This window comes from Actinomycetota bacterium (assembly GCA_030776625.1).
GTDB lineage: Bacteria > Actinomycetota > CADDZG01 > CADDZG01 > WHSQ01 > MB1-2.
The window spans coordinates 184,955-242,193 of the sequence record JALYHL010000004.1; the positions used below are offsets into that span (position 1 = coordinate 184,955).

General features: G+C 65.8%; 52 protein-coding genes and 2 tRNA genes (1 of these 54 cut by a window edge). 25 read left to right on the forward strand and 29 right to left on the reverse strand.

Annotated features, from left to right (window positions below; all coding sequences use genetic code 11):
• A partial coding sequence (locus M3N53_08465) for a glycosyltransferase (protein MDP9068360.1) occupies positions 1–1,623 on the reverse strand: 1,623 nt, incomplete at its 3' end.
• Positions 1,624–1,707: 84 nt separating this feature from the next.
• Between M3N53_08465 and M3N53_08470 the strand changes: the two genes are divergently transcribed.
• Positions 1,708–1,778 (forward strand) — tRNA-Gly (locus M3N53_08470).
• A 110-nt stretch (positions 1,779–1,888) separates the two neighbouring features.
• On the forward strand, positions 1,889–3,256 hold the full coding sequence (locus M3N53_08475; protein ID MDP9068361.1) for a M20/M25/M40 family metallo-hydrolase: 1,368 nt from the start codon (positions 1,889–1,891) through the stop codon (positions 3,254–3,256).
• 171 nt (positions 3,257–3,427) lie between these two features.
• Here M3N53_08475 and M3N53_08480 read toward each other — a convergent pair whose 3' ends face one another.
• A complete protein-coding gene (locus M3N53_08480) occupies positions 3,428–4,435 on the reverse strand; it encodes a hypothetical protein (protein MDP9068362.1) in 1,008 nt (335 codons plus the stop codon).
• Between the two features lie 240 nt (positions 4,436–4,675).
• Positions 4,676–5,785 carry an HD domain-containing protein gene (locus M3N53_08485; GenBank protein MDP9068363.1) on the reverse strand — a complete coding sequence of 370 codons (1,110 nt, stop codon included), beginning with the start codon at positions 5,783–5,785 and terminating at the stop codon, positions 4,676–4,678.
• Positions 5,786–6,025: 240 nt separating this feature from the next.
• Here M3N53_08485 and M3N53_08490 point away from each other — a divergent pair.
• A tRNA-Arg gene (locus M3N53_08490) sits at positions 6,026–6,100 on the forward strand.
• Between the two features lie 298 nt (positions 6,101–6,398).
• Here M3N53_08490 and M3N53_08495 read toward each other — a convergent pair.
• A complete protein-coding gene (locus tag M3N53_08495) occupies positions 6,399–7,073 on the reverse strand; it encodes a winged helix-turn-helix transcriptional regulator (protein MDP9068364.1) in 675 nt (224 codons plus the stop codon).
• Between the two features lie 98 nt (positions 7,074–7,171).
• Between M3N53_08495 and M3N53_08500 the strand changes: the two genes are divergently transcribed.
• The gene (locus tag M3N53_08500; GenBank protein MDP9068365.1) at positions 7,172–8,074 is read left to right on the forward strand and encodes a GNAT family N-acetyltransferase; all 903 of its coding nucleotides are present in this window, start codon (positions 7,172–7,174) and stop codon (positions 8,072–8,074) included.
• 3 nt (positions 8,075–8,077) lie between these two features.
• Complete coding sequence (locus M3N53_08505) at positions 8,078–8,953, forward strand: LLM class flavin-dependent oxidoreductase (protein ID MDP9068366.1); 876 nt, start codon at positions 8,078–8,080, stop codon at positions 8,951–8,953.
• 628 nt (positions 8,954–9,581) lie between these two features.
• On the opposite strand, the gene M3N53_08510 is transcribed toward M3N53_08505, so the two are convergent.
• On the reverse strand, positions 9,582–11,192 hold the full coding sequence (locus M3N53_08510) for a CocE/NonD family hydrolase (protein ID MDP9068367.1): 1,611 nt from the start codon (positions 11,190–11,192) through the stop codon (positions 9,582–9,584).
• Between the two features lie 162 nt (positions 11,193–11,354).
• Positions 11,355–13,865 carry a CocE/NonD family hydrolase gene (locus M3N53_08515; protein ID MDP9068368.1) on the reverse strand — a complete coding sequence of 837 codons (2,511 nt, stop codon included), beginning with the start codon at positions 13,863–13,865 and terminating at the stop codon, positions 11,355–11,357.
• Positions 13,866–14,398: 533 nt separating this feature from the next.
• Between M3N53_08515 and M3N53_08520 the strand changes: the two genes are divergently transcribed.
• Positions 14,399–15,709 carry a hypothetical protein gene (locus M3N53_08520; GenBank protein ID MDP9068369.1) on the forward strand — a complete coding sequence of 437 codons (1,311 nt, stop codon included), beginning with the start codon at positions 14,399–14,401 and terminating at the stop codon, positions 15,707–15,709.
• A gap of 38 nt (positions 15,710–15,747) precedes the next feature.
• Here the strand turns inward: M3N53_08520 and M3N53_08525 are convergent, their stop codons facing one another.
• A complete protein-coding gene (locus M3N53_08525; protein MDP9068370.1) occupies positions 15,748–17,637 on the reverse strand; it encodes a protein kinase in 1,890 nt (629 codons plus the stop codon).
• 109 nt (positions 17,638–17,746) lie between these two features.
• On the opposite strand from M3N53_08525, the gene M3N53_08530 reads away from it, so the two are divergent.
• The 3 genes from M3N53_08530 to M3N53_08540 all read left to right on the forward strand — a co-directional run bounded on the left by M3N53_08530 (position 17,747) and on the right by M3N53_08540 (position 20,743).
• Complete coding sequence (locus M3N53_08530) at positions 17,747–19,651, forward strand: AAA family ATPase (GenBank protein ID MDP9068371.1); 1,905 nt, start codon at positions 17,747–17,749, stop codon at positions 19,649–19,651.
• A gap of 42 nt (positions 19,652–19,693) precedes the next feature.
• A complete protein-coding gene (locus M3N53_08535; GenBank protein MDP9068372.1) occupies positions 19,694–19,942 on the forward strand; it encodes a helix-turn-helix transcriptional regulator in 249 nt (82 codons plus the stop codon).
• 348 nt (positions 19,943–20,290) lie between these two features.
• Positions 20,291–20,743, forward strand: coding sequence for a hypothetical protein (locus tag M3N53_08540; protein MDP9068373.1), 453 nt, complete (start codon positions 20,291–20,293; stop codon positions 20,741–20,743).
• 144 nt (positions 20,744–20,887) lie between these two features.
• Here the strand turns inward: M3N53_08540 and M3N53_08545 are convergent, their stop codons facing one another.
• From M3N53_08545 to M3N53_08555, 3 genes are all read right to left on the reverse strand, one after another.
• The gene (locus M3N53_08545) at positions 20,888–21,115 is read right to left on the reverse strand and encodes a hypothetical protein (GenBank protein ID MDP9068374.1); all 228 of its coding nucleotides are present in this window, start codon (positions 21,113–21,115) and stop codon (positions 20,888–20,890) included.
• 248 nt (positions 21,116–21,363) lie between these two features.
• The gene (locus M3N53_08550; protein MDP9068375.1) at positions 21,364–22,662 is read right to left on the reverse strand and encodes an isoprenylcysteine carboxylmethyltransferase family protein; all 1,299 of its coding nucleotides are present in this window, start codon (positions 22,660–22,662) and stop codon (positions 21,364–21,366) included.
• Positions 22,659–23,891 carry a hypothetical protein gene (locus M3N53_08555; protein MDP9068376.1) on the reverse strand — a complete coding sequence of 411 codons (1,233 nt, stop codon included), beginning with the start codon at positions 23,889–23,891 and terminating at the stop codon, positions 22,659–22,661. Before M3N53_08555 ends, M3N53_08550 begins: the two co-directional genes overlap by 4 nt.
• Positions 23,892–23,944: 53 nt before the next feature.
• Between M3N53_08555 and M3N53_08560 the strand changes: the two genes are divergently transcribed.
• The gene (locus tag M3N53_08560; GenBank protein ID MDP9068377.1) at positions 23,945–24,571 is read left to right on the forward strand and encodes a TetR family transcriptional regulator; all 627 of its coding nucleotides are present in this window, start codon (positions 23,945–23,947) and stop codon (positions 24,569–24,571) included.
• An 82-nt stretch (positions 24,572–24,653) separates the two neighbouring features.
• Here M3N53_08560 and M3N53_08565 read toward each other — a convergent pair whose 3' ends face one another.
• Positions 24,654–25,709, reverse strand: coding sequence for a molybdopterin-dependent oxidoreductase (locus M3N53_08565; protein ID MDP9068378.1), 1,056 nt, complete (start codon positions 25,707–25,709; stop codon positions 24,654–24,656).
• Between the two features lie 228 nt (positions 25,710–25,937).
• Between M3N53_08565 and M3N53_08570 the strand changes: the two genes are divergently transcribed.
• Genes M3N53_08570 through M3N53_08580 form a run of 3 tightly spaced genes read left to right on the forward strand, consistent with a single transcriptional unit; the run spans position 25,938 to position 29,595 of the window.
• On the forward strand, positions 25,938–27,419 hold the full coding sequence (locus M3N53_08570; GenBank protein ID MDP9068379.1) for a molybdopterin-dependent oxidoreductase: 1,482 nt from the start codon (positions 25,938–25,940) through the stop codon (positions 27,417–27,419).
• A complete protein-coding gene (moaA, locus tag M3N53_08575; protein ID MDP9068380.1) occupies positions 27,416–28,453 on the forward strand; it encodes a GTP 3',8-cyclase MoaA in 1,038 nt (345 codons plus the stop codon). The genes M3N53_08570 and moaA overlap by 4 nt, the downstream gene beginning before the upstream one ends.
• The gene (locus tag M3N53_08580; protein MDP9068381.1) at positions 28,450–29,595 is read left to right on the forward strand and encodes a putative sulfate/molybdate transporter; all 1,146 of its coding nucleotides are present in this window, start codon (positions 28,450–28,452) and stop codon (positions 29,593–29,595) included. The genes moaA and M3N53_08580 overlap by 4 nt, the downstream gene beginning before the upstream one ends.
• Here the strand turns inward: M3N53_08580 and M3N53_08585 are convergent.
• The gene (locus M3N53_08585; GenBank protein MDP9068382.1) at positions 29,567–30,022 is read right to left on the reverse strand and encodes a molybdenum cofactor biosynthesis protein MoaE; all 456 of its coding nucleotides are present in this window, start codon (positions 30,020–30,022) and stop codon (positions 29,567–29,569) included. The genes M3N53_08580 and M3N53_08585 overlap by 29 nt on opposite strands.
• 20 nt (positions 30,023–30,042) lie before the next feature.
• On the opposite strand from M3N53_08585, the gene M3N53_08590 reads away from it, so the two are divergent.
• From M3N53_08590 to moaC, 3 genes are read left to right on the forward strand one after another with little or no spacing between them, the layout of a single operon-like run.
• The gene (locus M3N53_08590) at positions 30,043–30,759 is read left to right on the forward strand and encodes a molybdopterin-binding protein (GenBank protein MDP9068383.1); all 717 of its coding nucleotides are present in this window, start codon (positions 30,043–30,045) and stop codon (positions 30,757–30,759) included.
• Entirely contained in the window at positions 30,759–31,973 is a 1,215-nt protein-coding gene (locus M3N53_08595; protein ID MDP9068384.1) for a molybdopterin molybdotransferase MoeA, read from the forward strand. Before M3N53_08590 ends, M3N53_08595 begins: the two co-directional genes overlap by 1 nt.
• Positions 31,966–32,424, forward strand: coding sequence for a cyclic pyranopterin monophosphate synthase MoaC (gene moaC, locus M3N53_08600; GenBank protein MDP9068385.1), 459 nt, complete (start codon positions 31,966–31,968; stop codon positions 32,422–32,424). Before M3N53_08595 ends, moaC begins: the two co-directional genes overlap by 8 nt.
• Before the next feature lie 55 nt (positions 32,425–32,479).
• Here moaC and M3N53_08605 read toward each other — a convergent pair whose 3' ends face one another.
• The 3 genes from M3N53_08605 to M3N53_08615 form a co-directional block, all read right to left on the reverse strand.
• Positions 32,480–33,067: a hypothetical protein gene (locus M3N53_08605; GenBank protein ID MDP9068386.1), complete on the reverse strand. Its 588-nt coding sequence runs from the start codon at positions 33,065–33,067 to the stop codon at positions 32,480–32,482.
• Between the two features lie 12 nt (positions 33,068–33,079).
• Positions 33,080–34,228, reverse strand: a complete 1,149-nt coding sequence (locus M3N53_08610) for a glutathione-dependent formaldehyde dehydrogenase (GenBank protein MDP9068387.1) — start codon at positions 34,226–34,228, stop codon at positions 33,080–33,082.
• Positions 34,229–34,462: 234 nt separating this feature from the next.
• On the reverse strand, positions 34,463–35,593 hold the full coding sequence (locus M3N53_08615) for a hypothetical protein (GenBank protein ID MDP9068388.1): 1,131 nt from the start codon (positions 35,591–35,593) through the stop codon (positions 34,463–34,465).
• Positions 35,594–35,940: 347 nt separating this feature from the next.
• On the opposite strand from M3N53_08615, the gene M3N53_08620 reads away from it, so the two are divergent.
• The 3 genes from M3N53_08620 (at position 35,941) to M3N53_08630 (ending at position 38,042) form a co-directional block, all read left to right on the forward strand.
• Positions 35,941–36,318, forward strand: coding sequence for a cupredoxin domain-containing protein (locus tag M3N53_08620; GenBank protein MDP9068389.1), 378 nt, complete (start codon positions 35,941–35,943; stop codon positions 36,316–36,318).
• A 3-nt stretch (positions 36,319–36,321) separates the two neighbouring features.
• A complete protein-coding gene (locus tag M3N53_08625; protein MDP9068390.1) occupies positions 36,322–36,699 on the forward strand; it encodes a hypothetical protein in 378 nt (125 codons plus the stop codon).
• A gap of 86 nt (positions 36,700–36,785) precedes the next feature.
• The gene (locus tag M3N53_08630) at positions 36,786–38,042 is read left to right on the forward strand and encodes a DUF2254 domain-containing protein (GenBank protein MDP9068391.1); all 1,257 of its coding nucleotides are present in this window, start codon (positions 36,786–36,788) and stop codon (positions 38,040–38,042) included.
• A gap of 65 nt (positions 38,043–38,107) precedes the next feature.
• Here M3N53_08630 and M3N53_08635 read toward each other — a convergent pair whose 3' ends face one another.
• Complete coding sequence (locus tag M3N53_08635; GenBank protein MDP9068392.1) at positions 38,108–38,857, reverse strand: MerR family transcriptional regulator; 750 nt, start codon at positions 38,855–38,857, stop codon at positions 38,108–38,110.
• Between the two features lie 81 nt (positions 38,858–38,938).
• On the opposite strand from M3N53_08635, the gene M3N53_08640 reads away from it, so the two are divergent.
• Together M3N53_08640 and M3N53_08645 are read left to right on the forward strand one after the other, a co-directional pair.
• Positions 38,939–39,088, forward strand: coding sequence for a hypothetical protein (locus M3N53_08640; GenBank protein ID MDP9068393.1), 150 nt, complete (start codon positions 38,939–38,941; stop codon positions 39,086–39,088).
• Positions 39,085–40,842: a hypothetical protein gene (locus tag M3N53_08645; protein MDP9068394.1), complete on the forward strand. Its 1,758-nt coding sequence runs from the start codon at positions 39,085–39,087 to the stop codon at positions 40,840–40,842. Before M3N53_08640 ends, M3N53_08645 begins: the two co-directional genes overlap by 4 nt.
• A 46-nt stretch (positions 40,843–40,888) precedes the next feature.
• Here the strand turns inward: M3N53_08645 and M3N53_08650 are convergent, their stop codons facing one another.
• The 6 genes from M3N53_08650 to M3N53_08675 all read right to left on the reverse strand — a co-directional run bounded on the left by M3N53_08650 (position 40,889) and on the right by M3N53_08675 (position 46,571).
• Positions 40,889–41,398, reverse strand: coding sequence for a MarR family transcriptional regulator (locus M3N53_08650; GenBank protein MDP9068395.1), 510 nt, complete (start codon positions 41,396–41,398; stop codon positions 40,889–40,891).
• 111 nt (positions 41,399–41,509) lie between these two features.
• A complete protein-coding gene (locus M3N53_08655) occupies positions 41,510–42,241 on the reverse strand; it encodes a GAF and ANTAR domain-containing protein (protein MDP9068396.1) in 732 nt (243 codons plus the stop codon).
• A gap of 138 nt (positions 42,242–42,379) precedes the next feature.
• Positions 42,380–43,267, reverse strand: coding sequence for a M15 family metallopeptidase (locus M3N53_08660; GenBank protein MDP9068397.1), 888 nt, complete (start codon positions 43,265–43,267; stop codon positions 42,380–42,382).
• 22 nt (positions 43,268–43,289) lie between these two features.
• Positions 43,290–43,973 carry a TIGR03943 family protein gene (locus M3N53_08665; GenBank protein MDP9068398.1) on the reverse strand — a complete coding sequence of 228 codons (684 nt, stop codon included), beginning with the start codon at positions 43,971–43,973 and terminating at the stop codon, positions 43,290–43,292.
• Positions 43,970–44,977 (reverse strand): permease, encoded by a 1,008-nt coding sequence (locus tag M3N53_08670; GenBank protein ID MDP9068399.1) that lies wholly within the window; start codon positions 44,975–44,977, stop codon positions 43,970–43,972. The genes M3N53_08665 and M3N53_08670 overlap by 4 nt, the downstream gene beginning before the upstream one ends.
• 94 nt (positions 44,978–45,071) lie before the next feature.
• The gene (locus M3N53_08675; GenBank protein MDP9068400.1) at positions 45,072–46,571 is read right to left on the reverse strand and encodes a lysyl oxidase family protein; all 1,500 of its coding nucleotides are present in this window, start codon (positions 46,569–46,571) and stop codon (positions 45,072–45,074) included.
• Positions 46,572–46,745: 174 nt separating this feature from the next.
• On the opposite strand from M3N53_08675, the gene M3N53_08680 reads away from it, so the two are divergent.
• Positions 46,746–47,042 carry a hypothetical protein gene (locus tag M3N53_08680; GenBank protein ID MDP9068401.1) on the forward strand — a complete coding sequence of 99 codons (297 nt, stop codon included), beginning with the start codon at positions 46,746–46,748 and terminating at the stop codon, positions 47,040–47,042.
• A 7-nt stretch (positions 47,043–47,049) separates the two neighbouring features.
• Here M3N53_08680 and M3N53_08685 read toward each other — a convergent pair whose 3' ends face one another.
• The 6 genes from M3N53_08685 to M3N53_08710 form a co-directional block, all read right to left on the reverse strand.
• The gene (locus M3N53_08685) at positions 47,050–47,370 is read right to left on the reverse strand and encodes a hypothetical protein (protein ID MDP9068402.1); all 321 of its coding nucleotides are present in this window, start codon (positions 47,368–47,370) and stop codon (positions 47,050–47,052) included.
• 12 nt (positions 47,371–47,382) lie between these two features.
• The gene (locus M3N53_08690) at positions 47,383–47,556 is read right to left on the reverse strand and encodes a hypothetical protein (GenBank protein ID MDP9068403.1); all 174 of its coding nucleotides are present in this window, start codon (positions 47,554–47,556) and stop codon (positions 47,383–47,385) included.
• A 2-nt stretch (positions 47,557–47,558) separates the two neighbouring features.
• Positions 47,559–47,906, reverse strand: coding sequence for a hypothetical protein (locus M3N53_08695; GenBank protein MDP9068404.1), 348 nt, complete (start codon positions 47,904–47,906; stop codon positions 47,559–47,561).
• 65 nt (positions 47,907–47,971) lie between these two features.
• The gene (locus M3N53_08700) at positions 47,972–48,910 is read right to left on the reverse strand and encodes a Fe-S cluster assembly protein HesB (GenBank protein ID MDP9068405.1); all 939 of its coding nucleotides are present in this window, start codon (positions 48,908–48,910) and stop codon (positions 47,972–47,974) included.
• Complete coding sequence (locus tag M3N53_08705; GenBank protein ID MDP9068406.1) at positions 48,907–49,647, reverse strand: hypothetical protein; 741 nt, start codon at positions 49,645–49,647, stop codon at positions 48,907–48,909. The genes M3N53_08700 and M3N53_08705 overlap by 4 nt, the downstream gene beginning before the upstream one ends.
• 24 nt (positions 49,648–49,671) lie before the next feature.
• Positions 49,672–50,826 (reverse strand): hypothetical protein, encoded by a 1,155-nt coding sequence (locus tag M3N53_08710; GenBank protein MDP9068407.1) that lies wholly within the window; start codon positions 50,824–50,826, stop codon positions 49,672–49,674.
• Positions 50,827–50,974: 148 nt separating this feature from the next.
• Between M3N53_08710 and M3N53_08715 the strand changes: the two genes are divergently transcribed.
• Positions 50,975–51,952 carry an NAD-dependent epimerase/dehydratase family protein gene (locus M3N53_08715; protein MDP9068408.1) on the forward strand — a complete coding sequence of 326 codons (978 nt, stop codon included), beginning with the start codon at positions 50,975–50,977 and terminating at the stop codon, positions 51,950–51,952.
• A 13-nt stretch (positions 51,953–51,965) separates the two neighbouring features.
• Here the strand turns inward: M3N53_08715 and M3N53_08720 are convergent, their stop codons facing one another.
• Positions 51,966–55,580: a multifunctional oxoglutarate decarboxylase/oxoglutarate dehydrogenase thiamine pyrophosphate-binding subunit/dihydrolipoyllysine-residue succinyltransferase subunit gene (locus tag M3N53_08720; protein MDP9068409.1), complete on the reverse strand. Its 3,615-nt coding sequence runs from the start codon at positions 55,578–55,580 to the stop codon at positions 51,966–51,968.
• Between the two features lie 114 nt (positions 55,581–55,694).
• On the opposite strand from M3N53_08720, the gene M3N53_08725 reads away from it, so the two are divergent.
• Both M3N53_08725 and M3N53_08730 read left to right on the forward strand, forming a co-directional pair.
• Entirely contained in the window at positions 55,695–56,297 is a 603-nt protein-coding gene (locus M3N53_08725) for a hypothetical protein (GenBank protein ID MDP9068410.1), read from the forward strand.
• Positions 56,298–56,399: 102 nt separating this feature from the next.
• A protein-coding gene (locus M3N53_08730) for an MFS transporter (GenBank protein MDP9068411.1) crosses the window boundary here: on the forward strand, positions 56,400–57,239 show its 5' portion. The gene runs 351 nt beyond the window's last position; only the first 840 of its 1,191 coding nucleotides appear in the window; it begins with the start codon at positions 56,400–56,402; its stop codon lies beyond the right edge, outside the window.

Here is a 57,239-nt window from a genome sequence, read left to right on the forward strand (position 1 = left end):
CTCGATGAGCGCGCGAAGGTCTGCCTCGAACGACGGGTGCGATGGGTCGCGCCCGCCGGCCATCACCACGTGTACCTGATCGTCGATCAGCGGCGCGCTGCCAAGCGCCGTTACGAGTGCGCCATGTCCCTTGACGGGATGCATGCGACCGACGTGCGCGACAAGCTGCACGCTCTCTGGCAGGTTCAGCCTCTGGCGCAGCTCCGTGCGCGCCCGATCTCGGCGAACGTGTGGCACCTTCAAGGCGATAGGAACGACGCTGACCTTGCGACTGGTCCAAGCCGGGAGGGTTTCGACGACCGCCCGGCTGACGCCGACGACTTGTTTGCACAGCAGCGAGACGAGCCACGCGACAGGTCCATCCCAACTGAAGTCGTGTTTCACCCAGACGACCGGAAGCCGCGTACCGGCACACGCCAAAGACGCAAGCAACGCAGCCTTGATCCCATTGGCGTGGACGACGTCGGCTCGGTGTTCCTTGACAGCCTGCCGCAATGGCCTGATGGCGCGGATCAGGTGCGAAGGGGCACCCGAGACCGGGATGACGTCGACGCGCGAGCCCAGCGCGTGAAGCTCCTGCACCAATGGTCCCTCTTCGAGCACGATGACCTTGCCGACCCAACCAGGGCCCAACGCGGATAACAACGTGGTGAGGTAGCGCTCGGATCCGCCATGACGCGCATGTGACGACACGAATGTGACGGTGGGCGTGGTCACAGCACTCGCTCGCAACGCCATGATGCCGTCGACGACACCTCTAAGCCCCTGCCGCTCGCGGTTCACGAGCCGGTGGATGACGAGCACGAGCAGGAACAAGCCGAACCGCACCCGGGCAGCGGGGGTCTGAGGGAAGTTCTTCTTGAAGAGGTAGGCGCGGTTGACTACGACCTGCCGCCCGAAGGCGCTTTCGTCCTTCGTCAAGAAACCTAGGTTGGCGTGATGCACCTCGATCTCGGGCACGTATCGGATCCTCCCGATACGGCTGAGGCGATAGGAGAAATCCTCGTCTTCGGCCAAGCCGTAACCCGCGAGATTCTCATCGAACCCAACCACCCTGGCCGCTTCTTTTCGGGCGCTCATGAAGCATCCCTGCATGAAGGAGATGTCCTGCGGGGTTGCCGGGTCGAAGGCCCTGCGGGGATAACCGAAGCTCGTGAAGCCGCCCTCTTTCCCGCCCCCGAACAAGAGCCGTCGCAGCGGCGACTCCTTGCCCACGAGCCGTTCTCCGGATGATTCGATGATCCGCCCGGTTGCCCCGATGACCGAGCGGTCGGAGTACGCGCGGGCGAGATGATGCAGGGCATCGGGCGGGATCTCCGCGTCGTCGTCGAGAAAGAGAACGACGTCGCCCGTGACGAACCCGAGCGCGGCGTTGCGCTGGCGGGTCAGGCCGGGTGCGGAGCGCAGGTAGACGACGTCATCTACACCCTGTGGCGGATCGTTCTCTGTAGAACCGTCCACCACGACTACCTCGTAAGGAGCTGGATCGAGGCGGCGGATGCAGGCCAGGCAGCTCTCGAGGGCCGCGGAGCGGCCGAGGGTGGGGACGACGATCGAGAACCGCGGCCGCGGGTTGGGCGGACCGGATACGTCGGCCGCAGTGTTCTCAGCGCTGGGATCCACGCCGACATCCTCACACCGCCGAGGGCACGCCTGAGTGGGTGACGAACAAAAGAGACGGCTGGCGCGGGTAGATTTCCCGACGTTGCGGGTGTAGCTCAATGGTAGAGCTTCAGCCTTCCAAGTTGAAGACGGGGGTTCAATTCCCCCCACCCGCTCTAGTCGAAGAGCCGGCGCTGCTGGGGTACTGCGCCCGTCCACCGGGAGCGGAAGAACCCACCTCGCCGTGCCGTTCTGCGACGGTGCTAGCTGAGTGTATGAACGCCATGTGACAGAGAACGCACAGGTATCGCGCGCAGTGAACGAGCACGCTGAGCGGTATGTCGGGTGGCTTCGGGACGCTTGTTCGATCCCTTCGTTGGCGGGTCAGCCTCAGGAGCTCGCTCGCATGGCGGACTGGGTCGAAGCCAAGCTCGTTGGTCTCGGCGCGCACACACGGCGGCTCAGGTACGAAGGCGCGCCGGATGCGCTGCTCGGCCGCATCGGGTCCGGCCCCCGCACCGTTCTCGTCTACGACCACTACGACGTGCAGCCGGTCGATCCGATCGAGCTGTGGGACTCGCAGCCGTTCGAGCCGGAGATCCGCGACGGCCGCTTCTACGCACGCGGATCCGCGGACAACAAGGGTGATCTCGTCGCGCGCCTTGCTGCCCTCGACCTCTACCGCGTGCTCTACGGCAACCTCCCGGTGCAAGTGAAATTCCTCATCGAGGGCGAGGAAGAGACGGGCTCAAAGTCATTCGAGGCGATGGCGGCCCGCTACGCCGACGAGCTGGCCGCGGACGGCTGTATCTGGGAGGGCATGGGGATCGACCACGTCGGCCGGCCGGAGCTCGTCTTCGGCGCCAAGGGCCTCGCCTATGTCGAGCTCACCTACCGCGGCCTCGCGGAGGATCAGCACTCGTCGCTGGCGGTCGTGGCGCCGAGTCCGGTGTGGCATCTGGTCGAGGCTCTGGCGACACTGCGAGCGCCCGACGGCAAGGTGCTGATCGACGGGTTCTATGACGACGTCGAGGCGCCGACGGAGGCGGATCTCGACATGCTCGAGAAGCTTCCGTTCGAAGAGGAAGAGGAACGGACGCGCCTCGGCGTCGACACGTTCGTGGGAAACGTCACCGGGACGGAGTTGCTGCGCCGCTACTACTTCGAGCCGACCTGCAACATCGCCGGCATAGTCGCCGGGTTCACGGTTCCCGGCGCGTCGAAGACGGTGCTTCCGAAAGAGGCGATGGCGAAGCTCGACTTCAGGCTCGTGCCGAACCAGGCCCCCGACGACGTCGTCGCCAAACTTCGCAAGCATCTGGACGACCGCGGATTCGCAGACATCCAGATCAACCGCTTCAGCAACGAGCACCCGGTGCGGTCGCCCGCCGACACGTTGATAGCGCGCGCCGCGCTGGAGGCCGCGGCGGAGGGGTTCGAGAAGGAGGCCGCGGTGTCGCCGATGATGATCGGAACCGGCCCGATGTACCCCGTCGCGCACACGCTGGGGATCCCGACGGTCTCCCCCGCCGGCGTCCATCGCCCGGACTCGAACATCCACGCGCCCAACGAGAACTGCCGCGTCGACGACTTCCTGAAGATCATCGAATACACCGTCGGCTGGATCCGAGCCTTCGCACGTCTGGATTCGTAAAGAGGTGTCAGAGCTAGAGACGTCGTTTGAAGCTGAGGTCGACGAAACAACAAGCGAGCGTCGGCATCCGACCTTCAGCGAGCAAGCTAAGTCGCCGCGCGAAAGGAAGAGGGGCCGGTCGCCCGGCCCCTCTCTTTAGTTCTGCGGCCCCTGCTCTGGAGCCGTTCCGTTCTAGTTCTCGGTGGTTCCCCGCCTGGTGGAGCGCATGATCAGCATGCCGCTGGCGAAGAGAGCGAGCGCCAGCACCAGGAACAAGAGCACGTCTCCCCCGGTGAACGGCAGTACCGCTCCGGCTACCTCGACCGGCTCGCTCAGCGCCGGCGAGAGCTTCACACCGAGCACGCTCGGGGCTTCGGGCTCCGCTTTGTCCTTGCTGACCTGCTCGCCGAGAACCTGCTCCGGCACGCTCGGGTTGACCTCGAGGCAGTTACCGTTGGCGTCCATCACGGTGCCCTCGGGGCAAGGAACGTTCTCCCCACAGTTGCCACCGGCAGGCATGATCGAGCCGTCGGGGCAAGTGGGCTGCGACGGTTGCGTGATGACCTCGCCTGCGACGTCGTCGCAAGTCCCATCGGCCGGCATACGCGAGCCGTCGGGGCAGGTCGCCGGCTTGCCGCACCAGCCGTTGTTGTCGTCGTCGAAGTCATCGTCGTTGCCACAGCCGTTGTTGCCGTCCTGATCGGCTAGGTCGGTGCCGCCGGGGCCGTTCGGCTTGTCGTCTCCCTGAACACCCTCGTACCGCATGGGCCCGTTGGAGTCGTCGGGGTTCGACTCCGCCTTGCCCTGGGTGCCTGAGCCGCCGGACTCGACCGAGCGGTCCTTGCCGGACGGGTGCTCGTTGTCGCCGTCGTCCTCGACGTTGTTCGCCGTCCCACCGTCGTTGGTGTCGTTGTCCTCGGTGTACGAGGTCTCGGAGTCCGAGTCGGCGTCACCGTCGTTGTCGGAGCCCTGGCCGTGGTTCGTCTCCTGAGGCTCCGTGGAGTTGTCCTCGTAGCCTTCCTTGCGGTCGTTACCCGGCGTGTTCTCGGAGCCGCTCTCCGACGCCGTCTGCTCCCCACCTTCTTGGTGGTCGGTCTTGTGGTGGGCGAGACCTGGTGCAACAGCAACGATCGCCAAGGAGGCGAGCGCCGAGATCAATCCCGAGATCAAGAGGCCGTTCGGCTTCTTCTTCCTGTCCATCAGTGGCTCCTCTGCTAGTGGATATTTCTGGGCCAATAGGGACATCGGCGGCGCAAGCAGCGGTGACAACCACCCGAACGGGCTATTTACGGCATAGCCCTTTTGGGCTACGCGCCTAGTGGCCACTGAGAAGAAGTCGCTGGGCCGCCGGCGTTCACCTCCGGCGCTTGTATGGGTCCCAACGCATGGATCCTCGCCCTTTGTTAAGGCCCCGAGGATCCGGGCAGTTCGGGCGACGCGCTAGGAGGCCACCCCAGGGCTGCCGAGGATCAGTGCGATCGTCGCCGTTGTCACCGCGGAGCTAAGCGCGACCTTGCCCACGCGGCGCACCAGGAGCATCCACTCCCTCAGGCGCGGCCTCAGCGCGGCCAGCGTAGGCATCTTGTCGAACACCGCCAAGGGCTTGGGGATGACGACCTTCAGAGCCTCCACCACCAGCGGATCAAAGGCGGCCCCGGCCTCTAGCTCGAGCGTTTCCACGGCCCCCGTCGGTGACCCGCTCTGCCGGTGAGGGCGCGTCGAGGTCATCGCGTCGTATGCCTCGGCGACCGCGATGATGCGCGCGTAGATCGGGATCTCAGCTCCCGTCTTCCCGTTCGGGTAGCCGTTGCCATCCCAGCGCTCGTGGTGATGGAGGATCCCATCTGCTACGTCCCGGCTCACCACTTCGTACGCCATCATCGCTCCGAGCAACGCGTGCGACTCGACCGTCTTCTTGTCGTCCTCGGTGAGCTCCTCCTGCTTGCGCAGGATGTGCTCCGGAATCCTGATGTTTCCGATGTCATGAAGGAACGCCGCCGTCGACAGCTTCTTCAGATGCTCATCTGAGAGGCCCAGCGCTTCGCCCATGTCGCGAGCCAGCCGCTCGACCCGGTCGGTGTGATCAACGGTGTAGGAGCTCTTCGCGTCCAGCGCGTCGGCGATCTCGGCCAGGAGCTCGAGGCGCTCGCTCGGCTCCTGGGCGATGGCGTCTCCTTGGTAGCGCCCGGCGCGGTCGAACCCGAGCAGCTGGGTGTTGCGCACGAGTCGAGCCTCGGCGCGGTGTCGCGCCACCCAGTTCCACAGCATCAGGTCGCCGAAAGAGAAGATCGACGACAGGTGATGCCGCTCCCACAGTCTGGTGCCGCCAACGACGGTCATCAACGTTAGCGAGCCCACGAGCAAGAGGGCCGGGACGAGCGTGGGATAGACGCCGGTCCAGGCGAAGACGAGAAAGCTCAGCACCATCGGGGCGATCGCGACCACGATCGACGCGAGCACCGAGATCAGTAACGGAGTTTGCTCGGCCTTGCGCACGCCGAGATGGGCTTGCGCCCCCTGTTCGTAGATGTCCTTTTCGAGCGTTTTCATGGCTTCTCAGTCACTGTCGGCACACGAAGGGGGCCGATGAATAGGCGCGAGAGCTAAGAGTTCGTAGGCCTTTGTGCCTAGTTTCGCCCCCACGAGAATGACGAGTCGCGGTTGCCCGCCGGCTGCTCCGCCTGCAAGGGTGGGAGAATCCGATACAGGCGCCCGTAGCTCAGCCGGATAGAGCGTCGGACTTCTACCCTTGATTGGGTCCGAGGTCCACGGGCGGACAATCTCATACAAGCGCCCGTAGCTCAGTCTGGATAGAGCGATGGACTTCTAATCCATGGGCCGCAGGTTCGAATCCTGCCGGGCGCACTCCTCTGATGTCGCGGGGCATCGTGGACGGATGTCGCGGAGCATAGTGGACACCAATCAACGCAGGCCGTGTGGCTGGTAGTCGCGGCTCGGGTCGAGCTCGAACTCCCTCAGGAGCTCCCCGTCTGCGGTAATGATGCGGATCTGGCGGCCGGCCACCAGCAGGATGACCCTGGCCCCCTTGCGAGCACGTCCGATGCCGAAGTGGTGCAGCTTGCTCTTGTAGCGGATCGTGACCGCCCGAGCCTCAGATCAACAGTGCGCTGCGGGTGGCGCTTGGGCGGCTCGAGACCACTGCTTAGGGTTCGGCGCCTGCGGTCTCCGCCTCCCGTAGTGCGAAGAGCTTGATCATCGTCTGCAGCTCGTCCAGGGTTCCGTCGATCTTCACGTCGCCTGCCGCCACGGCGTCGGCCGCGGTGATCTCTCCCATGAGAACAGCGAAGAGGCTGTCGCTGTCCGTCTCGATGACCAGATCCGCGTCCTTCGCGGGCCCTCGACCGTGCTCGAGCCTGCCTCGCTCGATGCGGAGGTGGAAGACGGTGCCGTCGAGACGAAGCTCGTACGTCGCGCGGATCCCGCGAGCCGATTCGAGTCGGAACGACCCGAGAAGAGCGACCACGAACCACTCGGGCTTGAAGGTTTGCCCCGCGCTCCTGGGTTGGATCGTCTTCGCTCCCCAGCGACCCAGCGCGACGACGATCTCTTCGAGCTCGCGTCCGTACTCGGTGAGCTCGTAGACGGTCCCCGAGCCCGGGCGGGGCAAGAGGCGGCGGCGAATGACGCCTGCCGTCTCGAGCTCCTTGAGCCGATTCGAGAGCACGTTGGTCGAGCTCCCCGGAAGCCCCTCATGGAGCTCGCGAAAGCGCTTCGGGCCGAGGATCAGCTCGCGCACGATCAGGAGCGCCCACCGCTCGCCGACGAGATCGAGTGCGTGGGCGACCGAGCAGTACTGCATGTAGCTTCGCCTAGACACTTCGCTCATGCTACCTTACTTCTTCTTGACAAGTGAACTTCCTTTCGGTAGCTTGCTTTTCATAAAACCAGTGTAAGTGCTACAAGGAAGGGACCCCGATGACGGTAGGGACCGCATCAGCGGCCTTGGAGGGGCTGACGGCGGGCAGCACCACGCTCCGACCGGGGCGGCCGGAGGACGCCGAGGAGGCAGGTCGGGTTTGTCACGACGCCTTCCGCGGGCTGGCGGCGGCCCACAACTTCCCGCCCGACTTCCCGTCAGCAGAGATCGCGGCAGGGATTCTCTCCGGTTTGCTCGCTCATCCCGGCTTCTACTCCGTCGTGGCCGAGCAGCACGGCCGCATCGTGGGGACGAACTTCCTCGACGAGCGGTCGACGATCGCTGGCGTCGGGCCCGTTACCATCGACTCGGAAGCGCAGGACTCCGGGGTCGGCACCCTCTTGATGCTCGACGTGATCGAGCGAGCGAGAGCGAAGGGATTTGCCGGGACGCGCCTCCTCCAAGCCGCGTACCACAGCCGCTCGCTCGCCCTGTACACGAAGCTTGGCTTCGACGTACAAGAGACCGTCGCCACCCTGCAAGGCCCGCCCGTCAGCGAGCAGGTTCCCGGCTTCAGCGTCCGCGCGGCAAGCGAGGACGATCTGGAGGAGATGAGCCGCGTGTGCCGAGCCGTCCACGGGCATGATCGCTCGGGCGAGGTCCTCGACGCTGTCCGGCAAGGCAGCGCCTCGGTCGTTGTGCACGACAGCGCGATCGTCGGCTACACGACCGGGATCGCCTACTTCGGCCACTCGGTCGCGACCAGCAACCACGGGCTCGCGGCGCTGATCGCGGACGCTTCTGAATTCGGTGGCCCCGGGTTCCTGCTCCCGGTCAGCAACGGGGACCTCTTCCGGTGGGCGCTGGCGCAGGGCCTCCGCGTCGTCCAAGTCATGACGCTGATGACGCTCGGGCTCTACCACGAGCCACGCGGCGCATATCTCCCCTCGATCCTGTACTGACCCATGCCCGAGCTGCGATTCGGCATGCTCGTCGTGCCGGACGAGCCGTTCCCGACGCTGGCCGAGCGGTGGCGGCGCGTCGAAGAACTCGGCTTTGACTTTCTGTTTGTTGCCGACCACTACCGACACACACGCAACGCCTCGCTGCCGTGGTTCGACGGCTGGACTGCCTTAGCCGCGATGGCACTTCAAACGACCAAGGTCCGGATCGGCCCCCTCGTCGCCAACCCGATCCTGCGGGGCCCCGCAGTGCTCGCCAAAGCTGCCGCGGCGCTCGACCACCTCTCGGACGGGCGGCTCGAGCTCGCGATCGGCAAGGGCGTCGAGGAGTTCGACCATCGCGCGACGGGGACGCCCTTCTGGTCGCCGCGGGAGCGCGCGGCCCGCTTTCGCGAGTACGTCCAGGTCGTCGACGGCGTGCTCCGCAGCTGGGAGACGCCGTTCAGCTTCGAGGGCCGCTACTACGGCACACAGGAGACTTCGCTCGCGCCGGCTCCGGTACAGCGGCCCCGACCTCCGATCACCGTCGGCGGCCAGTCTCCGACCGTTCGGCGCCTCGCCGCCGAGCGAGCCGACTGCTGGAACACGTTCGCTTTGGGTGACGTGCCGCTCGACAAGATCCTCGAGACCGTGCGGCACCAGAACCTTGACCTCGACGAACTCTGCACCGAGCTCGGCAGGGAACCTATGAAGCTCCGCCGGTCACTCGTCCTCTGGAAGCCGCTCGACCCATGGGAGAAGCGAGGCGCCTTCGAGCAGATCGTCGCCACCTTTCGCACAGCCGGGATTACGGAATTCATCGTCATGTGGCCGCCCGAGGAGCGGTTACCGCTACTCGAGCGCGCAGCGTCGATGATGGCGTTGCTTAAACATTCTTGAGAGCCGTGGTCTCGTAACCGTCGAAATGGATCGAGAAGAAGCCCTGACGACGCGCGCCGTTGAAGTGGTCGACGCAGCGCTCGATGGCGTCGGACTAACCTGGGCTGACAAGAGGAGCTGGACCGGCGTTCAACGAATTCGAGCCCGCCGGTAGTGGCACGGTATGCGCGATCGGGCGTAAGACCACACCGACCGACGTCTCCACCATGAGAGTGAGCGCAGGCCCACCATGTCGATACATGCCCTCACGATAGAAAGAGCGTGCGACAGGATTCGCATCGACGCCCCGATGCCATTTCAAGCGCACTCGGGTGGCCACAAACCCCGCCGAAAAATCCCACAAAAACCCCACGCGAGGACGGAAAACGATGCTCAACAACGTCACTGACGAATGGGAAAAATGCCTGGTCGTAGCGCTTGATTGATGGAAACCCGCAGGTCAGAGGTTTGGGGTTGGCCAAATTTCTAATCCGAGGGTCGGGGGTTCGAATCCCTCCGGGCGCGCTCAACTCGCGAGGGAGCAGTTGTGAAGCCGGTCCTCCATCGCTCGGAGGTAGCGCTTCGAGCGTGACGGTCAGCCAGCGAGCCCGGAAAGCCTACAGGTGCTGAAGCTTGGGTGGCGGAAGCGCTAGAAGACCAAACGCCCTCGAATCACCGGCAGTTCGACGACACCACGCGTGGTTCGTCCCGTACGTATCGTGAGTTCGGGCTGCAGTGGATCCGGGAGCAGATGGGCTGACCCGCCGCCGACCGCTAGGACCAGGCGCTGCCCGTGCGCGAGTGAACTCACCAGCGGCTCGCTGCGTAACCTCAGGACAGTAGGCGTACCGATCGGGAACTCGCGGCTCTCGCCTGGCGTCTTCGAGTGTTGGAGGTCGAGCTGGATGCGACCCACCTCGACGGCGTTCTGCGAGACATCTGAGCACGATCCATCACCCGACGTCTTGTACAAGACCGCCGCGAAGTTGCCGCCGGGCAGCGAACTACGGACCTCCGTCGTCAACTCGAAGTTTCCGGCGAGGGTAGCGCTCTGCTTGACGGGTGCTGAGACAAAAAGGGCGTGATGGTTCAGGTGCCCGCCCGGTCCGCAACCGGAACCGGGGTCGGCCACGAACGAGCGGAACGAGACGCTCGACTTCTTCACGGCGGACGCCGAGGGCGTCAGTTTCTCCTGTGAGAGGAAGAGCTTCGTTCGCGACACGGGCGTAGGCGGCCACGTCTGTGAGGAATGCCACTTCTTCCGATCGTCCTGGAACTCGAACACTCCGGCGCGGACGGTGTCGGGGCCTCCTCTCAGATAGTGGTCGAACCACCCGAGGACCATCTCCATCAAGGCACGACGGGTGCCTTGGGGGTACCGATGGCCCCACTGGCCGAGCAGGAACCGACTTCGCTTCGGGTTCAGATACTTCCAGAGCCCGTCGTAATGGCGGTTGTGCCAATACTCGCCCAGGTGTCTCATCCCGCTGGTCGTGAATACCGCTACATCGGACCCAGGCAGCAGGGGGCGCAGGTCGCGGTCCTTGAAGAATTCGCTCCGGTCGCCTGTTCTCACAAGTTCCAAAGCAGCCGAGGTATCGGCCGATGTCTCACCCGTGCAGTCCACGTGGGGGCGCGCCTGGGCGCTGGTCGGCGCGATCGAGTAGAACGTCCTCCAGTCGCCCATCCAGGCTGGGGCATACGTCTCGGGCGCGCCGCCCGGCGCCATCCACGACCACATGTCCACGATCCCGCTCACCGGTACGGCCGCCTTCAACGCGGGCGGGTCTGCCGCTATGGCCATGTATTGCGTCCAAGCGTCGTAGCTGAGTCCAAACATGCCGACGTTGCCGTTGCTCCAGCGCTCATCCGCGAGGGTCTCGATGACGGTGTAGGCGTCGCCGCGGTCGAGCTCGTCGCCGAACTGGAGACACCCGTCGCTCGCACCGGTCCCTCGGACGTTTACGGCGGCAAAGGCGAAGCCGGCATCTACGAAGGCGGCGCCTTCCTGCGACAAACGCGCGCTGCGCCCCCACCCGATCGCCGAGTTCCAGTAAGGACTCAGCGTCAGAACCGTCGCGAGCGCGTGTCTACCCTTCGGCTTGTGAACGTGGCCTCGCAGTACCGTGCCGTCCTCGGCGACGGCTTCGAACGGCACCATCTCGACCTCACCGACCGGACCAGTGTCCGTGTCCGCGGCGGCCGCTGATGAATACGCAGGCGCGGCGGTCGTCCCAAGCAGAAGGGCCGCGATGACCATCAAGCGCCAGGACCGTCTGCTCAGGGCGTGCATGAGGGTCGTACGTATGCACCTGCTCCGCCGCTTCACTCGCGAAGATCCGCCACCCGACTTACGAGTCGCATGTTCCGCTGCCGGCATGACTTCCTCCTCTAGGTTGACTACTTGGTCTGCCGCAGCCGCTCACGTCTGCGTCTGCGCGGCAGAGCCGAGGTAGTAGTCGGTCTCGGCGAATCGCGCTGAGAACGAATGTCGCCCGTAGTATTTGTACGGCACTACGAACGTCGCTACACCGTCGGCGTCGGTCACGATGTCCGCTAGCGGCTCCCCGTCGACGAAGAACGACACCGTCGCTCCCGCGATCCCGCTCGAAGGAGCATCGTGATCGGATAAACGCGCAACCAGTCTGCGCTTGTTCGCAGAATCTTCGTGTGACAGTTCCATGGCCGTGGCTTCTTTGTCGACGACGAAATCCATCGCGTCGGACGAGCTCCGATAGGCGTAGTTGCCTTCGTACCTGGCGACCAGGACGTATGACCCCGGCTGAGCTGCGACCGTCGCGGTTGCGGAGACGATCCCGTCGGCGTTCGTGACGCCTTCGAATCGCTGGACGACGTCGGTGTTCCATAGCTCGAACTGCACGGGAGCGGCCTCCACGGGAGTTCCGTCGGACGTCGTGAGTCGCGCCGCCGCCGTGACCTGGTCGCTGTAGGCGCCACGATCGGGCGAGTTCTCGACGAAAGAGAGCTCGGTCGCGACATCGGCAGCGTCCCTATGCTGCGGGGCCGGAACGTCACGACAGGGTTGAGGACCCCGGAGTCCCTTCGGCGACGCACAACTGGGGTATCCGGGAAGGATTCCGGGGTTAACGCTCAAGATGGGCAGGACGAGCTTCGACGGGTGCGACTCATCGTGGAACACGGTATTTCTCGCCAGTAACGGCAGTCCTGCGAAACCCCACGTATCGGGTATTGACTTCGGCGCTTCGATCGTCAGGCGAAGGTGAGATCCCTCGCGGAAGACGTGCCCGAAGGGGAGGATCTCCACGCGCATCTTCGCCGGCTCGAGCGGGTTTAGAAGCTGTTCGTCCTCCTTGATGTGCGTGTGATACGGCAGAAGTTCTGTTGATCGTGCTTCGTCGAGCTTCCGATGCGACGCCCGAAGCCATCCTTGCTGGATGTAAACCTCGGTGTATCCCGCACCCGAATCCGATGGGTCCTTCGGGCGCACCTCGCTCAACGTCACCTGCACGTCTGTGTCGGGAGCCGTAGACGCGAGCCAGAGGTCAAGGCTTGCGGAGCCGAGCATCGCCGTGTCCTTCCCGAACGCTCGTGTGGTGTAGGTAAGGGAGGCGCCCGGATGCGGGCCGCGAGACCACGTGTTCGCGACGGTGTGCCGACGGAACAGGGCCTCCACAAGCTCCTTGCGGGATTGCCCGCTACCAGGGATGTAGAGGTAGTTGTCGGGACCGTCGGATCCAGGTCCGCGCGCCTCGAGCAACCCGGTCTGGTTGCTGGACCCATCGCCGGAGAGGTAGAACGCCCCCGGCTGCACGTCGGGCGGCGGCCACGCCGCGACGTCCGACTGCCATCGCCAGGTCCGGTTGTCGTCCGTCTCCCACAGCACGCGCACCGGCGGGGCGACGTACTGCCCGCCCACGCAGGAATCGGCCGCTTCATCCCGCGTACAGTCGTCTTTCAGGAAATAGTCCAAGAACGCCGCTCGATCCTTTAAGAGGAGCTTCTGCGTGCCGAGGTCGTGTCCGCCGCTACCGACGTATGCGTAGACGTTCTCGAGCTGTGAAAGCATGTGGACCCCCCGCGGCCCCACAACCCCGTCCTGCCACGACATCACCGTCCAAACGGGTATGTCGATGTTCTGCAACCCGGCGCGTGACAGCCGCTCCTCGTAAAAGGGGCCGTCCCACGGCTCGGCGGCAAAGGTCAGCGCGGGGTCGCGTCTGTCCGATTGGTGTGCACATCGGGCATCGGGACTCCCGCTGGCGGCGTCCTCAACGATCGCCGGACCGGTTCCGAACGCCAGCGACTGCCCCAGCTGTGCTGGACCCCACGATCCGGCGAGGGCTGCATTGAAGATGCCGCCGGGATAGGCAGCATCTCTGTATAGATCGGCGATCGGATGCTGCCCCGCGATCGCTACGAGGTGGGGAGGCTTCAATGCCGCTACCGGGAACTGCGTGATCGCGCCGTACGACTGGCTGATCATCGCGACCTTGCCGTTCGACCATGGCTGTTGTGCGATCCACTCGACGACGTCGTAGCCGTCCCGTGCCTCGTCGGGGTGACCGAAGTCGTATGTCCCGGTCGAACAGCTCGACCCTCGCGGAGCGACACCGATCACGACGTATCCCTCAGCGGCCAATAGCGTCGCTCTGCCGCCCCCGACCTGCAGCTCGGGGTCGTGGCTATAGCCCGAGTAGACGAACAACGTCGGATACGGCCCCACGGCCGCGTCAGGGCAGTACACCTTGTAGTGGAGATCCGCTGGGAGACGATCACTTCGCGGCTCCCCATGTGCGAGACGGTACGGGCTGTTCTCGTCGCCCACTCTGATGTAACCGTCTCCGCTGGTGCAATCGTCCGTTGCGGGCTGGGCGGCCGCCTCGTGCACGTTGATCGGGAGTGTCAGCGCGACCAACGTCAAGGTCAGGACCATCATCACGAGGCGCTTCATCGCTACTCCTTTGTTCGGCTTGGGTACGTCGTTTCGCTGACTGGCGGGGTGCTTCCTGTGGATCAGATGGCTCAATCTGCTGTCACATTTCAGACACTGCGGACGTTTCACCGCTCTCGCTCTACCAACCGTTCGGGTGGCCTTTACCTCGTCGTTCTCAGGACGCTCCTCTGGTACGCGGTGATCTAGCGACACTGCGCTCCTCCATTTCCTCTCTCTCGTCTTAGCTACGAAGGTGGGAAACAGGAGGTAACAGATGTCCTAAAGACGCCTGGGGCGCGGGCCACCTATGTCCCACTGGCTATACCTGCCGGTCCATGGCCATAGCCGCGCTGGGTCTGGATGCGCCACATGGCTCACTTTTGCGATCCAAGCAGGAGTGGAGATGAGCGCGGGCGAATCAGCATCAGATCGCCCCGGACTTGGGCGCGCTCGTGAAAGGACAGGCGATGCCAAGGCGAACCCGAGCGAAGCTCGTCGGTCGAAACAGGCGCCCTCGTGGTACCGGAGCCATCGCCGTGATGCTGCTAGGGATGACCTCTCTGCACTCCACGGCGGTCCTCGCGCAGAGCGTTCCTTCGCCCGTCGGGGGCTTCACGTCCGACGGTGTCAGGTGGGTGACCACCGTCCCGATCTACGGGAGGGGAACCTGGACGCCACCCGCAGGGATGGGGTGGACGAACAGCGGGTCGGGGCGCGTCGCGAATGGCCATCTGTTCATCTGGGCGGAGGGCGTGACCATCTATGACATCTCGGACCCGCTGGCCCCTAGGTTCGTCAGCTACATCCCGCGGCCGGCGCCGGCATGGGCGCCGCAGGGGGTCGTCAGCGGGGTCGCCCAGATCGGTCGCTTCGATACGAACGGTGAGATCGTTGTGATCCCAGCATGGGACCGCGGTGATCGAGGGGGTGTCTCTGATCCTGGAAGCACCGGGGAGCTGCGGCACTTCGCGCTGTACATCTATGACGTGACGGATCCGGCCAATCCAAGAGAGATCGGGCAGCTCTCGCGGTTGCCTTATCCCCACCCGGAGAAACTCACCGTCGGCGGACCTTTCTGCATCCTCGACTGCACATGGGTCTACGACCGGTGGGGAGCGATCATCGACCTGCGTGATCCCTCTCGGCCGAAGCTACTGCGCAAACGGTGGACGCGGGGGATGAAGTTCAACAACTCCGCCTTGGGGGTCCGCGGAGCTACCGAGATCGTCGAAGTCGCACCCGGGCGCATCCTTCTCGGGGCCCATCCGATGTACTTGCTCGACGTGACGGATCCGGCGCGTCCGAAGGTCATGGCGCGCAGCGACGGGTCGCCTAACAGCAGAGGGGATATCGCCTGGCCTGGCTTCCCGCGCAGCGACGTCGTTCTATCAACCAATATCGGTGAGGGCGGTTGGTCCAGGTGCGAGATGGCGGAAAGCGCCCGCGACACGTCGGCGCAAAGCGTGTTCTCTACCTGGGACACCGATAGGTGGGAGAAGACCGGCTTGATCTCGCGCGTGGACGACTATCGGCTTAGCAACGGCACCTATACGGATGGCGACCCCGCGTTCAGCGGGTCAGAGGGAGTCATCGTCCCAGGCGTGGCTAAGTACGCGTACTCCAATGGGTGCAGCTTCGGGGTATTCGACGTCCGGCCGGCCTCCGGCGCGATCGAGGTCGCGGTAGCCGCAAACGGCCACGGCCTGAAGTTCTTCCACGTAGGGCAGAACGGCACCATCGAGCTCGCCGACTGGTTCCTAGGGCATGGAGCGAATGTCATCAACACCTTGTGGGCAAATGGCGAGGTCGTCTACGCGCTCGACGCGAACCGAGGTATCGACGTCCTCCAGGTCGACCGGTGAGTCTGGAGAAAGGCTTATCCGGACCGAACTTGCCGGAGTCAGCGGGAGTAGCCCGGGCCGCTCATTAGGACGTGGTGGTACGTGGTCTCGTACGAGAAATCTTCGTGACCTGTTCTGGCGCGCATGCGGACAACGCTCTCTACCGTCACTCTCGTGTCCGGGTCGATCCAGCTTGTCATCTCCAGGCTTCCGGGATGGTCTCCCTTCCAACGGATGATCGTCTTCAGCTTGATAGTCGGGATCCGGCGACCTGAGATGAGGCTGCGATCGTGGTCGATGACCTCCACCGAATAGGAGCCCGGGGTAGGAGCGCTGATCCAGGCCCCGTCCCAACGCTCGTTCGGCTCTAGCGGCGATCTCAAGAGTTCCATCGCCGGATCGGGGCGGAGCCTCACCTCGAATCCACCCTGGCTCGTGCGGAACGTCATCAGTGTCTCGCGGAGCAATGCGGCCCCCGGTCGATAGTCGACCAACGACGCGATGCTGAACCGCTCGGATACGCGCGCGCTAGAGACCTGATCGGTTGCGCTCGTCGAGGTCACGTCGCCGGTGCGCACCTGGACCGGCCCCCGCAGGTCGGCCCCGTCGATACACCCCTCGTTCGCGGGGCATAGTGCCTCGCGCCCGCTTTGTTCATAGGTGTAAGTACCGGGCCGCGGATGGGAGACTGGCCTCTCGCCCGAACGAGCAGCGCCGCCATCGTGGGGCTGGTCGGAGCCGGGCTGGTCCAGCTCCACCAACCGTTCATGCGGCTTCTTCGCATCTTTCGTTTTTGAGGTGGGCCTGGGTTCGCGCGTGGACCGGTTCCTGTCGCCTTGCTCGGCTTCCTCCTCTTCCACGTCGAGTCGGGCTTCGGTCTCCGACTCCTGCTCGAAGAGCGCCGCGGCGGGCCCTTCTGCGGGAGTCAGCGGGTCGCCCCGTGTCAGCACCATGACCAAGACGATCAGGCTCACTGCGGCGATCACCCAACCACTCGCTCCCGCGCGCGACCGACTCGCGGCTGCGACGGGTTCCTTCCCTATGGGCTTGTCGCGCCCGCCGGCGCGGCTCGCGGCTCGGATCTCGAGGTCACCCCAAACGAGCTTGCCGCTGCGTCCTCCCTGAAGCGTTTCTTCCAGATCCGCTGCGAGGTCCCCCGCAGCTAGGTACCGCTCGGCGGGGTCTTTGGCCATAGCCTTCGCGACGATGTCGTCTAGCGCATCCGGGAGCACCGGGACCTTCTGGGACACCTTCGGCGGCGGGTCGTTGACGTGGCTGAACAGCACCGCCACCTCCTCGCGTGCGCCGTACGGAGCCGTTCCCGTCAGGCACTCAAAGAGGACGCAGCCGAGCGAGTAGATGTCGGAGCGGCCATCGATCGGCCTGTTCCTGATCTGCTCCGGTGACATGTACTGTGCCGTGCCCATCAGGTGCGCGCTGGCGGTGAGGCTGCTTTGGGACGTCACGGTCTTCATGAGCCCGAAGTCCGTCAGGTAGAGACGTTCGTCCCCTCCAGCCGGTTCGAGCAGGAAGTTCTGTGGCTTGATGTCCCGATGGACGATCGCATTCTCGTGAGCTGCGTCGAGAGCGGAGCAGGCTTGTTTCATGATCGAGACAACGCGCGACGGGAGTAGACGCCCCTCTCGCGAGATAACGCTCTTCAGGTCCGGCCCCCCGACCAGGTGCATCGTCAGGTAGAGCGTCTCCTCCGCCAGTCCTGCATCGAACACCTCGATCACGTTGGGATGGTCGAGATCGACCTGTGACTCGCGGATGAATCGGTCTCTGAACTCGTCATCCCGCGCAAGCTCAGGTGCCATCACCTTGAGCGCGACGATCCGGCCGTTCGCGGAGGCAGCTCGATAGACGACGCCCATCCCCCCACGCCCGATCAGCCCGAGAACCTTGTAGGGGCCGATCCACTTGCCGGTCATGGCGTCCGCAGACATCGCTGGTAACTCTGGCACGTTCGGGGACGCAAGGCGAGGCGCCGCCGCGAGTGGGTGAAGATAGTCGCGTGAGTCACGTTGTGGGGGCGGGACAACTACAGGAACATATGTGACCGATCCGTCGGGGCTCGTCGGGCGCGTGGATGAACTGGACAGGGCGCGAGCGGCGCTGACGGTGGCTCATGCGGGGCGCACACAGGTTCTCTTGATCTCAGGCGAGAGCGGGATCGGAAAATCTCGTCTCGCCGAAGAGATCGGACGGCTCGCCGAAGAAGCCGGAGGGCGTGCGTCATGGGGCACGGGAATGGAGGGCGCGCCTCCCTACTGGCTGTGGCAACAGGCGCTCCCGGAGCTGGATCTCGCATCGGATGCCGGGCGACGATCAGCTTTCGAGCTCGCGCAGGCAGTGGCGCAGGTGCTGAGAGGCCCCCTTGAGCGGAGTCCTACCGTCCTGATCTTCGATGACGTCCACGTTGCCGACGAAGCCTCGCTCCAGCTCGTGGATGTCTTGGTCCGGTCGAGCCGAGATCTGCAGCTCCTAATCGTGGCGACGTATTCGGGTGTCATGCATGATGCCGTTGTCGCTGAGGCAGTGACGAGATTGATGAGCCGGAGCGACCACATCGGCCTGCGCGGGCTCGATCTTGCGGAGGTCCGTCTCTTCTACGAAGGATTGACCGGGAGACAGTGTCCCGAGGAGCTGGCGATCGAGCTCTTCGAGGCGTCGGAAGGTCATCCCCTGTTCTTACGGGAGGCGATCCGTTCACTAGACGAACATGGTCTCCATCGGCCCGATGAGTCGATGGGGTTTCGTGTCCCGGGCGGGGCCCGTGCCCTGCTACGGCGTCGCTTGAGCTTGCTGGACCCCGAGGCAGTAAAGATGCTCGCGATCGCCTCCGTCTTTGGCCGGAGGTTCAACGTCAGCCTCCTGCAAGAAGTTGCTCCCAAGGACAGTTCCCGGTTGCTCGAACTTCTCGGCGAGGCGACGGACGCGGACGTCATCGAGGAGGTCGGGGGCTACGGGGACTATGCGTTCACGCAGGTCTTGCTGCGCGAGGTTCTCTATGAGGATCTCAGGGCGTCTCAGCGCATGAGCGTCCACGCGGCGATCGCCGACGTGCTGATGGCGCGTTATGGCTCAAGTGAGGACGAGCATGTCGGCGAGATCGCGCATCACCTCTTCAAAGCGGCTCAAGCGGCTGACCAGAAGACGACTCTGGAATACCTCCTCAGGGCGGGGAAGGCGGCCGCATCCCGCGGCGTGGCGGCGGAAGCCACTCGCCACCTCCGCCGGGCGCTGAAAGTCGCTGATCTCGCAGGCGCCAGCCGGGCCCGGCGCGCCGAGATAACGAGTGCGCTCGAGACGCTTGAAAACTCCGGAGAGCTCGCCAGAGCTGAAGATGGAGGATCGGCAGGTTTACCCCAGGCCTACACATTCCGCCGAGAGGGCGACTACTGGACCATCGAGTACCAAAGCGACGTCATCCGGGTGAAGGATTCGAAGGGGATGCGGTACCTGGACATCTTGCTGCGCGCCCCCGGTCGCGAGATCCATGCCCTCGAGCTTGCGTCCACGGTTGGGGGTGAACAACGACGGGTGAGCGTCTCGGACCCAATGGCAGAAGGTCTACCCGTGATGTCCTTCTCTGAGGGCGACCCATTGCTCGACCCGAAAGCGAAGGCAGCCTTCAAGGAGCGGATCGCAGATCTCCAGGAAGAGATGATCGACGCGGAGGAGATGAACGATCCTGAACGTGCCGCTCGCGCTCGGGCAGAACTCGACGCCCTCGCGGAACATCTAGCCGGTTCCGTCGGCCTCGGAGGCCGCGACCGGAAGGCCGCGTTCGAAGCCGAAAAAGCACGCCTGAGTGTCACGAAGGCTCTGCGGTCGGCGCTCGCAAAGATCGCGAGCAGCAGCCCCGGACTCGGCGAACATCTCTCCGCGACGGTCAAGACGGGCTATTTCTGCGCCTACACGCCGGACCCACGCGCTCCTATCGACTGGAGCGGGTGAGCCATCGGGCACATCCGTTACCTCCTTCTTCCCACCCTGTGCATGACACAGATCTGGCGACACACAAGAGGGGAGAGAACCAACGTGGGTGGGTGGGAACGTCTGACCCCCGCGGAACGAGCGGTGGTCGAACTCCTTTGTGAGGGGCTCACGAACCCCGAGATAGCAGAACGGCTGACCCTTTCCCCACGGACCGTGCAGCGTCACCTGTACAAAGTTTTTCGCAAGGTGGATGTTCGATCGAGGACGCAGCTTGTGGCCGAGGCGATGCGCCGCGAGTTGCAGAGGTGAAGACTGCACCGCCGTCTGGATGACGAACTTCGGGTGGGAGCCCGCTTCATGCCCGAGACGATTACCCGCCAGGCCGCTAATACCTTGCGTTCCGACATGCTGCAGAGATATCTGCTGGCGCGCGCCAGCGAGCGTCTGAACCGGTCGAAGTAAGTCCCATAAAAACCCCGCCCGAGGGCGGAAAACAACGCTCAACGACGCTCACGAAATGATGAGAAATGGCTGGTCAGAGCACCTGCAGAACGCAAACCCGCAGGAGGGCCACCCGGGACCCCGGGGGCCTCGTGGCGCCAGGAGTCCTAGCAATGAGAGCGAACCTTTAGAGATATGTGGCGTACTAACTGTGCCGTGATTGCGGTTCTCCTCATGGGGGCGCTGATTTCTCCGGCGACGTCGCGCGCGGCGGAAGAGGCCTGTACGAGCGAAGAAGCTCGGGTGGCTCTCAAAGACTTCGTCAGCGCGTACAACCGTGGCCATCTCGAGCTGCTCGACTCCATGTGGGCGAAGGAACCGAAGTTCGAGTGGTACACGGTGGGACCGGGGCCGGAGAGGCTGAACGGCGACCGCTCGAACTTGATCGCGTATTTCGCCGAACGTCACGAACTGGGGGACCGGATGGACTTTCTGCGGTTGAAGGTCCTACAGGGAGACACTTGGCATGGGGGTCGCGATTTCAATTACACCTTGCGGCGCACCTCGGACGACCTTTGGCCGAGCGCAGACGGTGTCTACGAAGGCAAAGGTGCGATGAGTGCGCGTTGCAAATTCTTCGTGTGGACGATGAGTTGGAGCCGACCCTAGAAGAAGCAAACGAGGAGCCCCGACTCCCGCGCTCTTCAACCTCGACCTCCGACAGCGGCTTCACCGCCAGCGCCCGCGAACCCCGCTCCGCCCGACCGCGCCTCATACGCGGCCTACATCGGTGAGACTGCAGCCGATCGGCCGCTACGGCGACCAGCCCATATTGATGGCCCACATGTACCTGTTGTTCTCGGGCTTGACTCCACCCTTTCCCGTGAAGGTTCCGTTACCCCATGGGAGAGGGTCGTTGCTGGTGCGCTCGAGCTCGAAGCTGATCCCGCAACTGCCGTCCGGACTCCGTTCCGAGCTCGCCCGGAATCGCCGGATCTCCAGCACATCGTTGTGGTCGATGCGCTCGCGGAAATAAGCCATGAGGGTCGAACGCTCCTCGGCAGTCGGACCGGTTCGTTCGGGCGAAACCCTGTACATCCCGAAGCCCCGTTCGGGCGGGAAGATGAAATCAAGGCGCTTGATGTCCCCTTCGTCGTACGCAACGACGAACTGCCGAAAGAGCCGACGGCTCTTACTCGGGGTGCAGCTTTCCTCGGCCGAACCAGGGACCGCGCCAACCGACCCCAGCAGGGTTGCGGCGCAGATCAGGAGTAGGAATCGATTGAAAGTCACGCTGTTTTGACTTCGCACGCGGTCGGGTCGAAGGGCTCGCCTGCGACGGTTTGAGGCGTCGGGCCGAAGCAGTCGCTAATCACCTGCGCTCCTTGTCGGATCCCAGGCAACAAGAGCACCCACGCCACGACAGCCCAACCGAGATTCAGGTGCTCGAGGGCATGGAACACAGCGGCCACCCCTCGTACGGGGGGGCCTGAGGGTGGCAGATAGGTGATCCGTCGAATCCCCAGATCCTGCGAAGACTCGGCTGGTGCGATCCCCAGACGCACGGGTTGCCTAGCAGTGAACCAACGGCCGACCGAACTACACGTGGAGCACGAGAACGCAACGAGGAGTTGGGAGTCACCTTCGACGTAGGGCCTCCAGCGAGGAATCCAGTTGCGGGTCTCTGCCCGGTAGCCGACCCACCGTTGTCCGAATCGACTCTTGAGGTCGATGCTTTCATGCCAACTGGCGAGTCCCGCGCCATATGCGAAAGCGATCACCGCGCTCGCGAGTAGCCATGGGTTCCAAAGCGCTGCGGCACCAATCATGAATATGAGGACGATTGAGAGCTGCATCGGATTCCGTACATAGGAGTAGGGACCACTCGTGACTAGTTGCTTGGGCGGGTCGTACGGGATCGGCGTCCCTCGCCCTCTGTGGACAAACTCGCTCACGGCACGTACTCCCAAGGCGATCGGAACGCTGAGAATCTGAGCTGCCAGGCTCAAGCGCCCTGAGGGAATCGCGGAGACCGCATCCCAGCTCCCAGCCTTCGCGATCGCTGCCGTCGGGACCAGCCAAAGAAGGTAGGCACCAGCGGTAGCAACCTGCATGGCGGCCCTTCCCTTGAGGTGGGTGTCATTCGAGGTCCATCGCGAGAAGAGCAACGAAGGCAACAGCGCCACAGCCATCGCAACGGCCTCGCCAAACAGCCAGCCCCTTCCAAGAACCAAGACCGGGCTCAGCAACGGCATCGCGATGAGATCCAGCCAGAAGGCTCCGAACAGGATCGGTACCAGAGGCCGATCAGAAGCAGCCAGCGGCACAAAGGCGCCCCACAGGACCGTCCACCCGAGCCAGGGCTCGATGGCCACGCCCATGAATGAAGGAAGGCCGCCATCGAATTCCCACCACCCGAAGTGGATCGCTACGAGATTGACAACCAGTAGCGACCACGCATTCCACGACAGCGCGACGAGGACTCCAGCCAACGATCGACGCGAGGGGCGCTGCATCAACGCGATTCCCACCGCCAACGCGATAGGAGCCAACGAAAGCACGGATCGAAGAATCAACTCGGTCCTCATGGAGTGGCGACCGTATCGATGAGATAACCAACCGCCTTAGTGGCCGCGTACCGCTGCCACGGCCCGAAGTACCACGAAGGTGACAGCCGCCTCTCGTAGTGGAACGTCCAGGTGAGCTCCGTCGTATCCGCATCCACCGCCCTCCACGAGACGTTCGAGCGCCCCCAGCCGATCCAGTGCGTGAAGGCAGTCGTGTCGGTCATTGGTTTGAACACGACCGAGCGTGTGGTGCTCCGAACAACCTTCAATTCCAGGCGGCCCCCGCCCTCCCGGGGCTCTGGAGCCGCTGAGTGGTGATGCGGCTGCCCGATCGGCTCCATCGGTGATTCGTCGCCGAAGAAGATCGTCCGTCGGTCCTCTACATCTAGACCTTCACCGGTTGCGCCGACAGGACGAGGGAAGCCGAGTTTGAGATAGGCGGGCAGTGCCCTGTCAAAGTCCGGCGTGCTTGCAAGAGCCTGTCGGACCTCGCCCACAGAAGCGTCGATGCTGCGGGTCACACGGATGGTCTCGTGTTTAGGAAAGGACGTTCCCGGCACTGCTCCCTCGACACTCAATAGGAGCAACGCGACACCAACGATCGAGTACACCTTGCCTTCGGACTGCCGCCGGCGACGCACTCGATCTATTGGATATCCGATCGCGATCCCTACCAGATAGAAAAGTGGAGCTGCCATGAGGATGCAGACAAACCCTTCCGCAAACACGATTCCCGATAGCAACAGAGCGAGGGTGATGCCCTTGACGATCACGCCCGTCGCACTCTTCGCCTTCGGCGTGAGTGAAAGGATCACCGCGAGTACGGCCGGCACCCCGATGAAGAAGACAACCGACTGGTGCAAGGACGACCCGTGCATCAGGTGGTAAGCGATCGCACCAACTGCAAGGGCCAGCGTGATGGTGATGAGCGTCCATCTGCCTGCTCCCACAGATGATTCTGCCGTCACTTCGTTGCTAGAGCTGATCGAGTCCGGATCCTGTTGGACCTCCTCCTGGGCCGATCCCGGATTCATCACGAGGAAGAGGGCGAACAAGATCCCAAGCGAGCCCATGACCTGGACGACCACAGCGAAGCCATTGCTGCGAATGTGGACCTCGGCGGCAATCAGGTAGACGCTCCACCCGATCGCGATGACCCACACCAGTGCCTGGAGAAGTGCCCGCTGCCTCTTGGGGTCTTGCCCTGGGGAACCGCCGTTGTCCATGAGATCCGCCTCTCGTTTACTCAACCGATTAAAACATATGATTAAACCGTCCAGAGATGCAAATGGAAGGAACCCACGTGGCGCGAGAGGAAGCACGGCGGGGGGATCGCCGGGCCCAAATGATCGAAGCGGCCATCGAGTCCCTAAAGGACGTTGGCTACGCCGGCACCAGCATCAGGGAGATAGCTCGACGGGGGGGCTTCAATTCGGCGCTGATCTCCTATTACTTCGGAGGCCTCCATCAGTTGCTCCTGGCGGCCCTCGACCACAGCAGCGAGATCAGGATGCGCCGTTATTCAGAAGCGGTCGAGAAAGCGAAGGACCTCGAGGAGTTGCTGGCCGTCGCTCGGCAGATCTACCGGGAGGACGTCGAGGGTGGCCACATCACGATCTTCACCGAGATGGTCGCCGCCAGTCTTGCCCACCGCGAACTCGGCCCAGAACTGGTTGCACGCGCTGAACCTTGGTTGGACTTCGTCGAAAGAGCCATTCGGAAAGGGCTGGGTGACAATCCCCTACTCCAATTGATCCCGCCGCGAGAGATCGCGTACTCCGTTCTCTGCTTCTATCTGGGAGTAAATGTGATGACACAGCTCGAGCCCGAATCGAAACGCGTTGACGGCCTGTTTGATCTCGCCAATCGGTTCGCTCCGCTTGTCGGTCCGATGCTGGGTCTGCCGATGCGCTCTGCCGATGATTCCTGAGCACCGTTCCACCCCACAACAACCCACAAGTTCCGCCTGATCGGTGTCAGTGGGCACTCAGCCGCTCTCAGCTCAGCCGCTCTCAAGTCACAGGGAACGGGGATTGCAGCCACCAGGGGCGGTTGCTCAGCTCGATGCTGTCGACCCACTTAACCCACCAGAACCCGCGCCGGTCGGGGGCCACGAGGCGCACCGGGAAGCCGTGGCCCGCGCTCAAGGGCTCGCCTGCTACGCGGGTCGCGAGCAGCAGCTGAGGCGCATCTGACGCTGGAAAGACGCGGACGTAGCCGGTCACCGAGCGAACGACGATGCTGCGCGCGTCACCAAGCTCCCCAAGCAGCTCGTCGAGACGTACTCCTTCCCAGGTCTGCGTCGCGAACCACCCGCCGGTGCAATCGATCAGCGCGTCGACGCGGTGGTCGAAGGCGGCTAACTCCTCATAGGTCCAGTCGCGGCGGCCGGCCTTCAAGCTCCACTCGGCGGCATCTACGAGAGGGACGGAGTCGTTCAACCACTGGGTCACGGGCATATCCGCGGGAACACCGGTTCCTTCCTCGTACGAGCCGGTGAATCGCCGCCGTGCCCCGGGTAGAGCCGCGACGCGCTCCACCCCCTTCAAGATTGCGAACGCGAGGCTTCCCGCGATAGTGATGGTTCCCGAGCGGATGATCTGCCGGCGCTCCAGGTCGGTCCGGTGCGGGCGGGCAGGTCTCGCCGCCACGTGCCAGACCACCAGAGGAAGCGAGAGAAGTGCCGCGCCGACGTGCAACTGCATCGCCGTCAGCGAACCGACCCCGAGGACGGCACCTGTTGAGTGCAGGAACCCGAAAGCGAGAGCTGCCAGAACGAGCACGCTCAAGACCAGAGACGCGCCACGACCCGGCCGCTCGCGCCGGAGGGCTCGCCGGGCGATCACGCTTTTCCACGGGCTCAGGATGACGATGACAAAGCCCGCGATCCCGTGACTGACCGAAACGTAGACGTTCCAACCCGAACCGACGCCGAACGCCATGGCACCGGTCGCGAACGCAGCCGCCAGGGCGACCAGAAGTCCTACGTTCGTTCGGCGCGCCGACACGTATCCGAGTCTCGCGCCCGCAGAGAGATAGGTGGCTGCTCTGCCGACCCCGGTGTTCACGCAGATCCCGAATCGGCATCGTCGAGTCTCACGCAGTTTTCGATCCTTCCTAGACTGGAGGGAGATGAGCATCGGCGTCTTCCACTCGTGGCCGGCACGGCCTAGGGAGCTCCCCGAGAAACCTCGGCCGAGCGACTACCGGAGCACGGCCTGACCGACCCTGGGCTACCCGCCTACAGCCCCCCGGAGCCGGGCGCCGTAGCGCGCGACCTGCGCAGCGCGGGCGCCGTGGGGACCCTCCTGGCCCTCGCGTTCCTGTGGGCCGCGGCGCAGCTGGACGAAGGCATCGCCTTTGCACCGGCCGCGATCGCCGATGCCATCGTGCGGCTCACGCCCGGTGACGCCACGACGTTCTTGATCGAGGCCCTCGGTCCCTGGGCGATGCGATTGCTGGCTCTCGCGGTGGGGCTCGGCACTATCGCGGTGGGCGCCGAGATCTACAGGCGCACCGCCTCCGACGGTCGCCCGAGCCCGTGGCGCGGCGCCCTGCTCCTGGCCGTCCTCGCGGCCGCCGTGAGCGGGCTCGTTCCCTCCGATGACGCGGCCCCGGTCCCCACCGGCATCGCCCTGATGATCGCCGCGGCCGTCTACGAGCTGACCGCGCGCCGGGTCCATCACCAGTTCTGGCTGGTGCGCGGCGACGCTGACAAACACCGGCGGTACGTGCTGCGGTTGGGCGCGGCAACCGCGGCCGGCGTGGTCGTGGGCGGCGCGTCGGCGTCGTGGTTCGCTCGCCGCTTCGGCGGCCCGGACACCGACATCGCGCTCGTCGCCCCGGAACGTCCTGCGATCGCTCCCGCACGCGAGCCGTTCCCGGAGATCGACGGGCTCTCTCCGGAGATCACCTCGGTCGCGGATCACTACGTCGTCGACATCGACATCTTCGACCCCACCGTCGAAGCCGAGGGGTGGCGGTTGCGTGTGGGCGGGCTCGTAGATGAGCCTCTGGAGCTCGATGTCGCCTCCCTGCAGGCGGACTTCGAGGTAGTAGAGGAGTTCTCGGTCATGACGTGCATCTCGAACGAGGTCGGCGGGGGCCTCGTCGGCAACTCCGCGTGGGGCGGCGTGCGGTTGACCGACGTGCTGGAGCGGGCGGGCGTAAGCGAGGGAGCCGTCGACGTCGTCTTGCGCGCGGCCGACGGGTACGCCGACTCGATCCCCCTGTCGGTCGCCATGGAGCCGTTCACGTTGCTCGCGGTGTCGCACAACGGGGCGCCCCTGACGCAGGAGCACGGCTTTCCCTGCCGGCTGCGGGTGCCGTCGATCTACGGGATGAAGAACGTGAAGTGGCTGACCGACGTCGAGGTCGTGGCCGAGGACTACCAGGGTTACTGGATGGACCGCGGTTGGTCCGACGAGGCGGTGGTGAAGACCGAGTCGCGCATCGACGTGGCGGGGATCGACCGCGCCGGGAAGGTCGGTGAGGAGACGTGGGTCGCCGGCGTCGCGTGGGCCGGCAGCCGGGGCATCTCGAAGGTGGAGGTGTCTACGGACGATGGCGTCACGTGGCAGGAGGCGCTGCTGAAGGAGCCGCTCGCACCGAACGCATGGCGGCTGTGGGCATACCGGTGGACGCCCGCGCGAGCCGGCCGGATCCTCGTGCTGTGCCGCGCGACCGACGGCGACGGAGTGACGCAGACGAAGAAGACGGCGGACCCACATCCGAGCGGAGCCTCCGGGTATCACGGTCTCGACGTGGAGGTGTCGTGAGGGTGAAGCCGGCGCAGGTCGGGTCAGCCGCGACGAATGACGCTTCCGGGCGGCCCCTCCGCGACCTGCGGATCTCACTGACCGACCGCTGCAACTTCCGCTGCCCTTACTGCATGCCCGCAGACGTATTCGGCCGAGACCACGCGTTCCTGCCCCGGCGCGAGCAGCTGTCGAACGAAGAGCTGGTGCGCGTGGTGCGCGTCTTCGTGGGGCTCGGCGTGCGAAAGGTGCGTATCACCGGGGGCGAGCCCCTTTTGCGGCGCGACCTCGAAGAGGTGATCGCGGAGATCGCTTCCGTTGGGCTCATCGACGACCTGGCGCTGACGACGAACGGTTGGTCGCTCGCCGGGCGCGCGGAGACGCTGCGGCGCGCCGGCCTGCAGCGGGTAACCGTGAGCCTCGACTCCCTCCAAGCTGACGTCTTCGCGGCGATGAGCGGCGGCAACTCCGGCATCGAGCGGGTGCTGGCGGGGATAGAGGCGGCCGCGGCGGCGGGCTTGGAGCCCGTCAAAGTGAACGCCGTCATCCGCAGAGGAGTCAACGACGGCGAGGTCGTCGCGCTCGCCGAGCACTTCCGCGGCACCGGACGGACGATCCGGTTCATCGAGTACATGGACGTGGGCGAGAGCAACCACTGGGACGTGGGCGAGGTCGTGCCGAGCGCCGAGATCGTGGCGGCCATCTCCGCCGCGGCGCCCCTGGAACCCGTGCCTGCGACGGACGCCGGCGACGTGGCCCGGCTCTACCGGTATCGCGACGGGAGCGGCGAGATCGGCGTCGTCTCGTCCGTGACCGAGCCGTTCTGCGGCGACTGCACGCGCGCGCGGCTGTCGTCCAACGGGCTGCTGTACACCTGTCTGTTCACGTCCACCGGCCATGATCTGCGGGCGCTCCTGCGCGCCGGCGCCTCGGACGCCGAGCTGACGGAACAGGTCGCGCTGATCTGGTCGCAGCGGGACGACAGGTACTCGGAGATCCGCTTCGGGCCACCCGGCCCCCGTCGCAAGGTCGAGATGAGCGTGATCGGCGGGTGAGCGAACCGCGGCGTGTCCTCGGAGACGCTTCGGGAGCGCTCGCGGACCTCGGCATCCTGATCCCGCTGGCTGCGACACTGGCTCTCCGCAACGGACTCGATGGCGGCACTTTGCTGCTGTGCGCGGGGATGCTGTACGTCGCGGCAGGCCTCTACTTCCGCGTGCCGGTCTCGGTCCAACCGGTGAAAGCGGCCGCCGCCATAGCGATCGCACACCAACTCGACGCGGCCGTCGTTGCTGCTGCCGCTGTGATCCTGGGCTCGATCCTCGTGCTCGCGGCGCTCGCCGGAGTGACCGACCGGCTCGCGACGCTCTTCCCGCTTCCGGTCATCCGTGCGCTCCAGCTGGGCGTGGGACTGGTGCTGGTTCGCACCGCGTTCGACATGGTCGCTCTCCAGGAACCGCTTCTCGTCGGAGCCGTAGCGGTGACGGGAACGGCGCTCGCAGTGGTGGGCGTCCGGACGCGCTGGGCGGCACCGGCGATCCTGGCGCTCGTCATGGGCGGGGTGGTCTGGTCGCTTCTGGCGGGAGGTCCGATCGAAGTCGGGCTCCAGCCGGTAGACATCGCCCCGGCGGACGGAGTCTTCGACGGCCGCACGCTGTGGCTCGCGCTCACGATGCTCGTCCTTCCCCAGCTGCCGCTCACGTTCGGCAACGCGGTCGTCGCGGTGGTGGACCTCGAGCACAGGTACTTCGGCGCCGGCGCGGCCCGGGTCTCCACGCGCTCGATCACCCTTTCGTGCGGGCTCGCGAACCTGTTGAGCGGATGCGTCGGCGGGATGCCGCTGTGCCACGGGTCGAACGGCCTCACCGCGCACTTCCGCGCCGGAGCTCGTACCTACCGGATGAACCTGATGATCGGGCTCACCCTCGTCGCCGCGGTGCTGTTACTCGGCGGCTCCGCGCTCCTCTTGTTGTCGCTGATCCCGCTCGCGGTCCTGGCGGCGTTGTTGACGTTCACGGCCGTGAGCCACGGCGCGCTCGTCGCAGACCTCCGCGGCTACCCGCTGGTCCTCGCGGTCGTCGCGGGCGTGGCGGGAGCCGCGGCATCCAACCTGCTGGTGACGCTCGGGATCGCGCTCGTCGCCTACTGGGTCCCGCAGCTACACGTCGCTAGGCGGGAGGTGCTCCAGGGTGCGTGAGGTTCGTCCCGACCCAGCTCTCGCCACGCGCGGTGATCTCCTTCTTCCAGATCGGTACCGTCGTCTTGATCTCGTCGATCAACCAGCTGCAGGCTTCGAGAGCAGCGCGGCGGTGGGGTGCCGAGCAGACGACGACGACCGTGGGGTCGCCGAGCTCGCAGCGCCCGGTACGGTGCACTACCTCGACGGCGAGCAAACCCCACCTGTGCGCGGCCTCGCGCGCGGCCGATGCGAGCCGCTCCTCCGCGAGCAGCGGATGGGCCTCGTACTCGAGCGCGACCACGTCGGTCACGTCCGGGGCGGCCCCGGTGGAGCGCACGGTTCCGACGAACGAAGCGATCGCTCCCGCGGCGTCGCGGCGCACCCGCGCGAGGGCCGCGGGTACGTCGAGCGGGGTTTCGCTGAGGCCGCAGACGACGTCGCTCATGGGGCGAGTATGGGGGCTGTATGAGGATCACGGTCACGTGTTTCGGAAGCCTGCGCGAGGTGCTGCCGCGCGGCGAGCGGACCGTCGCTCTCGAGGTTCCGGCCGGTAGCGGGATCGACGCGATCACCGGCGCGCTCGGCATCCCGCCCGGAAGCGTCTACCTGACGCTCGTGGACGGAGAGGAGCGAGCGAACGTGCGCGACGGCTCTGAGGTCACCCTGATGCCGCCGTTCAGCGGCGGCATCGATGCGCACGAGGCCTGCGTCCTGACGGTCTCGGACCGGGCTGCCTCCGGCGGCTACGAAGACCGATCCGGGCCCGCTGCGGCCGGTGCGCTCGAGGGCCTCGGGATCGCGGTCGTCGACCGCCTCGTCGTGCCCGACGACGCCACTGCGATCGAGGATGCTCTCCGCGCCGGGGTGCAGCGGAACCTCCGGCTGATCGTGACGACGGGGGGGACCGGTCTGGCCGAGCGGGACGTGACGCCCGAGGCTACAGGGAAGGTGATCGAGCGGGACGCTCCGGGGCTGGCCGAGCTGATGCGGGTGGCGAACCTCGAACGGTCGCCGCAGGCGGCACTCTCCCGCGGGCGGACCGGGATCGCGGCTCGCACCCTGATCGTGAACCTCCCGGGGAGCCCGCGCGGCGTCGAGGAGTCGCTCGCAGCGCTGGCTCCGGTGCTGGTCCACGCGCTCGACCAGCTCGCAAGCCGGCCGTCCCATCACGTCGCGCACTGATGCTGACGGTCGAAGAGGCGCGGAGCCGCGTGCTGGACGCGGTCCGTCCTCTCACTCCGGTCGAGCTTCCCCTGGAGCGCGCCATCGGTCTGGCGGCCGCGGCGGACGTGATCTCGAACGAGCCGTTGCCACGCTTCGACAACTCGTCCATGGACGGGTATGCGGTGAGGGCGGCGGACGTGGCCGCGGCGGCCGAGAGACCCGTCGAGCTGCGGCTGTTGGGCGAGGTGCGTGCCGGCGTCCCGGGATCATCCGACGTCGGACCCGGTGCGGCCGTGCGCATCATGACCGGCGGAGCCGTACCGGCCGGAGCCGACGCGGTCGTGCCGGTCGAGCAGACGGAGGAGGCCGGCGAGACGGTCGTGGTCCGTGAACCAGTGGCGCCGGGTGCCTTCATCCGCCGCGCCGGTGAAGACGTCCTGCCCGGCGCGGTGGCGGTCCCGGCCGGATGCGACATCGCCTCCGGCGAGGCGGCCCTGCTGGCGGCCCTCGGCGTCGATCCCGTCCTCGTCCATCCGAGCCCCCTCGTCGCGGTCCTGGTGACGGGCGACGAGCTGGTCGACGTGCGCGCCGAGGTCACCCCCGGCCGCGTGCGCGACTCGAACTCGATCGCGTTGCGCGCTCTGGTCGCCGAGGCAGGCGCTACACCCGTGTCGGTGTCGCGGGTGCCCGACGACTACGACGCCACCCTCCGCGCCTTTGCACGCGCCGCGGGCGAGGCCGACCTCATCGTCTCGTCCGGTGGGGTGGCGGTCGGCCGCTACGACCTCGTGAAGAAGGTCGTCGAGGAGCTCGGCTCGATCGACTTCTGGAAGGTCGCCATGCAGCCCGGCAAGCCGGTCGTGCTCGGGGAGGTCAAGGGCACGCCCTTCCTCGGACTGCCGGGCAATCCCGTCTCCGTGCACGTGTCCTTCGAGCAGTTCGTGCGCCCCGCGCTGCTGAAGATGCGCGGCCGCCGCGGCGTGTTGCGCCCGCGCTTCCGCGCACGCCTCGGCTCCCCGGTCACGAAACCCGCTCTGCGACAGCACTTCGTGCGCGTACGGCTCGAGCCGGACGCCGGCGGATGGACGGCCCATCCGACGGGGCCACAGGGATCCCACATCTCCTCCAGCCTCGTCGCGTGTCACGGCGTCGCGATCGCACCGGCGGGGGTCGAGAGGATCGAGCGCGGAAGCGAGGTGATCGTCGAGGTGTGGCGTCTGCCGCATGGATGACGTCCATCCCGAAACGCAGGCGCGCATGGTGGACGTGACGGGGAAGGCTCCGACGGAGCGTCGGGCCGCGGCGGCGTGTCTGGTGCGGATGTCCGAGAAGACCCGCGACGTCGTCATGCGGCGCGAACTGTCAAAGGGCGACGCCCTCGAGAGCGCGCGGATCGCCGGCATCATGGGGGCGAAGAAGACGTCGGAGCTGATACCGCTCTGTCATCCGATCGGCATCGGCGGCATCGACGTGGTGCTCGAGGCACGCGAGGCCGGCATCGAGATCACCGCCGAGGTCGTCACGTTCGAGCGGACCGGCGTCGAGATGGAGGCCTTGGTCGCGGTCACGACCGCGGCCCTCACGCTCTACGACATGGTCAAGGGGATCGAACGCGAGGTCGAGATCAACGACGTCCGTCTGCTGAGCAAGAGCGGGGGCAGGTCTGGGACCTGGTCCCGCTAGCCGTCGCCGCTCACAGGCACCGGGCGCTGGCGCGCTAAACGAATGGATCCGTCGGTCAGGAGCGCTTGGCGCCCGACACGGCGCGCGCGAGCTTCCTGATAGCGAAGATCGCGAGGCCGCCGGCCGCCACCCAGGGTCCCGCCACGATCAGCGGGTCTAGCGGTTGATGCGATAGATCCGCTCGCTTCTGTCCGAGGCGCGAGCTCAGGCCCTGGTGAGAGAACTCGCTCACCGCTCCGGTCTCGGTCACGGGATTGTCCGGACGTGTCGTGAGGAACGACTGGAGGTGGCTCTCGACCGCATCGACGCGGTCGGCGGCGAGGAGTATCACCCAGTGCGCTGCGCGAGCTTCGCTGAACGCGGAGTACGCGTACTTCCGCATGACGCCGGACAGCCCTTTGGGCGGACACGAAGTGCCGAACACCGGCGTGAGGAACTTGTGCTCGATCGACCTCTCCCGCGGCCACTTCTCCTCCTGGCGCTCGGGGAAGTCCCAGTGCGCGCCGCTGAGGTTGGGGTCGAGCTGCTCCCGCGGAAACGAGGGACGGTCTTTGGGATCGAGGTCGACTCCCCATCCTGGGATGCGGGAGCGCAGCTCATCGGTCGAAGCGGAGAGAGGCGGCTTTTCGGATGTGTAGGTCAAGTGGATGCCTCCTCAGCTGCCATTCGGGACCACGAGCGGCTTGATGCAGCCGTCGAGCTTGCCCGAAAAGATGTGATAGCCCTCGGCGATGTGTTCGAGGGGGATGCGGTGCGTCACCAGATCACTGGGCTTCAGATAGCCGTTGCGGATGTGCTCGAACAGTCGAGGCCACTGTCGTTTGACGGGACACTGGTTCATGCGCAACGTGAGGCCCTTGTTGAAGGCGTCCCCGAACTTCACCGCGCTGAACATTGGCCCGTAGGCGCCCATCACAGATACCGTGCCGCCCTTGCGGACGGAGTCGATCGCCCAGTTGAGCGCCACGGGTGATCCTCCCTGCAGCTTGAGCTTGGTAGCGGTGACATGCTGGAGGAAGTTCCCGTCCGCCTCGGCCCCCACCGCGTCGATAGCGACGTCCGCGCCCAGGTGGTCGGTCCTCTTCTTCATCTCAACGACGATGTCGTCGTACTCGGCGAAGTTGATGGTCTCCGCGTGCGCGAACGAACGCGCCTTCTCCAGCCGGTACTCGATGTGGTCGATGACGATGACGCGTCCTGCGCCCATCAACCACGCGGACTTCGCCGCGAACAGCCCCACGGGGCCGGCCCCGAAAACCACGACGACGTCGCCCTCGACGATGTCGCCTAACTGCGCCCCGAAGTAGCCCGTCGGAAGTGCGTCGGTGAGCATCACCGCGTCCTCGTCATCCATCCAGTCCGGGATGACACTCGGTCCGACATCGGCGAACGGAACACGGACGAACTCGGCTTGGCCGCCGTCGTATCCGCCACAGGTGTGGGAGTAGCCGTAGATCCCGCCGACGGCGGTGGCGTTCGGATTCACGTTGTGGCAGTTGCCGTACAGCCCACGCGCACAGAAGAAGCACGACCCGCAGAACACGTTGAAAGGCACCATCACGCGGTCCCCGACGCTCAGGTTCTGCACCGACGGGCCCACCTGATCCACTACACCGATGAACTCGTGACCGAAAGTCATCCCGACGCGCGTGTCAGGCATCATCCCGTGGTACAGGTGAAGGTCCGAACCGCAGATGGCGCCGAGCGTCACGCGCACGATCGCGTCGTTCGGGTGCTCTATCGGCGGGATCTCCTTCTCCTCGACGCGGATCTTGTAAGGCCCGCGGTAAACCATCGCTCGCACTAGGCCTCCTCGAGGGTCGCCATCGTCTGTTGCCGGAGTGGCAGAAGGGCCGCGATCCCCCACGAGCCACCTTCCGATCCTGTCCGATCTGAGGGCCTTCCAAACGAACGGCGTCGTGCGCGTCGAAGGAACCGAACGGCTGCGCAGGCAACGAGGTCGAGCTTCCGGGCGGCTTCAGGCGAGCCCGATCACCCGCTGCAGTCCGACATCCATGTTGGAGACTCGAGGCTGGTGTCAGAGACTACGTTCGCAGCCCCGCGTCTCCTCTGCGTCGCAGCGGTCATCGTGACGCCCGCCCGATGCGACATCAGCGCCCTCGCCGCCCTCCAACCCGTCGTACCCCGTGTGGCCGCTCAGTCGATCGGACCCAGCTCCCCCAGCGATCTCATCCGGACCCGACCGGCCGCGCAGGTCGTCGTCGCCTGCGCCTCCGTCGATGATGTCGCCCTTCCCGTTTCCTACAAGCAGGTTCGGGCCGTCGTCGCCTATGAGGATGTCCGCGCGCCCGCTGCCGACGACGTTCTCGACGCCGACCAAAGCGTACGACGACGGATCACCCCACTCCAGTCCGGTGGTGATCGTCCCCTGTTGGAGGTCGACGCTGGCCGCGCCTGTTCCGGCGCTCCAGCAACGTTGCACAGTGCCGCTGGCGAGGTAGATGGCGTCTAGTCCTTCACCGCCGTCGATCGGGGCGCCACCGCTGCGCCCAGTCGAGGAGAGTCCCAGGTGGTCGTCGCCGTCACCGCCTGACATCTCACCGACACCCAACAATCCGCATACCGCGTCGTCTCCTGAACCGCCGAATAGGGAGTCGGCGCCGCCTTCGGCGTCCATCGCATCGTTTCCACCGCGGCCGTCGATGATGTCGTCGCCGCCGGGGCCGTCCGCCCATCCCCCGCGGAGGTAGTTAGGCCCCTCATCCCCGAGAAGCGTGTCGTCATAGGCCGAGCCGGCGACCGCGGCGACGTTGATGAACACGTCGGTTCCCTCTCCCTCCGCGACACCGGCGGCAAGATCAACGTGAACAGGCCCGGGCGCGCCCGTGTAGTCAACCTCCGTTACGGAGTCGAACGTGTCGCTGCCGTCACCGCCAACTGCCTGTATGCCCGCGCCCGAGATCCGGTCGTCGCCGGCGTCGCCGCAGACGAGGTCCCACTCCGTAGAGACGTCTGTGATGACGTCGTCTCCACCCAGGCCCACGATCACATCGCTGTACTGCGTCCCTACGATCTCGTCGGGACCGTCCGTTCCGACGATGGTCGCCTCTTGGCCCATGCACGTCGCGACTTGCTGCGCCGCCGCCGACGAGACATTGAGAGCAGTGATCACGACCGCGCACAAGGTCCCGGTCGAGCTCCGTCTCATCTCTCTGTCGCCTCCATACGATGTATCAACGTCCGGAACCCTTCTTCGGGTTCGTGCCGCTATGGCCACTACCGACCTGACGTCCGAGGGCGCAGAAACCTTGCACGCGGCTCCTGGGCGAAAAGGTTCCAGCAGGCTTCGTCAGTCGTGCCAGCTCGAGGATCGGGAATCGGTACGGGCGCGAGCTCGGCATCGGCCGACGCTGTTGGCGGCCGTGCCCGGCCAACAACGCCTCCGCGGGACGGGCCAATCCATCAAGCGTCCGTCCTCGAACTCCTAGTGAAAGAGCAGTCAGCCAAGTGAGCTGATGCCGTGACCTTGTCTCCCCCACTTAAGGAGCTCTCAAGATGCGCCTGATCGTTGCCTCTCTCGCAGCACTGTTTCTCCTCGGTGCTTGTTCTAACGGTGCCGAACCCGCAGCAGAACCCGCGCCAGCGGCGGGCGGTGGAGGTGGCAACAGCTCCACTTCCATCAGTGCCGTGGACAACGAGTTCGAGCCGACGGAGCTGGCACTTACCGCGGGCGAAGAGGTGACGGTGACGTTCACGAACGACGGGGAGGCGCCGCACACGTTCACCTCCGAGGAGCTAGGTTTCGACACCGGGACGGTCGACCCGGGCGCTTCTGCCGAGGTGACCTTTACGGCCCCCGAAGAAGAAACCCCCTTTGTATGCACGATCCATGCGGAGTCCGACGACATGGTCGGCACGATCGTCGCCGAGTAGCTGGTGACACTCTCCCGTCGTCTGCGGATCGCTCTAGCTGCGCTCATCCTTCTCGGCGGTCTGATCCACCTCCAACAGTTCCTAGATGGCTTCTCGTCCATCCCCATCATCGGACCGATGTTCCTTGCGAACGCCGTGGCATCAGCGGTTGTCGCTGCGCTCCTGGTTTGGCGGAGCGAGCGGTTGTGGATCATCGCGGGCGGGCTGGTCGCAACGGGTTCTCTAGCGGCGATCCTCATCAGCCGGGGTCCGGGATTGTTCGGTTACGTATCGTCTTCGTTCGAAGCACCCGAAGCTCTCGCGGTGGTCTCGGAAGCCGCTGCATTTCTGCTCGCTACCTTCATCCTCGTGAAAAGGTCACGGCTGACTCCCGCTTCTTGAAGAGTCAAACCTGCCCCTCGCTGCGGACGATGGGAGCAGTCACGGACGGTGAAGCAGGCACCGCTACGGGCTAAGGTCGTCAGCCCATGCGTCTTTTCTGGCTGCGGGAGCACCTCAGAACGAGCCTCTGGTTCATCCCGACCCTGTGCGTGGTCGCTTCCATCTTGATCGCCACGGCGCTCATCGAGGTCGACGCGCGCGTGCACAGCGGGTGGATCGAGCGCCTGACATTCAGGGGAGACGCGGAGCACGCGCGCACCATCCTGACGACGATATCTACGTCGATGATCACCTTCACGGGGTTGGTCTTCACGATCACCATCGTCGTGTTACAGCTAGCGAGTCAGCAGTTGTCCCCCCGCCTCCTGCGCACGTTCCTGCGAGATCGGATCAGCCAGCTGGCTCTGGGGGTCTTCGTCGCCACCTTCACGTATTCGATGGCGGTCTTGCGTGAATTCCGGCCGACCGAGCAAGGTGGGTTCGTCCCGAACATCTCGGTCACCGTCGGCTTCGGCTTCGTCCTCCTCAGCATCGGTTTCTTCGTCGCGTACATCCACCACATCTCGCAGGCGATCCGGATCGGGAATCTGACGGAGGCGCTTGCGAACGAAACGGACGCCGCGATCGAGGACATCTACGACCACGACGAACCACCCGAGCGGCTCCCGGAGCCGGAAGGCGATCCGATCCAAACGATCGCGTCGGAGGAGCGCGGCGTCCTTTCCGCGATGGACCGCGACATGCTCGTTGAGGCCGCACGGGGTACCGCATCGGTAGTCAAGGTTGTTCCGGCGGTCGGAGACTTCATACCCAGAGGCGCAGCCATCCTCGAGGTCTACGGCAACCCGATGCCTCACGAGGTCACCGAACATCTCGCTCTGTCGCCCGAACGGACCATGGCACAAGATCCCGCGTTTGGCTTCCGGCAGCTCGTCGACGTCGCGCAGAAGGCGCTGTCTCCGGCAGTGAATGACCCGACGACGGCGGTGCAGTCGATCGACCTGATGCACGACTTGCTCCGAACGCTGGCGACACGGCCGTTCCCTTCCGGGCAGCGGGTGGACGACGACGGTGAGCTCCGTCTGATCTTCCCGGTCATGACGTGGGAGGCATACGTCCACCTGGCATGCGACGAGCTTCGCCACTACGGCGCTACGTCGCTGCAGGTGATGCGTCGGATGCGGGCGATGCTGGAAGACCTCGACTCGGTGGCTCCAGACGATCGCCGGCCGGTGGTACAGAAACAGCTCCACCTGCTCGACGCGGCGATCCAACGAACCTGGCCCGATGTCGAGGATCAACACCTCGGTCTCATCGGTGATCTTCAGGGCCTAGGCGACTAGACACGCTCCTGCTGCTCGCGCCCCGACTCTCCACGCGCCCGCCCTGCGACCCAAGCGCTTCGGAGCTACCCGGCGGCCTCGTCCTCTTCTTCATAGGCGAGGAATCCCGCTCCGAAGGCCTCTTCGACGGCGGCCGACATGCGCGCGCGGAACGCCGCCAGCAGAGTCTCGGACGCCAGGGGCCGGAGACGCTCCAGCGCAGCTCGCACTTTCGGCCACTCCCCCGCGGGGCGTCCTGAATCATCGAACGGCTTCCAGATGTTGCGGATGAAGAGGTCTACGTAAGCGGCCGCGACCCGGTCGGAGCTGGCGACCAATTGCTCGGTCACCGAGATCACGTCGTCGAGGCGGACGCCCAGGCTCATCACTTGTTGCCCAGCCCGGACGAGGCTGGGCACCGGTAGCTCTACCCGTCCGTCGTCGAGCACGCGGATGACTCCGATGCGCGCGGCACGATCCAGCATCTCTGGCCTGGGGTTCCCGAACCGCTCTGCCAGCTCCTCGGCCGGGACGACCTCTGGCGCTTCCTCGCTCCAGGAAGACAACAGCGCACGCTCGAGTCGCAGCGCCTCCTCGCCGGCCCCGGGCGGGACGCGATCCAGCAGGTTCTTGATCGCGCTCAGGTTGTAGCCCGCGGCCTGCATCTCCCTGATCAGGTCCAACCGAACCGCGTGTTCGTCGCCGTAGACGCCCTTGCGGCCTTGCAGCTCGGGGGGCGGGATGAGTCGCTTCGTCTGGTAGTTGCGCACGTTGCGAACGGTCATCCCCACCCGGGCCGCCAGCTCTTCGATCGTCAGGGCGCCATCGCCGCTCATGGGTTTACTCTACGCCGAAGGAGGTTACATAGAAACGTGTAACATAGATGATGTAACGGTGGTCCCACGCCAGGAGGATCCATGGTCACCGCGGCCGAGCCGCTGAACAGGAGGGAGCACTTCGGCTCTCCCACGCTGGAGCTGACCCCCGCCGAGGAGCTCCGCCGCATGCCGACCTTCGAGCACGGCGATCTGACTATCCGCAGGACAACCGCAGGGGCAAGCGCATGAACAACCTCATCCTGGCGCACGGTGGCCAAAGCTTCGGGGACTACGGCGGGCAGTGGCTGTATTTCCTCGCGCCGTTCGTGGTCGCTGCCGTTGTCATCTCTTATCTGGCGGTTGCCGGCGGAACCGGCAGCTTCCTCGATCGCGTCTCCACCTCGTTGGAGCGCATCACAGGGCTTCCTGCGTGGAGCGCAGGCGGCATCGGGATGGGCCTCTTTGCACTGGTCGTCGCGGTGCTCGGCTTCTACTGGGACGTAGCGTGGCACATCGAGCTGGGCCGCGACCAGTTCATCTTCACCCCCGCTCACATGGGAATCCTCGTCGGCTTGGCACTGATCGTCGTCGCGGGAGCGACGTCGATCGTGCTCGCCACGTCTCAACGAGCCGAGACTCGCCTGACATTCAGAGCGATCCGCATCCCGTTGAGCGTCGTTCCATTGACGTTACTGGGCATCGGCGCGTTGTGCGGGTTTCCCCTAGACGAGTTCTGGCACCGCAACTACGGGATCGACGTCACGATGTGGGGACCGACTCACCTCGTGATGATCTCCGGCGCGTCGTTGACACCGATCGCGCTGTTGCTCCTGCACACCGAGGGCCGCAGCGGACGAAGGCTCACCAAGCTCGGGTTGTTCCTCGCCGAGGTCCTGGCGGGCGCGCTGGTAGTCGGGCTGTCGACGTGGACCGGCGAGTTCGACTTCGGCGTTCCGCAGTTCCAGGCCTTGTATCACCCCGTTCTCGTGATGGCCGGCTCGGCGGTGGCGCTCGTGGCGGCGCGTCATCTGCTTGGCCCCGGTGGAGCTGTACGAGCTGCCGTCGGCGCAGTCATCCTGCGCGCCCTGGTTGCCCTCGTCGTAGGTGCGGGCCTCGGGTTAGTGATCCCGCGCTTCCCGCTCTTCGTCGGCACCGCGGCGGCAGTCGAGGCTGGGTTCTGGGTCACCCGCCATCTCAGCGGCATCCGCGCCGCGCTGACAACGGGAGCACTCATCGCGACCGCGGGATTCGCATCCGAGTGGGCATGGATGTCGCTCTGGGGGCGCCATGCGTGGACATCGGACCTGTTCCCGGGAGCACTCGTGGCGGTGGTCGCCGCCGTAGCCGCAACCCTGATCGGATGGGCCATGGGACACGTGCTGCGCGGGGCGCCCGCCAACGTCGGGAAGCACTTCGTCGCCCCCGCTGCGATGGTTCTACTCCTGTCGCTGGCCGCGCCTCTCCCGCGCAACGACGCGCAGGTCGGGGCCGTTCTCGAGACCGAGAGGGTCACGCGCGAGCGGGCCTTCGTCGAGATCACGCTCGAGCAACCCGCGGTTGCCCGCGGCGCCAACTGGTTCGAGGTTCTGTCCTGGCAGGGCGGCGCGGTTGAGGTGACGGAGCTGAACGAGGTTGCTCCGGGACGGTTCCGCAGCGCGCGCGCTGTCCCCGTGACCGGTGACTGGAAGACCGTCGTGAGGCTCGCGAACGACGACGTGATGCTTGCCACCGGCGTTTACCTGCCCGCCGACCCGGAGATCGGCGCCGCGGAGGTGCCGGTTGAACCGCGCCGGGCGGTCGAGCTGCAAGAGGACGGCGACTTCCTTCTGCGTGAAGCTCGTGAAGGAGCGGCGTGGCCCGCGTTGATCGCCTACACCGCGATCCTTCTTCTCGGGATGATCTGGTTGACCTCCCTGACGATCGCCTTCCTGCGGGTGCAGGCGAGCCCCGCCCGAGGAAGAGCGCGGCCAAGAAGCGCGCTTCGGCGCCAGGTTCCCGCATGAGCCGCAGCCCCGACCGACCCCAGGGAGCTCGGCTAGACCTTTCGACCTACGGGCGGACCGCGTCGGCCACCGGAGCGGTCATAGGTGCGCACCTTTCGTCGCTCCAGACACCTTGCCCCTCGAGCAGTTTGCGCAGGACGCGGCGAAGGTCCTGGATATCGTCGGGCGAAAGGTGTCTGCTGAAGACCTCGCGCACGCTCGTCGCGAATACGGGCATGGTGTCGCGCAGCTTGACCAGCCCCTCTTGCGTCAGCGTCGCGTACACGACGCGGCGGTCCTCGGAGGAAAGGTCCCGGAGTACCCACCCCTCTTCCACGAGGCGATCGATCAGCCGCGTGACGCCACTCTTGCTGACGAGAAGCAGGTTCGCCAGATCCAGCATCCGCAGTCGATGGCCGGGAGCCGAGACCAGCCGGATCAAGACCTCGTGCTCGGCGAGAGAGATGCCGGCCTCCGCCGCGAGACGCCGCCCCACCTCGGCCGCCACCGTGTCGCGGGCCTGGAGCAGGTTGATCCAGGCGCCCATCTCCTCGCGGCCGGGCATCTCGCAGTTCATCCGTTAACGGATTTTACCCCCGGTAGTTGACGGTGGAACTTAAGCGTAGCTCGGTTGAGCTGGAGAGCTCCTACCGCGCTGTCGTCCGGCAGCAAGCGCTCCGCCGCCGTTTCAGCTGGTGGTCTGCTTCGACCCCGCCTTGCCCTCCCACGCCTCTACGTAGCGTTGCGCTATCTCGCGCAGCTTCACGTTCGCGTTCTGCGACACGTGGACGAGCTTCTGGAAAGCCTCGTCGGAGGTGAGTCCCTCCTGCGCCATCAGCAGGCCCGTCGCCTGCCCGATCAGGGTTCTGGTCTCTAGTCCTTGCCCCAGCTGCTCGACCTGCTCCGCCTTGGACATGAACTCTTTCGCATTTGCGACGGCCACCGCGGCCTGAGAGGCGAAGACCCAGCCCTCTTCACGCTGACCCGGCCGGAGGGCATCGCGCTCTCGGGAGTAGAAGTTGAGCGCGCCGATAGTCTCGCCGCGCACCTTCATCGGGAACGAGATGACGGAGTAGACGCCGGCATCAGCCGCCGTCCGGGCGAACTCGCACCACGGAGGTGGCACATCGTCACCGTTGAAGTACTGGAGCTCGCCTTCCTTGGCGGCGTCGACACAGGGCCCCTTGTTGCTGTCGTACTGCGCCTGATCCACCGTGTTGATGCGGTCGTCGGTGATCCCGAAGGTGGCGAACCTGTCTTTCGTGACCAGGCTCGCCGCTGCCGCGTCCCAACCCGAGAGCGCCTGGATCCCAAGGCGGGCGACGTGGCCCATGACGCTGTCCAAGGTCTCTTCCGAAAGCTGAAGCTCCCCAAGGGAGTTGACAGGTCGCTCGCCCCGACCTGCCGGACGCTCGGCCATGATTCCCCCGACTCTTTTGTGCGTGGGCCAAAGAGTCGGGCTCTGATGTGACCGAGGCCCCTCAGCGGACGCGGTGAATGCTGTAGTCACCGTAACAGCGGGCTTTACCGGGACATTCCCGGGCGTCCCGGTGGCGGATCAGTCGCCGGAGCGCGAGAAGTGCATCCAGTCCTTGGCCGAGCTCCACGATCCGCCCCAGGACCACCCGATCGCAGCGAAGGCCCGGGTCACGACGTCTCCGCTGCGGATCATCCCCGGCCGCTGCCAGCCGCGGTTCCTGTAGGCGAGCGCCAGCTCGGGCAGAACGAGGTCATTGCGCACGTAGGGGTTGTGGAACGGGTTCACGTCCACAGCGAGCCCGTACGCGTGCTCCGACCACTCCGTAGCGAGTCGCGCCGGGCGGCAGACGAAACCGCTCGTGTTGTTGCCGTCACCCGTGGGTGGCGCCCGAAGCTCCTCGCGCGTGGTCACGCGCATCTCCTCGATCGGCCACCTCGCTCTGTACAGCTTCCTGAACACGGACACGACCGGCCGCGCCACCGACGTGTGCACGATCAGCTCGCCCGTGTGGGGCTCGCTATCGAACCCCCAGAACGCGATGGTGACGTAGGCGAGGTCGTGCACGCGAACTGGACAGCCGCGCTGCCACGTCGAACGCGCAAGCACGTCTCGCGGGATCGGAGACACGGAGGAAGAGAATCGATCCGACCGGGGCGGCGGCAGGTGATCGACCGTCACGAGGCGCCGATCCCGCAACAGCTTCGGTGTGAACCGCGCGACGCCGAAACCGTTCGGGCCGCGGGCCAGCACGCGATCGCCCAGCCACGGCGGGCGCTCCGAGACCTTGCGCGGAAGCGGATGCGCTTCAGCGACCGCGGGTTCCGTTGGAGCCGCGCTCGGCTCCGCCGCCGGTCTAGCGCCTCCGCGACCCGTCACGGGGTCCGGCGCCGCGGATCCGCTCGGCTCACTGCAGCCGGCAACTAACGCGAGGATCACGAGCAACCGGATGGCGAGACGCTTCCTCATCCAACGAGGCTATCTGCACGCCTTAGATGTAGGGATCGTCCGGGACGTCGACCTTTTCTACGTGCTCCGCCACTACGACCAAGCCGTCGCCCTCTCGGGCGAGCGAGCCTCGCACCCTGAGCCAGGTGTCCGGCTCCCACGCAGACGCGTCCGACACCTGCACCGGGATCGTGTATGGAACGGCATCCGCGGCACAGCAGAAGATCGAGAAACGGCCGAGGACGAGCGCGCCCGGCGCCTCCGCAGACGGCTCGGCCACGAAACCCGTCACATCGATCTCGTACCCCTCGACCAGCCCCAGTGACGTCGCATATTCCTCGGAGGTCAGCGCGTAAGAGATCTCCTGGAAAGACATCTCGCCGTCGCTCGCACGCGGTTGTAGCGCCGCCAACGAGCCCGCTCCCGCCGTCTTACGGGAGGCCGCGAGCGCCCCAAGGCTAGGCTCCGGAACCGCTAGCACGAGAAGGATCGGCGCCAGCATGACGAGGTAGCCCCGCGTCGAACCGGCTGTAGACGCCTCCTGCTCGGGCCGCGACAGAACCAGGCTCCCGGCGGTCGCGGCGACGAGGCACACGGCGCCGAACACGATCACCCAATAGGTGCGCGGACCGATGTAGACGTTCACCTTCCCCGAGAGGAGCAACCAGACGAAGAACGCGCTCCACAGCGCCAGCACCACGGTGCGCGGCCCACCAATGCCTCTCACCGGATCACCACCTCGAACACCAGCGCGCCGGCAAGCACGAGCGGCACCGCCACGACCACGAGGGTCCCGACGAACCTCTGCCGGAACGCCGCGCCGTAGAGGAAGGTCAGCTTGAAGTCGAGGATCGGGCCGAAGACGAGGAACGCGAGCTGTGAGCCGAGCCCGAACTGCGAGAAGGACACGGCCACGAACGCATCGGCCTCCGAACACAGAGACGACACGTACGCGATCGCCATCAACGCGAGCGTCCCAACGACGGCACTGCGAGCAACACCCGCCACCAGGCTCTGCGGAAGGAGTGTCTGGAACGCCGCAGATAGGGCAGCGCCCACTACGAGGAACTTCCCCATGAAGAAGAAATCACCGTTCAGGTGCTCGAAGAAGCTGCCCAGCCTCCTCGAGCTACCGGCGCGCGCGGGTGGGCCACCCTGCTGCACATCCGACCGCAGCAGCCGCTCGATCGCCTCGCCGCCCAGAGCCCATCCCGTGGCGAGTGCAACCACCAGGCCCAGCAAGGCACGTCCGGCCACCATCTGCATCCCGAGCCCGCGGGGTGAATAGGCGACCCAGGTCGCCAGCAGGACGATCGGGTTGAAGATCGGTGAGGCCAACATGAAGGCGATCCCCGCGCCCGGGTGCATGCCTCGGCGCATCAACCGTCGGGCGACCGGAACGGACCCGCACTCGCAGACCGGGAACGCGAACCCTCCTAGGGCCGCTGCGGGTAGCTGCAGTGCGGCTGGCAGCCGCGTGACGCGACCCAACACGTCGTCCGACACGTACACCTCGATTGCGGCGGAGACCACGGCTCCCAGGAGCACGAAAGGAAGTGCCTCGACGACTATGGCCGTGAAGATGATGGTGAAGGTTTGCGCGACCGCGACATCGGTTACGCCCGAGGCCCGAGCCAGAACCAGCAACAGCAGCGAAGCGATCCCGGCAAGCGCGAGCCAGCGGCGGGTGGTTGCGTGTGCGAAGCCGATGGTTCCGACGTTGGTCGCCATTGAGTTCCTCGAGATCGCTTGAACGGACGCGCAGGGTCCCGCTACAGAACCCGCCGGAGTTCCCGCCCGGCCGCTCCAGCCGGGCCCGTCGAAACTACCGGTAGCGACCGTTCTCCGTGTCGATCCCGTTCCAGGGAGGGACCTCCACACGGCGTGATCCAGGCCGCCCTCTCAGGATGATCTCGCGCAGCTCGACGTTGTTGTCGGTCCGTTGTTCGAAGAGCAGCCCGTCGGGATTCGCCTCGACCGCGATGTAGTAGGTGCCGTTCGGGAGATCCGTCACGTCGAAGGACTGACCCGGGATGCCTTGGAAGTAAGTGTCGCCCCAGCCCAGCGGCAGGACCTCGCGGATCCACAGAGCGTCGGGGCCGCCACACGCGGTATTCAGGTCTGTGTTGTCCGGGCGCCACTCGGCCCCCGGCAACAGCAGGTCGATCGAATCGGTGGGCATCAAGCAGAAGGCTTCCTTCTTGCTGCGCAGCACCTCGGTCTGCGTCGAGTCCAGCAGCGAGTAGCGCGCGAACTGCATGAAGTGCCAGTGGTTATGGCGACGTTGATCGTCGTAGGCGAAGTCGCCGACCGGCGCGCGCCCAACGGGCTCGCCGTCCTCGTAGAAGTACTGGTAGGCGTCCATAGTCGCTTCGTCGGAACGACGGAACCCCTCCACCACCAGATCCTGTGCCCCAGCGGTCCAAATGGTGGCTCCGAATCCGAGACGAGTCGCCCGCCGCCCCTCGCGGAGGTTGATGCCCCACGCAGGCAGTGACACCAGGTCCGGGAGCGTTTCGGTCCTTGGGTTGGTCGTATCCGGGACGGCACTGCCTGCTGAGGCCCACTGGTGCGGACCTTCGCCCTCACCGCCCGGGTAGGGGCAGTCGCGGCAGCGCTGGGACGTCTTTACGTGAAGCGTCAGGTTCGCGGTGGTCGCGGCTTCGTCCAGCCCCAACAACTCGACGTAGGTATCGGAGATCGAGGCCGTCACGTCGTACGTGCCGTCCGCCAACCGAGCGCGCCAACCGCCCTTGCCGCCGGCGGCATCTACCGCCCACCCCTCCTCGATGCCCCAGACCGTGCCCTTGGTGAAGAAGTTGCCGTAACAGGCGTAGGGGTAGACCGGCGACACCGGGCCCTCGTCGTTCACGCGCTGCCGCTCGTAGCCGTCGACGCAGAAGCGCGGCGTCAGCGTCCGCACGACCTCGCCCGTCGGCTTCGCGATCGTGATCTCGAAGAAATCGAGGAAACCCCTCCAGCCGGCAAGAGTCGTCGCCGGCAGCCGGCGCGTCGTCGACGGGCCGTTGTCACTCCGAAGCACCTGGTCCACCTGGATCGGCTCGGTATACGAAGGTCGATGGACCTGTATCTCCAGGGGTGCATCCAGCGCGGCCACGTACAGTCCGAGGTCGAGGTAAGCCGGCATCCCTTCGCCGCGACTAACGGTGAGCTCTCGATCCACCACCCGCAGCTCCAGGCGCGGCGCGGTCGGCGCAGCCTCGGCGGTGACCGGCGCGAGCGCGGTGACCAACGTGGCGGCCGCGATACAACCCAGCACCCGGTGCGCCCTGGAGGGCCGCCGGCGAGACAGCTCCGTCACCATCGATAGCTCCTTCATCAGTTGGCACCGGCGCCGCGGTCGGCGTCGGAGGACCGGCAACCTGTCCTCAAAGAACATCTGACGCCCGAAAGGTCAATAGGGTTGCCGTCTGGGCGTTTCGCTGGGATGGGGCCGGATGTCCGGCGCAGCGGAAACTCACGGCGTTAGGCTCGCGACATGGCCGAAGACGCAAGCCGCGGTGGCGCATCGCAGGGATCGGCGCACACCCAGCAGCCCGGCGTCACTCCCGAGGATCTGGGGGCAGAGCCGGAGCGCGTCTCACCCGATGATCTAGTGATCACATCCCCTGATGAGGTCGCGCCCCCTGCGACCGCCCGGGACGATTCGGCACCCACGATCAACGCCGACCTGGTCGACGATCCCGAAGAGTTGGCGCGGACGATCCGCGAGGCAACCGGGGAGTCGGTGGAGGTCGTGTCGGAGAGCGATCAGCAGGCGGATCGGGAAAGCTGAGTTCCGACTAATCCGCCGACCCCTCTCTCAGGACGGGCTCCGCCTCGGGCGGCTTTTCCACGACCACGTAGCGGGAGTGACGCTCCACGACGGTCTCGGCGCGCGGGATCTCGTGGCCCGGCTTCACTAGGAAGTGAAGCTTCTGGCCGCGCACGGCCTGATACGCGTCGAGCGTGATCGGCACCCGCTCCTCGCAGCCGGACTCACCGCATTCACAAACGAAGTGTGCGTCTTGGTGACGCCCATCAGAGGCGCCCTTGCGGATGTTCTCGTTAACGTCCCTGAACAGCATCTCGTTCAGGGCGATCCGCTCGTCAATGGTGTCCATGAACCATCGACACTATCTGTCTGCGTCGTCGATCGGCTCGCCGGATGGCTGCTGCACCTGCACTCTTTCATCACCGCGTTCGTTGGTATCGATGCCGTCTGGGGGGCCGCCCTCATGCACCAGAGGATCCTGCAGCCCGTCGTCCGCCGGCTGCGGCGGCGCGTCGAGGTCTCGATCTTCTCCCACCGCTAGCCGCCTCTCCGGTAGTTCGGATCCTCTTCGGATCTGACCACGGACAGGCCGCGCTGTTCGAGCCGTGCAACCGCATGGTCGAGCTCATCGGGTCGAGAGAAAGTGAGGTGGAGGCTGCGACGCTCGGCGTGTGTCTGCCCGCAGGTGATCTTGAGGCCGCGGGCACTGGCAACAAGCTCTCCGGAGATAGAGCCCTCCTCGGTCCGATCAGACGCCGCTACCGTCACCGACCGTCGCTCGACGTCGACCTCTACCCTCGGCGAGCGGATGATGTCTTCGACGTCGGCGTCCTCGGTGTCGGCGCGCAGCACCTGGACCTTCTCTGGTGAAAGCGAAAGCTGCAAGGAAGTCCTCCGGTGTGGACGTTTCTACCTACCTACCCGACGAGACGTGGGTTTAACGCGGCCGCTCAGTTCGCCGCAGGTTCGGATCCGACCCACCCGCGGGTGAGAAAGAGCCAGAAGGCGAGGCCGGCGTATTCGCCGTAGCGCTTGAAGCGCCGTTCGATGGTCCGATCCTTCACCTCGCGCCTGCCGGTCAGCCGCGCGTAGGTGGGTCGGGTCCACGAATCGAGGATCAGCCGCGAGTGCCGCCCCAACATCATCATGATGTGCGCCGCCGCATAAGGGCCGACGCCGGGCAGCTGCTGCAGCTGGGCCGCAACCTCGTCGTCGGTGAGGCCCGCGGGAGACGTCGTCGCCCACCTCTCTGGATCGACGCGCCCCTCCGCCACCGTCTCCGCGAGAGCGATGAAGTAGCGTCCCCGGTAACCGGCGCGCACGACGTCTCTATAGAAGTCTTCGCCCGCGGCCATCATCGCTCGAGGACCGGGGAAAGCTCTCCCCCGCCACCCGCTGGCAGGTGCCCCGGCGGCCCGGGGGCCGAGGTGCTCCACCAGAGCGCTCACCATCCGGATCGTGGCGGACCACGCGCAGTTGGTGGTGCAGATCGTCTTCACGATGTCTTCGAACACCGTCGGGCTGCGCAGCATGCGCCCGGCCCCCTGCGCCACCCACGCCAGATCGGGATCGTCTCGCGTCATCGCGTAGAACCCCGACAGGTCCTGATCGAGCCCCAGTACCCGCCGGACGAGCAGCTCTATCTCGGCTCGCGTCGCGGCCGAGGCAGCACGACCCACGATCGCCACCGACACCACGCCCGGCTTCATCTCCCTCACCTCGACGGTGCGCGGTCGCCCATCCCGGAGCGGGAGCGTCATCCGCACGGCGACCGCGTCCGGGAAGGGTTCAAGCGGCGGCAGCGCGGCGAGGCCGTGCGAGGTCAGCGTGCGCTCGAGATCAACGGACTCGCCGCCGGCCCCGACGAGCGGCAACTCGATCGCGGTCACTCGAAGTGGGTGACGAGCTCGAGCACGCGCAACGTGAGACCGAGGTCATCGGCGAAGCCTTCGGCCGGGGATCGATCTTTGAGATCTTCGATGAACGACTCGACGCTCAGATGCTCCGGCGGCACACGGGCAGCCGCCCAGAAGGTCAGCGCGGTCGCCAGCTCCCACGGCTCCCACCACTCCTCGGCGTTCTCGCGCGACCACCGCAAAGCCCACTCCGCCATCTCGGTCTTCGGCCCCTCTTTCAGCCAGTAGACGCCCGCGGCCGCGAACGTCGGATACGCGCCGCCGGTGAAACGCCCCTGCAGATCGGCCTCACCCCGCAGCAGGTCGAAGGCGCGGTGGCCGGGATCGCGCTCGACCGCCAGCAGGCCACAACTCGCGGCTGCCGTCGCCCACACCCGTCCGGCGGCGGGATTGTCGAGATCACCGGGAACGTCTTCGGGCGAGTCCAGCCAGGCCTCGGCGGGTGTGCGCGCCCCCTGCAACCAGTCGGCGGCGCGCGCCGCGGGCGCCGATCCCGCGAGACCGAGAAGCGCGAGGTGACACAGGGCCTCGCCCGTCGCGCCCGGGGATGAACGGCCCGTGGGGCCGACGAACCCGCCATCCTCTGCTTGCGCCGGTATCGCCGGCACCTCGACGGGCTCCTCTCCGCCCAGACGGAGAGCGCGCCACGATTGCCACTCATCGCCCTGCTCGAGGACGCGCTCCAGCGCGAGGTCCGGCTCTATCGACATGCGATGAGATTAAGAGGCAGCAAGTTATGCGTGCCACCCGAAGCGCGCCGCCTTCGGTCGCTCCTCTTGTCTGTCGTCGGGGCTCCTGTTCGGAGGGCGCTGGGGGACGATCGTCAGTCCCGGGAGGTGACTGCGGGGCCCGGACCACGGTCCAGGCGGAGCCACGACTGCGTCCGCGAGCGTGTAGGCGATGTGCTCGTAGTTGATGCGCCAGCCTTGGAAATGCGGCCACGCCTCCTCGGGTGTGCGCTCCATCGGGAAGCCGATCTCCCTCAGCCGGTTCACCCCGCCGACGAACTGCTCGTACGTGAGCTCCGTCGGGTCGTCCGGGAACGGGTCGGGGTCGTACGGGATCCTCAGAACGTCCGCGATGTTGCGGAGACACGTGAACCCCATTCTGAGACACAGTCGTGCTTCTCCGGGCGCGCTAGTCGGAGCGAACGCAAGATAGAGAGCAGCCGAGTCCAGGACCGCGAGCAACGCGAGGACCCACGATCTCAGCGGGTGCGGGCTGCGGAACCAGATCAGCACGGTATAGGTGGTGTGGCTCTCCATCACCTCCGCGGTCCAGCGCTCCCATTCCGCGTACAGATGGCGCAGCTCCTCGATGATCCCCACCATGTGAGCGCGTCCCAGGATCTCCGGCCCCCATGCCGGCGCGCCCGCGCGGCTCTGCAACATCGTCACGAGGGTCTCCCTCTTGTTGAACGCCTGGTAGAGCGTCGGCAGATACGCGATCTGCAGCGCGACCACGATCAAGCCGGTCGCGGCCGCCACGAAATACACGACCGTGGGCCCCGCTCGATCCTGGCCCGCGAACCCAAGCGTCAACATCGACGAGCCGCTCTCCCGCAGTGCCTGACCGATCGTCCCGCCCGTCAGCGGCCACAGGATCAGCGCGAAGCCGAGGAAAAACAAGGTCAGCCACGTCACCAGCAGCGCGAGGAGAGCCATCGGTGCCGCGAAGGCCAGGATCTTGTCCTTCACCTCGTACGACTCGACCAGACGCGAGATCCTGATGACGTTCGTCAGGACGATGCGCCTTCCGACGAACACCGACAGACGGGACGAGACCGCCCGCGGAAGCACGAGGGTCCTGAACAGGCTGCCGGCCGTTCCCACCACGAGTATCAGGCCGACGACGAACGCGATCACCTCGAACACGCTGCGCGCGGCCATGGGCGGAATCCTAGAGGCGGCGCGGGATGGCGTGGCGGGCGCGAGCCACCCCGGGGACACCCACGGCTAGGGTGACCGAATAGTGGCGACAAATGACAAGCTCACGGTCGCGGTGACGGGGCCTACCGGCGCGATCGGTAAAGCACTGATGAACGCGCTGCAACGCGAGCCTGCCGTCGGGCGCGTTGTCGGGATGGCGCGGCGCCCATTCGACCCCCTGTCGCAAGGATGGACGAAGATCCAGTACAGACAGGGCGACGTTTTAGACGAAGCCGCAGTGAGAGGCCTGGTCGCCGGCGCCGACGTCGTGGTTCACCTGGCGTTCTTGATCCTGGGCTCCTACGAGGACACCGCCCGGATCAACCTCGAGGGCTCGCGCAACGTCTTCCAGGCGGCGCTCGACCAGAAGGTGCCGAGGCTCGTCTACACATCCTCGGTCGCGGCGTACGGCTTCCACGAGGACAACCCCGAGCTCCTGGACGAAGACGTTCCCGCACGGGGTTCCGATGACCACTACTACTCCGCGCAGAAGGCCGAGCTGGAGCGAACGCTGCGAGAGCTAGCGGCCACTTCTCCGACCACCGAGCTGTTCGTTTTCCGGCCGTGCATCGTGGCGGGTCCCACCGCAACGGAGCTGATCGAGAACATCCCATACGTGCAACTGGGCGAGAAGCTGCCGGATCCCGTGCGGAAGCTCGTCGGCACGATCCCGCTTCTACGCCCGGTGATCCCTGACCCTGGCGTCCCCTTCCAACTGGTGCACGCCGACGACGTCGCGCAAGCGCTGCTGGCTGCCATCCGGGGGGGCCGCGTTCCGGGGACGTACAACCTGGCGGCCGACGGAGAGATAACCCTGTCGGACCTCGCGCACGCGCTGGGCTGGTACGCGATGCCGATCCCGGAGCTGGCGGTGGACCTCACCGCGCGGATCGTGTCGCGCGTACCGCTCCTCCCCGCCCGCGCGTCGTGGATCGGCGCGCTGCGCGTGCCGGTTCTGATGGACACGACGAAGGCAAAGATGAACCTGGGATGGGAGCCGCAGTACGACGCGTTCGACACGCTCGCCGACACGATCCAGGGGGCACGCGAGCGCGGTTTGATATCAGCGCGGAGGAAAGACGCTTAGGCCGCCGCTGCGGCTAGAGGTTCTCGAGGGCCTTGTCCAACAGCTCCTGGGTTTCCTGCTCGTGCACGCGGTTGCTTCCGGTCGCGGGGCTGGCGCTCTCGGCGCGGGCAGCAACCCTCAGGGTGAGGCGCTTGTCGAGACCGTCCCGAAGTCGATGGTGCACGAACGTCCAGCCGCCCATGTTCTCGGGCTCCTCTTGCACCCACCGAACCTCCGTCGCGTTGGGGTAGCGGGCGAAGATCTCCGTCAGCTGCTCCTTCGGGAAGGGATACAGCTGCTCGACGCGCACGATGGCGGCCGGAGCCTCACGTTCGTTGCGGGCGCCCGCCAGCAGGTAAGCGACCTTCCCCGTGCACAAGAGGATGCGTTTCACGGCCTTCGGGTCTTCCACCTGGATGTCATCGAGCGTCTCGCGGAAGTGACCGGAGACGAACTCATCTGTCTTGCTGCGCGCGTCCGGCAACCGAAGCAGTGACTTCGGCGTGAGGACGACGAGAGGTTTGCGGATCGTGCGGTGGAGTTGGCGGCGCAGGACGTGGAAGTACTGCGCGGGCGTCGTCGGCTGAACCACCTGCATGTTGTCCTCGGCGCAGAGCGTGAGGAACCGCTCGAGCCGCGCGCTCGAGTGCTCGGGGCCTTGGCCTTCGTACCCATGCGGGAGCAACAGCACAAGCCCACTCTCTTGGTCCCACTTGTCCTCACCGGCAGCCAGGAACTGATCGATGATGACCTGCGCCTCGTTGACGAAGTCACCGAACTGCGCCTCCCAGCACACGAGCGCATCGCCGTTCGCCACCGAGTAGCCGTATTCGAAGCCCATGGCGGCGAATTCCGATAGCAAGCTGTCGAAGATCCGGAACGGAGCCTGGCCCTGCCCGAGGTTGCACAGCGGCTGGTATTCCTCCCCCGTCTCGTGATCGACGAGAACCGCGTGTCGCTGGCTGAAGGTCCCGCGGCGGGAGTCCTGGCCGGACAGCCTGACGCTGAAGCCCTCTAGGAGCAGCGAGCCGAAGGCGAGCGCCTCACCGGCAGGCCAATCGATGGCGTCGCGCTCGAGCATGTCGGCGCGCTTCGCGATCTGACGCTGGAGCTTCGGGTGGGGGCGGAAGTCGGTGGGGTAACTGTTCGCGACCTCGTGGATGTACTGCAGCCGGTCGCGCTCCACTCCGGTCTCGGCGGGCGCAACGACGCCCAGCGGGGCGGGTGGCCGGAGCGCACGGATGTCGTCAGTCCGGTCGGCTCCCTTAGTCTCTTCGAACGCTTTCTGCATCCCGGAGCGGAAGTTCTCTAGTGAGCTCTCGGCCTCTTCGATCGTCAGCTCCCCCCGGTTCAGCAGGTACTCGGTGTAGAGCTTCCGGACCGAGCGGCGCTCGTCGATCTGGGAGTACATCAGAGGCTGCGTGAACGCAGGCTCGTCGGCCTCGTTGTGGCCGTAACGGCGGTAGCACATGAGGTCGATGACGATGTCGCGCTTGAAGGCTTGGCGGTAGGCGAAGGCGAGCTTCATCACGCGCACGCACGCCTCAGGATCGTCGCCGTTGACGTGCAGGATCGGGGCCTGGATCATCTTCGCGATGTCGGTCGCGTACAGCGTCGAACGGCCGGACTTCGGCGACGTCGTGAACCCGATGAGGTTGTTCACCACGACGTGGATCGTCCCGCCCGTGCGGTAGCCCTGCAGCGCCGACATGTTGAGCGTCTCGGCGACAACACCCTGCCCTGCGAAGGCGGCGTCTCCGTGGAGAAGGACGGGCAGGACGCGGTCGTGCGCCTCCTCGCCGAGGAGGTCTTGCTTGGCGCGCGCCATGCCCTCGACGACAGGATCGACTGCCTCGAGGTGCGACGGGTTCGAGGCGAGCACCACCGCCAGGTCGTTGCCCGCGCGAGACGTGAAGCGGCCCGTGATCCCGAGGTGGTACTTCACGTCCCCCGACCCCTGCACGGTGTCGGGATCGAGATCACCCTCGAACTCCTTGAATATCTCCGGAAGCGGCTTGCCGACTACATTCGCGAGCACGTTCAAGCGCCCGCGGTGGGACATCCCCATCACGGCCTCGACCATGCCTTGGTCCACCGCCGTCTCGAACAGCGTGTCGAGCATGGGGATCAGGCTCTCGGCCCCCTCCAACGAGAACCGCTTGTGGCCGGTGTACTTCGCATGCAGGAAGCGCTCGAACCCTTCGGCCGCGTTCAGCCGGGCGAGGATGTGCTTCTTGTCTTCCACCGACAGGTCCGCGTGCCCTCGCTCGACCCGTTCCTGGATCCATCGCTTCTGTTGCGGATCCGAGATGTGCATGTACTCGACGCCGATCGTGCGGCTGTATGCATCGCGCAGGGTGTCGAGTATCTGACGGAGCGGTTGGCGCTGGGGGCCGGGGAGGTCTTCGGTGAGGAACTCGCGATCCAGGTCCCACACGCTGAGCCCATAGTGCGAGATGTCCAGCTCTGGGTGTGAGAGGACCTCCCATGCGATCGGGTTCAGGTCCGCCAGCAGGTGGCCGCGTACCCGGTACATGTTGACCAGCTGTGCCACCCGCGCTTGCTTGCGGAGCTCACCGTCCTGGCTCGAGCTGTCGGCGCGGTCGGCGCTCCACCTGACCGGCTCGTACGGCACGCGCAGGGAGGCAAAGATCTCGTCATAGAAGCGCTCGCCGCCGAGGAGCAGGTCGTGCACCTGCGAGAGGAAGAGTCCAGACTCGGCCCCCTGGATCACCCGGTGGTCGTACGTGCTGGTGATGGTCATGACCTTGCCGACGCCGAGGCGCGCGAGGGTCCGCGGGTCCGACGCCTCGTACTCGGGCGGGTATCCGATCGAGCCGGTGCCGACGATCAAACCTTGGTTCGGCATCAGCCGGGGAACCGACAGCCGGGTCCCGACGGTGCCCGGGTTCGTGAGCGTGACGGTGGTGTCGGCGAAATCCTCGGGCGTGAGCTTGTTGTTCCTTACCTTTCGGATGAGCTCCTCGTAGCAGGCGTGGAACTCGGCGAAGTCCAGCTCGTCCGCGTTCTTGATGTTCGGGACCAGCAACACCCGGCTCCCGTCTGACTTCTCGATATCTACAGCGAGGCCGAAGTTGACGTGCTTGCGCTGGACGACGTGTGGCTTGCCGTCGACCTCTGCGTAGCTCGCGTTCATCGCTGGCCGCGCCTGAAGCCCCTTCAGGATCGCCCACCCGATGATGTGGGTGAAGGAGACCTTGCCGCCGCGATGACCGCTAAGCCACCGGTTGATGACGCGGCGGTTCTCCTCCAGGAGCTTCGCGGGAAGCGTTCGGACCGAGGTGGCGGTGGGGATGCCGAGCGAGGCCTCCATGTTCTCGGCGATCCGCGCCGCAACGCCCCGCAGGGGCGTCGCGTCTTCTGGCACCTCTTGGGGGCCGGCTGCAGCGGGAGCGGAGGAAGGCGCAGGACGCGACTCGGGCTGCGCCATGGCTTGCGGCCGCGGCGCCGGTCGCGCCCTCCGGTTCCTCCCGTTGTCGCCGGGGAGGGTGTAGCCCTCGAAGAACTCCTGCCAGGACTCAGATACCGCCTTGGGGTTCTCCTGGTAGCGGCGGTACATCTCCTCTACCAACCACTGGTTGGCGCCGAAGGTCTCTTTGCTGATCTGGGTGCTCTCCACGTCGGTCATCACTATGCCCAACACCGGACAGTCGTATCTCTTCCAGGGTAGCAACCCCCCTTGACGCACCCACTCCGGCGCGTCACGTTGAGGACCAGCGGACCGAGCCGAAGGAGGGTGCACATGTTCATGCAGGTGATCCGAGCGCGCACCACAGACGCAGATGCCGTGAAGAGCGAGATGGATCGGTGGGTGCGGGAGCTAGGCCCCACCGCCGACGGGTGGCTTGGGACGACGGCCGGCGTCACGCCCGACGGTCGGTTCGTGGCGGCGGTCCGCTTCGAGTCCGAAGAGGCGGCCCGGCGCAACAGCGACAGGCCGGAGCAGGGCGAGTGGTGGAATGATCTCGCTCAGCACCTCGAGGGAGAGGCCACGTTCTTCGAGTCGTCCGACGTATCCACATCTCTTGGTGGCGGCTCCGATCAGGCCGGCTTCGTCCAGATCATGGAGGGCAGGGTCAATGACGTCCAGGCGGCGAAGGAGCTGGGCGAGCGGATGGAGGCAGAGATGCCCAAGCGACGCCCCGACCTGATGGGTGCCCTCGACGCCAATCGCGAGGACGGATCGTTCATCTCCGTCCTCTATTTCACATCTCTCGAGGAGGCTCGCCAGGGCGAGAAGGAGATGAATGAGAATCCTCCGCCCGAGATGGCGCAGTGGGATGCGCTGATGGATGGCGAGATGACCTTCTACGACCTCGAGGAGCCCTGGCTCGTCTCGAAGTGAGCGCCGTCGTGCGTCGGCGGAAGTTGCCGGAGGCCTGAGGGAATAGCTGCTCGCCTCCTCCGTTTACGGTGTAAGTAACCGATCTTTAGGAGGAGGCACGCCGTGGGCATCACCTTCACCCGCACGCGGGCCCGGCTCGTCACGCCGGTGTTCCTGCTGGTGATGCTGTCTACTTTCGCCTACTTCGTCGCGCTCGGGATGATCACCCCTACGCTGCCGCGCTACGTCGAGGGCCCGCTCGCCAGCGGGAACCTTGCAGTGGGAATCACCGTCGGCGCTTTCGCTATCACTGCCGTCCTCCTGCGTCCCTTCGTCGGACGCGTCAGCGACAGGCGAGGCCGGAGGATCCTGATCATCGGCGGCGGCCTCGTAGTCGGCGCCTCGATCGTGGGCTACGGAGTGGCGGACTCGTTATGGCCGTTGCTGGTGGCGCGGCTGCTCACGGGAGTGGGCGAAGCCGCGTTCTATGTAGGTGCAGCCACCGTCATCAATGACATCGCCCCCAACGACAGGCGCGGCGAGGCGCTCAGCTATTTCTCGCTGGCGCTGTTCGGAGGTCTCGCGGTCGGCCCGGTGCTCGGCGAAACGATCCTCGAGCGCGTCGACTTCGGCGCGGTCTGGTGGTGGGCGGGAGCCAGTGCAGCGTTCGCGGGATTCGTCGGCTTCCTGGTCACGGAGACGCGCCCCGACGGCGCCGGCGACGGCGCCACGAAGTTGATCCATCGCGGGGCGCTACTGCCTGGGACGGTGCTGGGAACGAACATCTGGGGCCTCGCCACCTTCTCCGCCTTCATCCCGCTGTATGTGTTGCAGATAGGGATGGGCGGGTCTCGCTTCGTCTTCGCGCTGAACTCCGCGATCATCATCTCGATCCGTCTGTTCGGAGCTCGGCTCCCGGACAGGCTGGGTCCTCGGTTGTCGTCGCGGCTCGCCCTCACGGGG

Bases quoted from the DNA above. Each gene is read 5' to 3' on its own strand.
- M3N53_08720 (MDP9068409.1), bottom strand. From the start codon at position 55,580: ATGACCGACGTGGAGAGCACCCAGATCAGCAAAGAGACCTTCGGCGCC.
- M3N53_08550 (MDP9068375.1), bottom strand. From the start codon at position 22,662: ATGAGGACCGAGTTGATTCTTCGATCCGTGCTTTCGTTGGCTCCTATC.
- M3N53_08675 (MDP9068400.1), bottom strand. From the start codon at position 46,571: ATGGTGACGGAGCTGTCTCGCCGGCGGCCCTCCAGGGCGCACCGGGTG.
- M3N53_08535 (MDP9068372.1), top strand. From the start codon at position 19,694: ATGACACAGATCTGGCGACACACAAGAGGGGAGAGAACCAACGTGGGT.
- M3N53_08670 (MDP9068399.1), bottom strand. From the start codon at position 44,977: ATGGCGACCAACGTCGGAACCATCGGCTTCGCACACGCAACCACCCGC.
- M3N53_08485 (MDP9068363.1), bottom strand. From the start codon at position 5,785: ATGAAAACGCTCGAAAAGGACATCTACGAACAGGGGGCGCAAGCCCAT.
- M3N53_08505 (MDP9068366.1), top strand. From the start codon at position 8,078: ATGCCCGAGCTGCGATTCGGCATGCTCGTCGTGCCGGACGAGCCGTTC.
- M3N53_08525 (MDP9068370.1), bottom strand. From the start codon at position 17,637: ATGTCTGCGGACGCCATGACCGGCAAGTGGATCGGCCCCTACAAGGTT.
- M3N53_08685 (MDP9068402.1), bottom strand. From the start codon at position 47,370: ATGGACACCATTGACGAGCGGATCGCCCTGAACGAGATGCTGTTCAGG.
- M3N53_08595 (MDP9068384.1), top strand. From the start codon at position 30,759: ATGCTGACGGTCGAAGAGGCGCGGAGCCGCGTGCTGGACGCGGTCCGT.
- M3N53_08515 (MDP9068368.1), bottom strand. From the start codon at position 13,865: ATGAAGCGCCTCGTGATGATGGTCCTGACCTTGACGTTGGTCGCGCTG.
- M3N53_08710 (MDP9068407.1), bottom strand. From the start codon at position 50,826: ATGGCCGCGCGCAGCGTGTTCGAGGTGATCGCGTTCGTCGTCGGCCTG.
- M3N53_08615 (MDP9068388.1), bottom strand. From the start codon at position 35,593: ATGAGACGGAGCTCGACCGGGACCTTGTGCGCGGTCGTGATCACTGCT.
- M3N53_08510 (MDP9068367.1), bottom strand. From the start codon at position 11,192: ATGGTCATCGCGGCCCTTCTGCTTGGGACGACCGCCGCGCCTGCGTAT.
- M3N53_08585 (MDP9068382.1), bottom strand. From the start codon at position 30,022: ATGAGCGACGTCGTCTGCGGCCTCAGCGAAACCCCGCTCGACGTACCC.
- M3N53_08520 (MDP9068369.1), top strand. From the start codon at position 14,399: ATGACCTCTCTGCACTCCACGGCGGTCCTCGCGCAGAGCGTTCCTTCG.
- M3N53_08715 (MDP9068408.1), top strand. From the start codon at position 50,975: ATGAACGCGCTGCAACGCGAGCCTGCCGTCGGGCGCGTTGTCGGGATG.
- M3N53_08590 (MDP9068383.1), top strand. From the start codon at position 30,043: ATGAGGATCACGGTCACGTGTTTCGGAAGCCTGCGCGAGGTGCTGCCG.
- M3N53_08645 (MDP9068394.1), top strand. From the start codon at position 39,085: ATGAACAACCTCATCCTGGCGCACGGTGGCCAAAGCTTCGGGGACTAC.
- M3N53_08500 (MDP9068365.1), top strand. From the start codon at position 7,172: ATGACGGTAGGGACCGCATCAGCGGCCTTGGAGGGGCTGACGGCGGGC.
- M3N53_08650 (MDP9068395.1), bottom strand. From the start codon at position 41,398: ATGAACTGCGAGATGCCCGGCCGCGAGGAGATGGGCGCCTGGATCAAC.
- M3N53_08725 (MDP9068410.1), top strand. From the start codon at position 55,695: ATGTTCATGCAGGTGATCCGAGCGCGCACCACAGACGCAGATGCCGTG.
- moaC (MDP9068385.1), top strand. From the start codon at position 31,966: ATGGATGACGTCCATCCCGAAACGCAGGCGCGCATGGTGGACGTGACG.
- M3N53_08545 (MDP9068374.1), bottom strand. From the start codon at position 21,115: ATGGCTTATTTCCGCGAGCGCATCGACCACAACGATGTGCTGGAGATC.
- M3N53_08660 (MDP9068397.1), bottom strand. From the start codon at position 43,267: ATGAGGAAGCGTCTCGCCATCCGGTTGCTCGTGATCCTCGCGTTAGTT.
- M3N53_08640 (MDP9068393.1), top strand. From the start codon at position 38,939: ATGGTCACCGCGGCCGAGCCGCTGAACAGGAGGGAGCACTTCGGCTCT.
- M3N53_08680 (MDP9068401.1), top strand. From the start codon at position 46,746: ATGGCCGAAGACGCAAGCCGCGGTGGCGCATCGCAGGGATCGGCGCAC.
- M3N53_08480 (MDP9068362.1), bottom strand. From the start codon at position 4,435: ATGGACAGGAAGAAGAAGCCGAACGGCCTCTTGATCTCGGGATTGATC.
- M3N53_08630 (MDP9068391.1), top strand. From the start codon at position 36,786: ATGCGTCTTTTCTGGCTGCGGGAGCACCTCAGAACGAGCCTCTGGTTC.
- M3N53_08705 (MDP9068406.1), bottom strand. From the start codon at position 49,647: ATGTCGATAGAGCCGGACCTCGCGCTGGAGCGCGTCCTCGAGCAGGGC.
- M3N53_08635 (MDP9068392.1), bottom strand. From the start codon at position 38,857: ATGAGCGGCGATGGCGCCCTGACGATCGAAGAGCTGGCGGCCCGGGTG.
- M3N53_08620 (MDP9068389.1), top strand. From the start codon at position 35,941: ATGCGCCTGATCGTTGCCTCTCTCGCAGCACTGTTTCTCCTCGGTGCT.
- M3N53_08655 (MDP9068396.1), bottom strand. From the start codon at position 42,241: ATGGCCGAGCGTCCGGCAGGTCGGGGCGAGCGACCTGTCAACTCCCTT.